Below are 57,056 nucleotides of genomic sequence, written 5' to 3' on the forward strand. Positions count from 1 at the left end.
CATGAAGGCGTAGCCAACCATGCCGACCCGCAGGGGTTTTGCGGTGGTCATGTGTATGTCCTTTCGTGAAGTTCCTGGTGTTACTTGCTGAAGCCCGCGGTGAGGCCGGCGAGCAACTGGCGGCGGCCGATGACGTAGAGCACGAGGATCGGCAGGGTGCTGAGCACCACCGAGGCGAGCACGGCCGGAATGTTGACGCTGTATTCGCCCTGGAATGTCCACAACGCCAGGGGCAGGACGCGCAGGCCGGGGCTCTGGGTGAGGACCAGCGGAAGCAGGAATCCGTTCCAGACGTGCAGGCCGTTGTAGATGGCGACTGTCACGATCGCAGGGCGGGTCAGTGGCAATGCAAGCCGCCACATCGTCTGCCACTCACTGCAGCCGTCCAGCCGCATCGACTCGAACAGTTCATTCGGCACGTCGCGGATGAAGTTGGACAGGATCAGTACGGTCAGCGGGATGGCAAAGGCAATGGATGGAAGCATGAGTGCCAGCAGGCTGTCGTACAGGTTGAGCCGGATGATCATCAGGTAGATCGGGATGATCGTCGCCTGGAGCGGGATCGCCAGTCCCATCAGGAACATGCCGTTGACCAGCTTGAGGAACCTGCCCCTGCCGCGAACAATGGCGAACGCGGCCATGAAGGAAACCAGTACGGTCGGGATGACAGCGCCGAGTGTGACGATTGTGCTGTTCATGAAGTACTTCGCGAAGTCGGCTTCAAGTACCAGCTGGTAGTTCTCCAGCGTGGGAGAGGTGGGAAGCGCCAGCGGATTCTGGCCGAAGTAGCCTTCCTGCGTTTTCAGGCTGGTGATGACCACGTAGTAGACCGGGATGATGATGATGGCGAGCCAGATCCAGCCGCCGAGGCCTGCAGGGACGTTCAGCCGCCTCATCCGGGAACCGAACCCCCGCTTGGCGGGGGCGGAGTTGGCCGGGGAGCCGGTGGGAGTTTCCTCCGTGCTGCTTTTCAGGACGGTGCTCACCCTACATACCTTCCAATTGGCTGCCCTGCTTGTCCTTGCCTCCAAGGCGCTGGAGGAACAAGGCAAGAGCAAGGCCGATGAGTACGAGAATGACGGCGATGACGCTTGCCGGGCCCATCAAATTGGCCCGGAACCCGCGCAGGTACATGTCCAGGGCCAGGATCCGGGTGGAGTTCCCCGGACCGCCGCCGGTCAGGACGAAGATCAGGTCGAAGTACGTCAGCGATCCGACCACCATCAGGGTGGACGACGTGATGATGGTGTACTTCAGTTGGGGGAGCGTGATGTGGAAGAACTGCTTGATTGTTCCCGCTCCATCGATCTCTGCCGCTTCATAAAGCGATTTAGGGATCTGGCGTACGCCGCCCTGGTAAATGAGCGTGTGGAACGGCACGAACTGCCAGGCAATCACAAAGATGACCAAACCCAGGGCCAAATGCGGTACGCCCAGCCAGTCCTGGGCCAGGAAAGGCAATCCCAGGCCTGTGGCCAGCCCGAAATTCGGGTCCAGCAAGGCCTTGAAGGCGATGGCCACTGCTGCCGATGAGAGCAGCAAAGGCAGGAAATACAGTACGGCCAGGGCTGCCCGATAGCGCTGGCTTCCTGCCGTGAAGACTCCCAGGAGGAGGCTGATCGGAGTCTGGACGAGCCAGGAGGCGATCATGATCAGGAAGGTCAGTCCCAGGGCGTTGTACAGGCCGGGGTCTGCCAGCACGGAGAACCAGTTACCCATGCCCGCCGACCCGATGGCACCGATGCCGTCCCAGCTGGAGAAGCTCAGAATGAGTACACCGGCCAGCGGCACAACCGCGAAGACGAGGAAGAAGAACAAAGCCGGCAGCGTCAGCCACGCGAGTGCAGCATTCCGCTGCCGGCTTTGCCCGCCTTCGGTCCTGCCCCCGGTGGCAGTCTTTGGAGCGGTGGAGACGGCGTTACTCATTTTCCGAGGGTGGCATTCATGTTCTCGGCGAACTGCCGGGGGGAAATCGACTTCAGGAACAGCTGGTCGATATTGTTCAGCAGTGCCTCGGCAGCGGTGGGGCTCAGTGCCTGGTCCCAAGACTGCTGGAAGTTCGGGGCGTTCTTGGCCAGGTCGTAGACGAAGTTCAGGAAGTCCTTGTCAGGAGAAGCATTGAGCTTGTCTTCGATGCCGTTGACGATGGGAACGGATCCGGAATTGATATACGTATCAATGACCGTTTCGGTCAGGATGCCGTCCTTGAAAAACTTCTTCGCCGTCTCTTTTTCCTGATCCGTGGCCTTTGAAGAGATCGACATGTACTGGGCAGGGTTTCCCACCCCGTTCTTGGGGTCACCCTTGCCCCCGGCAACGGTGGGGAACTGGACGAAGCCCAGCTTGCCGTCCTGGACGAAGTTCTGGCCGCCCTTCTTCATGGCGCCGTAGGTCCAGGAACCATGCAGCATCATGGCTGCCTTCCCCGTGAACAGGAGTGCCTGGTCTGCGTTGGAATCTGCGGCGATGGAGGAGAACCCCTTGATGAAGCCGTCCGCCGAGACGAGCTCCTGGATCTTGGTGCCGGTTTCAATCACGGCAGGATCCAGCCAGGCATTGGGCTTGCCCTCGAAGATGGCATTGAATACCTCGGCTCCGCCAATCCGGTCCAGGAGGTATTCCAGCCACATCATGGAAGTCCAGCGGGACTGTCCGCCGAGGGAGAAGGGTGCCACGCCCATGTCATTGAACGTCTTGACCAGCGACATGACATCGTCCCAGGTCTTCGGCGGCTGGGCGCCGGCCTTCTCAAACAGTTCCTTGTTGTAGAACAGGACGATCGGGGCCACGTACTGGTTGGGCAGTGCATAGATCTTGCCATTGACCGTGGCGGCGCCGAACGATGAAGGGAAGAACTTGTCCTTCACGTCCTTGTTCTCTTCAAACCAGCTGGTCAGGTCGTCTACCTGGTTCGCCTCCGCATACGTCTTCAGGGTGCCGCCGCCCCAGCCGTAGATGATGGTGGGCGCCTGGCCGGCGCCGATGGCCGTTTTGATCTTGGTTTTGTAGGCGTCGTTCTGGAAGTAGGTCACCGCAATCTTGTTGTCCGGGTTCGCCGAACCGAAGGCGTCCACCGCCTTCTGCATCGTGGTTTGGTTCGGTTCGCCGGACAGGTACCACATGCTGGCACCGCCGCCGGCGCTGGAAGTACCCGGTCCTGACGTCCCGCAGGCAGTGGCCGTCATGGCCGCGAAGGGGGTGAGGGCAGCAAGGGCGAGGAAAGAGCGCCGGGAGGTCTGGGGTTGCTTCATTGCTTCTCCATCTGAGATTGCTTCGTTGCAAATGTTGGGGCGTGACTGCACGACCGCATTTCGAAAGATTTCGAACGCGTGATTTAGATCACGGTCTAAACTAAAGGTGCATGCGGGTAGCGGTCAAGGGGCATTTCGGAGTTTCTTTTCAGACAGGACCGGTTCTGCCCTTGACCGAATAGCGCGCCACCTGAACAATGAAGCCCACGAAACTTTTCGAAAGGCTGCGAAATCTATGGCAACCAAGATGCCCGAGCGCGCCAAACCGACGCTCGCCACCGTCGCGCGCCAGGCCGGCGTCTCAGCGCCTACGGTCTCGAAGGTGGTCAATGGCCGCGAAGACGTGGCGCCCGAAACCCGCGCCCGCATACTGGCTGCCCTGGAGCAGGCCGGGTACCAGTCCCCCCTGCAGCGCCGATCCGCCGCGGATGGAGGGTCCGTCGTTGAGGTGGTGATCGATGTGCTGGATTCCGCCTACATGATTGAGGTCCTCAACGGGGTGCTGCAGTCTGCTGCGGGCGCCGACGTTGAGATCCTCTTGAGCGTCACGGGGCCAGGACCTTCGAGCCTGCGCAGTCCGGAGCGCCGCGCCCAGCGCATGCTGGACGAAGGCAGGGCCGGGATGATTGTGGTTACTTCTGCTTTCAGCGAGGCGCAACTGCATGCGTTCCGGCGCCGCCAGATTCCCGTCGTCGTCATAGACCCGCTCAATCCGCCCTCAGCCGACGTGGTCAGTGTGGGCGCGACAAACTGGGCCGGCGGCAAGGCCGCCACAGAACACCTGCTGGGGCTGGGCCACCGGCGCATCGCCTACATCGGCGGAATACCGGGGGCTGAATGTAATCAGGCGCGGCTGCACGGGTACATGGCCGCCCTCATGGCCCAGGGCGTTCCTGTGGAGCCTCAGTACATCATTTCCGGCGGCAGATTCCGCAGGGAAAGCGGAATCACAGGACTCAGGGCACTGCTTGAGCTTGACCAGCGCCCCACGGCTATCTTTGCCGGCAGTGACAGCATCGCGTTGGGTGTGCTCGGCGAAGCGGGCCGTCACGGGATCAGGGTTCCCGAAGACATCAGCCTTATCGGCTTTGACGGGACAACCCAGGGCCAGGAGTCCGTCCCGTCACTCAGCTCCGTCGCCCAGCCGCTCGAGGAGATGGGGCGCGCGGCGCTGCGGTCACTTCTCCGCCAGGCCCGCGGGGAAGTCCTGGACTCCCACCGCGTTGAGCTTGCCACCCAGCTGATTGTCCGGGACTCCACGGCCCCTCCTGCGGTACCGGCAAAGGACTGATGCTACCGACGGAGGCCGCCTCAGCCGCCCCTTTTCGCGACCCTTTTCCGCTACCTTTCCCGGCGGGAAACGGTGGCTGCGGCCTCAAGGGCCGTGGTTTGCACGGATTCCCACGTCTCTCCGTAGGGGACCTGATCGCTTAGCTCGACGCTGAAGCGGCCCAGTCCTTGTTTGGTTACCAGGATGCCTCGAAACGGATACTCCTGGGTCATGGATTGAAGCTGGTGGATGGAGGCGTTGAGCTTGTCATCAGCCTCCGATCCTGTTGTGGCCGTGATGGTGAGGCGGGGCGGCGTTCCCATGGAAATTCCTTTCGGTCCCGTTGCAGGCGGCCGTGCGCAACAGCGCACGGCCGCCCGGTTATTGACTCAGCTGCCTGGCGTCACAGTGACACCGCAGTGCAGGCTGCGGGTGTGGTCAACCGTACGTGTGTCACCGGTGAGCGTGATGTTGCTCCGCAGGCGGATGTCTCCGCTTGAGGCTCCAAAGCGGAGTTCCAGGTCGCCGGCTTCAACGATCCTCTGGCCATCCCGGCCGGTGAACGACGCGACGTCGGCAGGCACCGTGAAGGAAACCCGGGCCGAGGCCTCCGGCTCAAGCGGGACGCGGGCATACCCCACCAGTTTCTGAACGGGCCGGACCACCGAGGCCACGGGATCGTGCAGGTACAGCTGGACGAGTTCGACGCCGGCCCTGTCTCCTGTGTTCGTGACGGTGATGGCTGCCTTCGCTGCGCCGTCCACCGCCACCTCTGCGGGTCCCTCGAGTTCCAGCCCGCTCCATTCGAAGGTGGTGTAGCTGAGGCCGTGACCGAAGGGGTAGGCAGCGGCAGGATCGATGTTGGACACCCCGCTGGCCTGGGCCAGCGGTGAAGCCAGGTATGACGAGGGCTGCGCGCCGGGCCTGGCGGGGATGCTCACCGGAAGCCGCCCGCTGGGGTTGACGCTGCCGCTGAGGATCCTGGCCACGGCCGGTCCGCCTTCCTCGCCGGGGAAAAATGCCTGCACAATCGCAGCGGCATCCTCAACGGCGGATCCCACCGCGTACGGGCGTCCGGTGAGGAGCACCAGCACCACGGGAACGCCGGTCTGGATCAGCCGGTCCAGCAGTTGCTGCTGGACTCCCGGAAGCACCAGGGATTCCACGTCGCACCCTTCACCGCTGGTTCCCCGCCCGAACAGGCCGGCACGGTCGCCCAGCACGGCGATGACCACGTCGGCGTCGGTGGCGGCAGCAACGGCGTCGTCAAATCCCGCCGTGGAATCGCCATCGACGGAGCAACCGGCCGTTACCGTGAGGGGGCTGTCCGGGAATTCAGCCCGCAGGGCCTGGGCCACGGTGTGCAGTTCAATACCGACCGGAATGTCCGGGTGCTGCTCGCCCACGTGTGCCGGGAAGGAGTAGCAGCCAAGGAACGCCCGGGCGTTGTCCGCGTTCGGTCCGACGACGGCGATGCGGCCGGGATTGCGCAGCGGCAGGATGCCGTTGTTGCTGGCCAGAACAATGGATTCTTCGGCAATCCGGGCGGCAAGCGTCCGGTTGGCCTCGGTGTCCAGGGTGATGCTGCCCTCCAGCCCGGCAGTGTCCTGCAGATTGGTGTCCTGCAGGGCGTGCGGGACCGCGGACCAGTCCTCGTCGAGCAGACCCAGTTCGATTTTCTGTACCAGGACGCGTTGCAGGGCACGGTCCACCAAGTTGACAGGGAGGCGGCCGGCTTCGATTTCGGCGATGAGGTGCTCGCCGAAGGTGTGCACGGTGGGTAGTTCGACGTCGACGCCGGCGGCGAGTGCCGCTGCGGCGGCTTCGCCGAGGGATCCGGCAACGCCGTGCAGGTTTTTCAGGAAGGCGACGCCGAAGTAGTCAGCCACCACCGTGCCGCTGAAGCCCCAGGTGTCGCGCAGAAGTCCAGTAAGCAGCGAGGCATCGGCAGCTGTGGGGACGCCGTCGAGGTCCGTGTAGGCATGCATGACCGACCGGACGCCGGACTCCCGGACGGCCATCTCGAAGGGCGGAAGCAGGACATCTGCCAGCTCACGGGCGCCTACGGAGACGGGCGCAAGGTTCCGGCCTGCCTTTGAGGCCGAATAGCCTACGAAGTGCTTGAGTGTGGCGACGATGCCGCTGCTTTCTAGGCCCTGGATGTATGCGGTGGCAAGGGTTCCGATCAGATACGGGTCCTCGCCGATGGTTTCCTCTACCCGGCCCCAGCGGGCGTCGCGAACCACGTCGAGGACAGGGGCGAGTCCCTGATGCACGCCGACCGAGCGCATGTCGGCTCCAATAGCGGCACCCATCGTACGGATAAGTTCGGTGTTGAAGGTGGCGCCCCACGCGAGCGGCACTGGGTAGGCGGTGGCCTGCCACGCGGCGAAGCCTGCCAGGCACTCCTCATGGACCAGGGCCGGGATGCCAAAGCGGTTGGCCTGGGCAATACGCTGCTGGGTCCGCTGAAGCGACAGGGCGCCCAGGGCCGGGTCCACGGGGGCGGTGCCGAAGGGCCTGGTGAGCTGCCCCAGGCCGTTAGGCAGAATCTCGTCGAGGTCCACCGCCGGGTTCATCTCGTTCTGGTGGGGGGCCACTTCCCCGCCCTCAGTGGAAGCCCCTACCCAAACCCCGTAGAGCTGGGCGGTTTTCTCGCGGAGCGTCATGGCGGCGATGAGGCTCTCCGCACGCTCTTGCGGGGTGGAAGCGGTGTCGCGCCACGGCGCGCTGTGGGTTTTGGTTTCTGTCATGATTACTTTCCGCCAGCGCCCATGAGGCCCTGGACAAGCGCGCGGCGCGCGAAGAGGTATGCGAGCAGGACCGGCACCATGGATAGGGTCACGGCCGCCAGGAGTCCGGGGATGTTGATGCCGAACTGGGTCTGGAAGTTGAACAGGCCGAGGGTGACCACACGGGTGGATTCGGACTGCGTCAGGATCAGCGGGAAGAGGAAGCCGTTCCAGGCCTGGAGCGCCGAGAAAACGGCGATGGTGGACAGTCCGCCTTTGGACAGCGGGAGCACCAGGCGCAGGAAGGCGCGGGCGGGGGTAGCGCCGTCCATGGCCATTGCCTCGTATAGCTCGGGGGTGATGTCCCGCATGGTCCCGCTGAGGATGATCGTGCAGATCGGAAGGGCGAAGGCCGCCGTCGGAAGAATGACACCCAGCAGGTTGTCATAGAGGCCCACGGTGTTGATTAGGTAGAACACCGGAACGATGACGGCTTGGGCGGGAATCGCAAGGCCCAGCAGGAACAGACGGAAAATGGCTGAAGCGGCTCGGCTCTGGCTGCGGACAATCGCATAGCTCAGCGGGGGTACCAGGAGCAGGACCAGGCCCACCACACCAGCGGTGACGATGACGGTGTTGAGGAAGTACTGGCCAAAGCCGCTGGTGATGGCATCCACGTAGTTCTGCAGGGTAAAGCTGGTGGGGAAGGACAGCGGCCCGTTGTCACCGAAGTCGGCACGCGTCTGGAAGGTCGCGGACAGCATGACGTACAGCGGGACGGCAATGATGGCCAGCCAGAGGAAGGCTCCGACGCCGGCGAGGTAATTCGGACGCGTTTTCATTTAGAGCCCCTCCAGCGAACTGCGCATTTTGTCATATCCGGACACGCGGACCACAGCGAAGGAGATCGCCGTGGAGATCACTACGAGTACGAGCGCAATCGCGCTGCCTGTACCGAAATCGAACCGCCGGAAGGCTTCCTGGTACATGTGGAAGGCGGTGATGGTGGTACCGGTGCCCGGCCCGCCGTTAGTCAAAATGAGGACGGTTTCGAAAGTGGTCAGGCCGCCAACCACCATCAGGATTACGGAGGTGATGATGCTGTTCTTCAGCTGGGGCAGCGTGATGCTGAAGAACTGCCGGACGGTGCCGGCGCCGTCGATCGACGCTGCCTGGTAGAGGACCGGCGGGATCTGCCGGGCGGCACCCTGGTAGATGAGTGTGTGGAACGGCGTGAACTGCCACATGCCCACGAAGATCAGCACGGCGATGGCACCTGTCTGGGTGCCGAGGACGTTGCCGTCTCCGAACAGCCAGGACAGTTGGCCGGGGATTCCGAAGTTGGGGTCAAGAAGGGCCCGCCACAGGACGGAGATGGCGGCGGAGGAGAGCAGCAGCGGAACGAAGTAGATGGCACTCAGGATGGCCCGGTTTTTTTGGTTGCCGGCTGCCCAGACGCCCAGCAGGATGCTCAGCGGAGTCTGCGTAACGATGCCGAGCGCAATGAACAGCAGGCTGAGCCAAAGGCTCTGGAGCATGACGGGGTCTTCAAAGAGGGATTCCCAGTTCTTGAGCCCCACGAACTTAGGGTCCCCCAGGCCGCTCCAGGAGGTGAAGGACAACACGGCCACCGCGACTAGCGGGACGAGCGCGAAAAGTCCAAAAAAAATAGTGGCAGGGAGGGCCCAGACAAAGCCGGGGCGACTCGCGGAGGAGCCGCCCCGGCGTGCGGGACGGCCCTCTTCAGGGCCGCCCGCACGTGTCGGGCGCCTGCGTTTTGCAAGCGTCGTTGTCATGATTCTTCCTAGAGGCTCTGCATGGCCTTGATAAAGCCGTCTTCATCAATCTGTCCACTGAAGAACTGGGAGACGGCGGTAAGGATGGTGACAGTTGCTTCCGGCGGGTACGCCTGATCCCACGAGAGCTGGAACGAGGGCGCTTCCTTGACCAGTTTGAACTGGTACTTGGCGTACTCAGGGTCTGCCGCCTTGTCCAGGAACTTTTCCGTGTTCGTGGTGGTGGGGAGGTTTCCGATGCCCACCTGCTCCTGCACAAACTGATCCGAGTACATAAGTTTCAGGAAGTCGCGGGCGGCTTCCGGGTAGCGCGTGTTCTTGTGGATCGAGTAGAAGTTGTTCGTGTTGCCCACCAGGTTGTCCTGGTTCCCAGCGCCACCTTCGATCTTCGGGAACTCGCTGTAGCCAAGGACCTCGGCCGCGAACTTCGGGTCGCTGCTTTGCTGCGTGGAATACTCCCACGAACCCATGAGTTCAAAACCGGCCTTGCCGGCGGCGAGAAGGGCGGGCGACCCGCCGTCCGTGAACTTCACTGAATCGAAGTTGGTACCGAAGGCTCCCGCATCGACGAGCTCCCGAATCATGCCGAGTGCCTTACGGCTCTCTTCGGACTCCCAGACGCTGGTATCTCCATCCAACGCCTTCTGGAACAGGCCTTCACCTGCGACGCGGTCGTAGATGTATTCAAACCACATAAGCGTGGGCCACCGGTCTCCGGCACCCAGGGCAATGGGCGTGATGCCCTTATCCTTGAGGATCTTTACGTCCGCCAGCAGTTCTTCCCATGTCTCCGGAGGGTTGCTGATGCCGGCATCAGCGAGGACCTTGGAGTTGTTGAAGAGCATTACCGGCTGGGTTCCGCGCATGGGAATTCCGTATGCCTTGCCGTCAACGACGGCGGTTTCGAACACGGAGGGGAGGAATGCATCCTTCAGCTGCGGGTCTTCCTTGATGAAGTCGTCAAGGGGAAGCAGCAGGTCGGCTTCGACGAAGTTCTTAATGCTGCCGCCGCCCCAGTTGAAAAAGATGTCAGGCGCGGAGGGGGTGTCAATGATGGTTTGCAGCTTGGACTGGTACTCGGCGCCGGGGATCTTGTCGAGGACGATCTTCACGTCGGAGGTTGCGTTGAAGGTGTCGATCAGTTTCTGCTCCACCGTGTTGCCCGCATCGCCGTACATCGCGACATGAAGCTCATTTTCGGGCCGGCTTGACGCACCGGACTCGCCGGAGCAGCCCGCCATCGTCAGGCCCAGGGCAAGAGCGGCGCCGCCAGCTATGCTGCGGGCCACCCATCCATTTAGGTTCATCTTCGAACGCCTCTCGAAAGTTTCGATATTTTGACCGAAAGTTATGTGATGCCAGCAAGTGTAAGTTGCGTTACATTGCGGACGCAAGGTGGCGGCGTTTTTAGATGGAAACTCGCGGAACTCCCGCTATGCTGGACCTCATGTCCAGCCCTGTATCGTCCGACACGCGCGTCACCCTCGCTCAATTGGCGGAGGAGGCGGGCGTATCGCTGTCGACAATTTCAAAGGTTTTGAACGGCCGCTCCGACGTTTCTCGAAAAACCCGTTCGAAAGTTGAGGAGCTGCTGGAGGAGCACGGCTACAAGCGGCGGAAGGCCACCGCATCCAGGTCGGCACTCCTGGAGCTCGTTTTCCATGAGCTTGAAAGTGCCTGGGCGCTGGAAATCATCCGCGGCGTCGAGAACGTCGCGAAGGCGAACGGGATGAGCGTCATCCTCACTGAGAGCGGCACCAGGCATGCGCCTGGAGCGGACTGGATTGAAGGCGTGCTGGCCCGCCGGCCCGCCGGGGTTGTCCTCGTCTTTTCGGATCTGCCGCAGGAGTACCGGCAGCAACTGGATGCCCGCTCCATTCCGTTCGTGATCATCGACCCGGCTGGTGACCCTGCCCCGGACGTTCCTTCCGTTGGGTCGGCAAACTGGGCCGGGGGCATGATGGCCACCCGGCACCTCATCGAGCTCGGTCATACGCGGATTGCCGCCATCTCCGGCCCCGAGGACATGATGTGCTCCCTGGCGCGGATCGATGGCTACAACTCCGCCCTGAACACCGCAGGCATTCCCATTGACCGTACCCTCATCCGATATGGCGACTTCCATGTGGACGGCGGCCGGCACCATGCCCGTGAGTTGCTGGAGATGGAGCAGCGGCCCACCGCCATCTTCGCCGGCAGCGACCTGCAGGCCCTCGGCGTGCTGGACGCCGCCCGCCAGCTGGGGATTTCCGTCCCGGCCCAGCTGTCCATTGTGGGATATGACGACCTTCAGGTGGCACGCTGGTCCAGCCCGGCGCTGACTACAGTGCACCAGCCACTGATAGAAATGGCTGAAGAGGCAGCCCGGATGGTCCTGCGCCTCCGGGAAGGCGAGCGGCCCAACAACCTGCGCCTTGATCTTGCAACATCCCTTGTTGTCCGGCAAAGCACTGCCGTTTGTCCCGGCTGAAACCTGGGGCAGCACCTTCCTGAAAGGAACACCATGTCACCCAACGCCACGCCCAACGGGAAGCTGATAATCCTGGAGGCGGGTGACTACAAGGCAACAGCAGCAACCGTGGGAGCCGGGCTCGTGAACCTGTCCTTCCGGGGGACGGACATCGTGCTGCCCTTCCCCGCGGACGATCTGCCGCCTGCCTATGCGGGAAAAGTGCTCATGCCGTGGCCCAACCGGGTGGCAGGGGGCGCGTACAGCTTCCGCGGGCAGCGGTATGAGCTGCCGGTGAACGAGGCGGCTACCGGCAGTGCCCTGCACGGGCTGGCACTGTGGAACGCGTGGCAGGTGGAGCAGCGCTCGCAGGCTGACGTGATGTTTACGCACCTGCTGCATGGAGAACCCGGTTACCCGTTCCAGCTCGCGCTGTCGGCGCGTTACACATTGGACGCAGAGGCCGGGCTGCATGTCGAGCTTGCTGCCACGAACTGCGGCACGGCAGCGGCACCTTACGGCACTGGCTCGCACCCTTACATCACTGTGGGTGGCGAGGACGTTTCCAACTGTGAATTGAGCTTCCGCGCGGGCAAGGTGCTCCTGACGGATGAAAAGCTCCAGCCAACCGAGCTCCTGGACACTCAAGGCACGGACTTCGATTTCTCGGATCTTCGGATCCTGGCCTCCCAGTCGCTGGATCACGCCTTCACCAACCTCCCGGAGGGGAAGTGGGACGTGACGCTGCGCAACCCCGACCTGCAGCTTTCGGCAGTGGTGGAAGCCAGTGGAACTGACGCTCCCTGGTTGCAGCTCTACTCCGGAGAGCTGCGCGGCCGGAAGGGGCTGGCTGTTGAACCCATGACCTGCCCGCCCGATGCCTTTAACTCGGGCCACGACCTTGTTGTTCTTGAAGCCGGACAGACACATTCCCTCACGTTCCGGGTCCACGCAGTGGAGGGTTAGCGGCAGTAAGCAAAAACGGCCCGGAACCGTGTGGTTCCGGGCCGCTCTGTCAGGATTTACTGACTACCGCGTGTTACTGCTGGTAGGCGGGGTGGTGGTCCAAACGCTGGTCTCCGCCCGGGTTCGCCTTCAGGAGCGTGGACTGCAGTGCGTAGTAGGAAGGCTTGCGGGTGTAGTCCTCCCACATCACCGTAGCCTCACCCTGGCCGCTGAAGAAGACCGGCACCCAGGAGTACTTGTCATTGAAGCCCCAGATGGTGAAGGACTTGCAGTCATCAACATTCAGGCAGGCTTCGAGTGCGCGCTGGTAGTAGCTGGACTGCTTTGCCAGCTGCTCGGCTGTCGGCTTGGTGCCGGCGGCAATGTTCATGCGGACATCGATTTCGGTGACTGCGGTCTCCAGGCCAAGGTCATCGAAGCGTTGAAGGTTCGCCTGCATGTCGCCGGGGAAGCCGTACTGCGTGCTGAGGTGGCCCTGCACGGCGAAGCCGTCCACCTTGACGCCCTGGGCCTTGAGCTTGGGAATGAGTTTGACGTAGGCCGTGCTCTTGGCGTTGATGCTTTCAACACCGTAGTCGTTGAAGAAGAGCTTGGCCTTCGGATCGGCTTCGTGGGCCCAGCGGAAGGCGTCAGCGATGATCTCCGGACCGAGTTCCCGGATCCAGATGTTGTCCGTGGTGCGGAGGGTGCCATTGTCGTTGAAGATTTCGTTGGCGACATCCCACTGCTGGATCTTGCCTGCGTACCGTCCGACAACCGTGGTGATGTGATCCTTCAGGATGGAACGGAGTTCATCCTTGCTGAAGTTGCCCTGCTCCAGCCAAGCCGGGTTCTGGCTGTGCCAGAACAGCGTGTGGCCGCGGACCACTTGGCCGTTCTGCTGGGCGAACTCGACGATTGCGTCCATCTCGGCAAAGCGGTACTGGTCACGCTGAGGGTGGATGAATTCCCACTTCGCCTGGTTTTCCGGCGACACGGAGCTGAACTCCGCAGCTAATACCTCGCGGTACTGCTGGTCCGAAGTAAACGGGTTGGCATACGGCATCGTCTCGTGGTGGCCTCCGCCGGCAACTGCAGTGCCGATCCGGACGTTCTTCGGTGCGGCCCAGCGCAGGGTGTCCTGCTTGGCGAGGCCGGGGGGCTGCGGCTTGTCATTCCCGGCGGCGACTGCAGGCAGTGCCGTGGGGAGGACAAACGCTGACGCCATAACAGCTGCAGCGACGAGTTTTGCAACCTTCATTTAAAGCTCTCCTTTGAGTACGCTCGATCGGCACATGAATCCGATCGGACCTTTTCCGGAAACTTCCGGAATGTGGTCGTTGTAGATTAGGAGTGTTTCAGAGAGCGCGTCAAGGGTTTGCCGAAAAGTCGTGGCTGGCAGTGTGGCGGGAAGGCCTATACTTGCAGCGAAACCAGGAGGATTGCGTGCCCGAGACCAAGCGCCCGGCTGTCACAATTTCGGCTATTGCGGCCGAAGCGGGCGTTTCGGTGCCCACTGTCTCGCGCGTACTGAACGGGCGCGGCGATGTTTCCGCACGGACCCGCGAGCGGGTGGAAACCTTGTTGCGGGACCATGGCTACCAACGGCGGGGGAATCGCCCGGACGTCCGGTCCGGCCTCATCGACCTCGTTTTCAATGACCTTGACAGCCCCTGGGCCGTGGAAATCATCCGGGGTGTGGAGGAGGCCGCCAACGAGGCGGGGGCCTCCACAGTGGTGTCGGCTATCCACCGCAAGGCAAGCTCAACATCCACGCGGCAGTGGCTGGACAACGTCAGCGCCAGGGCGAGCGACGGTGCCATCCTCGTTACCACTGATCTCGATTCGTTCCTGCGGGCCGAACTGGAGCGCCTGCACGTTCCCGCAGTGGTGATCGACCCTGCCGGCGTGCCGGACCTGGACGTCCCAACGATTGGTGCAACGAACTGGACCGGTGCTGTAGGCGCCACCGAGCACCTCACTGGAACTGGCCACCGCCGGATCGGGTTCGTGGCCGGCACGCCTGGGTTGTGGTGCAGCAGGGCCAGGCTGGACGGCTATCGTGCCGGCCTTGACGCGGCCGGCATCCCTTTCGACCCCGACCTGGTGGTTGCAGGCGACTTCGACTACCAGTCCGGGTTCCGTGCCGGTTGCAGGCTGCTTGAGCTGGGTGAGCCGCCGTCGGCTGTTTTTGCGGCGAGTGACCAGATGGCCCTGGGAGTGTATGAAGCAGTGCGCAGGAAGGGACTGCGGGTGCCGGAGGACATCAGCGTCATCGGCTTCGACGACCTTCCGGAAGCCCGCTGGGCTTCTCCTCCTCTGACCACCGTCCGGCAGCCGCTGGCGGAGATGGGCAAGCTTGCCGCCCGCACCGTGCTTCGGATGCTGCAGGGCGAAGTGGTCGAAAGCCCCCGCGTGGAACTGTCAACAAGGCTCGTCATCAGGGATAGCACGGCGCCCCGCTAAGACTGATCCTTCGCTCCATGATTCCTCTGACCCACCCTTGACCTGATCCTGGAGGCGCGCCTACGCTGAGCGCGTTCCGGAAATTACCGGAAATTTACCGCGACTCCAAAGAGGTAGCCATGAATTTCCCCTTTCACCGCTCCATACTTCTGCGCAAGGCGGCGTTGCCCCTGGCTGCCACTGCGTTGGCATTCGGCGTGGCCATCCCCGCAGTCCTCGCCGGTGCAACTCCTGCCCAGGCGGACCAGGCCACTCCAGTGGTTGTTGATTCCACCCGGCATGAGGGCAAGTACATGAGCCTCACCTTCGACGACGGCCCCGACCCTGTCAACACCCCCAGGTTGCTGGCAGTGCTTGAGAAGCACCACGTGAAAGCCACGTTCTGCCTATGGGGGGACCACGTAAAACAGCACCCCGAAATCGTCCGCCAAATTGCTGACGCAGGCCACCTGCTCTGCAACCACACCATGCACCACGACAACATGGGGTCGTGGAGTGCTGACGCCATCAGGGCCGATCTTGAAGAGACCAGCGCCGTTATCCGCCAGGCCGTCCCGGAGGCGAAGATCAACTACTTCCGTGCGCCCTACGGAAGCTGGGGCGAGACTCCGCAGGTGGCCGCCGGGTTGGGCATGCAGCCCCTCGGGTGGGCGACGGTGGTGGGCGACTGGGATCCGCCGGGAACGGCAGAGCTGGTACGCCGCCTCAAGGAGGGCATCAGGCCGGGGGGCGTGGTGCTCCTGCACGACGGCGGCGGAGACAGGAGCCAGACGGTGGAAGCGGTGGACCAGATCATTCCGGAACTGAAGTCCGAGGGATGGCGCTTTGACAGGCCTGCCCGCCGGGGCTGACTTTCCGCCCGGTCGAACTACTTGGCGGTGCGCCCTTGACCCCGGCGCACCGCTCCCCATATAGTTCAGTGTATAAACTAATTGGTCTTTCGGCCCCCAATCAATTCCAGTGCAAGGACGCATCATGACTCTTTCCCCCACGCCTGCTGATAAGTTCACGTTCGGTCTTTGGACTGTTGGGTGGACCGGCGCTGATCCGTTTGGTGTTGCCACCCGTGCGGAGCTGGACCCGGTGGAGGCGGTGCACCGGCTGGCCGGGCTTGGCGCGTATGGCATCACGTTCCATGACAATGACCTGATCCCGTTTGACGCCACGGCCTCGGAGCGGGACCTGATCCTGAAGAACTTCAAGGCAGCCCTGGCCGAGACCGGCCTGAAGGTCCCGATGGTCACCACGAACCTGTTCAGCCACCCGGTGTTCAAGGACGGCGGTTTTACTTCCAACGACCGGTCCATCCGCCGCTTTGCCCTGTCCAAGGTCCTGCGGAACATTGATTCGGCCGCCGAGTTCGGCGCCGAGACCTTTGTGATGTGGGGCGGGCGTGAAGGCAGCGAGTACGACGGCTCCAAGGACCTCGCCGCGGCCCTGGACCGGATGCGCGAGGGCGTGGACACCGCCGCCGCCTACATCAAGGACAAGGGCTACAACCTCCGCATCGCCCTCGAACCCAAGCCCAACGAACCCCGCGGCGACATCTTCCTCCCCACCGTCGGCCATGCCCTGGCGTTCATCGCCCAGCTCGAGCACGGCGACATCGTGGGCCTGAACCCCGAAACCGGGCATGAGCAGATGGCCGGGCTGAACTTCACCCACGGCATCGCCCAGGCACTGTGGGCCGGGAAGCTCTTCCATATCGACCTCAACGGCCAGCGCGGCATCAAGTACGACCAGGACCTCGTCTTCGGCCACGGCGACCTCACCAGCGCCTTCTTCACCGTTGACCTGCTCGAAAACGGGTTCCCCAACGGCGGACCCCGCTACGAGGGCCCGCGCCACTTCGACTACAAGCCCTCCCGCACCGACGGCTACGACGGCGTCTGGGAATCAGCCAAAGCCAACATGGCCATGTACCTGCTGCTGAAGGAACGCGCCACCGCCTTCCACGCCGACCCCCAGGTCCAGGAAGCCCTCGCCGCCTCCGGCGTCTTCGAACTCGGCGAAAGCACCCTCGCCGCCGGCGAAACCGCCACCGACCTGCTGGCCGACACCACCGCCTTCGAGGACTTCGACGCAGACAAGGCCGCCGAACGCTCCTTCGCGTTCATCCGCCTCAACCAGCTCGCCCTCGAACACCTCCTCAACGCCCGCTAACCGGCACCTTCCGCTGCTGGTGCTGAAGGTACCGGCCCATCAACGGGAATCCGGAGCGACCGCCGTGGTCGCTCCGGATTCCCGTTTTGTTGCAGGGGATTGGACCGTTGCGGCGCAGAGCATGATTATGCCGCCGCTGGCTCTCCCGGCATCACCCCTTGAAAGGACATGATGGGACTGCTGCGAAAGCGCCGGCTGGGGTGCCCTGATAACCGTCGGGGACGGCGGTGTGTGAGGTCCTTCGGGCGGCCGTAAGGGCCGCAAACCCGGACTACTTCAGGGCTTTGTCCGCCCGGGTGGCAAGGGATGCGCTGCCTGCATCATGAGTGCTCGACCAGATCTGGCTCATCTCTTCGGAGGACTGTTCCACGATCCTGCTCATGGCTGCGTGGGCTGCGCCGGCCTCCCTGCGTTGGATGGCACTCGCCACGTCCACGTGCAGCTGCAGTGCTTCGTGGTGCGGAAGGTGGGGCATCAGGCCATGCTCCGAGCGGCCTGTGAGGACCTCAGCCACGAGCTCCTGAAGCTGGGAAAACATGGCATTGCCGGAGGCTTTAAGCACAGCCGCGTGGAACTCCACGTCCAGGCGGAGGAACTCCTCCTGCTCGCCGCGCTGGCCGGCGGCCCATAACCGTGCTGCAAGGGAGACAAGTTCGCTGCCCGCGTCCCAGGACCCGCGTTCGGCGGCAAGGCGGGCGGCCTGCGGTTCCACCGCTCCCCGCAGTTCATTAAGCGACTGCAGTTGCTCCAGCCGGCGGGAGGACGCCAGCCGCCAGCGGATCACCTCGGGGTCGTAGAGGTTCCAGGATTCCTCAGGCTGCACCACTGTGCCGAAGCGCCGACGGGATTCCAGCATTCCTTTCGAGGAGAGCACCCGAGCTGCCTCCCGGACCACCGAACGGGATACCTTGTGCTGCTCCTCCAACTCATCCAGCCTCAGGATGGAAAGTGGCGCGAGCCGCCCGTCCGCGATTGCCAGACCGAGGCTCTGCACCAACGCTGCGTGCCGGTCCGTAGGGGACGCCGCCCTTGGAAGTCTCATGCCTAAATCATACTGGTCGGCAAAAAGGGGTTGTCTAAGTCTGACTTATCGGATTATGCTCGCATCCAGAGCAGACGTAAAGAAGCGTCAGCGACCGGCTGGGCAGTGACGCCTGCCAAAGAAAAAGGAGTCGTAATGAAGCGACGTGCAGTAATGAAGTACGCGGCAGTCGCCGCCGCACTTTCGTTCGGGCTCACGGCCTGCAGCGGGAGCGGCAGCGACGATGCCAAGGAATCAGGCGTGGTCCGGGTGACGCTCGCCAACCATGTATGGACTGAAGGCATCAAGGCTGCAATCCCCGAGTTTGAGCAGTCCAGCGGCCTGAAAGTGGAGCTGACCCAGCTCGGCGAAGACCAGCTCTCCGACCAGTACAACGTCAAGCTCAATGCAGGCAGCGATGAGATCGACGTGATGATGTACCGCCCGCTCCAGGAAGGCAAGGCCTTCGCCAAGAACGGCTACCTTGCCGACCTGACCGAAAAGGTGTCCTCTGATTCCGGCTGGGACTGGAAGGACTACCAGGAGGGCCCGGTGAAGGCCACCACCGCCGACGGCAAGGTCGTCGGCGTCCCGATCATCACCGAACGCGAGGTCCTTTACTACCGCAAGGACCTCCTCAAAGCCGCAGGCCTGGAGGTCCCCAAGACCATGGAGGAGCTCGAAGCCGCTGCCAAGGCCATCAAGGAATCCACCCCGGATACCGCTGGCTTCGTGGCCCGCACCGGCAAGTCCACTGCTGTCACCCAGTTCTCCAGCTTCCTGTACAGCTTCGGCGGCGACTTCACCGACTCCAGCGGCAAGTCCGCCGTCAACTCGGACGCTGCGAAGAAGGCTTACGCCTACTACGGCGGCCTGATCAAGAACTACGGCCCCGCCAACGTCAGCACCGATATGAGCTGGCCGGAGGCGATGGCAATCTTCACCCAGGGCAAGGCCGCTTTCTACACCGAGGCTGACTCGCTTTACAAGAACGCCACCGATCCCGCCAAGTCGAAAGTGGCGGACTCGGTAGGGTTTGCACCGCTGCCCGCAGGTCCTGCCGGTTCCAAGCCGTACAACATCCCCTCCTGGGGCCTGGCCGTGAACGAGGCTTCCAGCAACCAGGACAACGCCTGGAAATTCATCCAGTGGGCAACGAGCAAGGAACGTACCCTGGCTGCACAGAAGGCCGGTGTTCCCGGACCCCGCGCCTCCGTATGGTCCAACCCCGAGGGGACCTCCACCTACCCCAAGGACCTCGCCGATGCCATCGCCGTCAGTGCGGAAAACGGTGTGGGCCATGACCGCCCCGAGGTTGTCACCGTGGGCAAGGCCAGGGAAATCGTGGGTGAGCCGATCGTAGCCAGCATCACCGGCGCCGATGCCTCCGCGGCAGCCGACTCGGCCCACGAAGCCTTCCAGAAATTCCTGGACAGCGAAAAGCAGTAACGCCACAGGCGCCCTGCGCGCCTGCAGCCTGCACCACAGCCCGGCGGGACGGCAGCCCCGTTGCCGTCCCGCCGCGCACCGCTCCCCCCAAACTCCTTAGGTGAACCATGTCCGTAACGAACGCTCCCCGCAGCGCTCCCGCCCGCAGCGCCGGCCGCCCTCCCAGCTTCGCGGGGAACGTCTCCGCTTGGTCCAACCGGCACCGCAAATGGCTTTTTGCGGCCCCCGCGATGATTTTCGTCGGCATCCTGATCGTCTTCCCGCTGGTGTGGACCCTGTACCTGAGCCTTACCGACTCACAGGGCTCCGTCCGGGCCGCCACAGAGTTCATTGGTTTCCAGAACTACCTCACTGTCCTTACTGACACCGAGCGGTTCTGGCCGGCGGTGGGCCGCACGCTGACCTTCACCGGTGTTGCCCTGGTCTGCGAGGTGGTGCTCGGTATGGGCATCGCACTGCTCCTCTGGCGTCCTTTCCGTGGTGAAAAGTGGGTCCGGGTGGCAATCCTGCTTCCCCTGGTGGCCACCCCCGTTGCCGTCGGCATGATGTGGCGCCTGATTTTCGACCCGAACATCGGCTTCGCCAACCAGTTGCTGGGCATGGTGGGCATCCCGCCGCAGCCGTGGCTTTCCGGCCAGGACACCGCACTCGGGACCACCATCTTTATGGACGTCTGGCAGTGGACCCCCATGGTGGTGCTGATCCTTCTCGCCGGCCTGACGTCCCTCTCCGATGAGCCGGACGAGGCTGCCCGGGTGGACGGCGCCAACGCCTTCCAGCGCTTCTTCTACATCACGCTTCCCCTCATGATGCCCACCGTGATTGTCGCCATCCTGCTCCGCGGCATCGATGCCCTGAAGACCTTCGACATCCTGTACGCCACCAAGGGCAAAGGCGGCGGATCCTTCAACGAGGTGGAAACCCTGAACGTCTACGCCTACGGCCTGAGCTTCGACTACAACCAGTACGGGCTGTCCTCTGCCGTCCTGATCCTGTTCTTCATGATCATCATCGGCTCGATGTGGTTGCTGACCATGCGCAAGAAAGCGGTAAGCAAATGACCGTCCTGACCCCAAGCCAAACGTCCGCCGGAGAGCCCCAGGTGCTTCGCCGCCGTCGGAAGCCCCTGTCCACAAGGCTCTACAAGGTCTTCCGGGTCGCGGCCCTCATTGCCGTGGTGCTGTTCCTCATCGCCCCGTTGTTCTGGATGTTCCTTGCCTCACTCAAGACCAACGTGGACATCTACGACACCGGCAAAGCCCTGTTCTTCACACCCACGGGTGAGAATTACGCCAACGTACTACAGCGGAACAACTACTTTGTCTTCATCTTTAACAGCTTCTGGGTGGCCTTCGTTTCCACGGCGCTGTCGATCGTGCTCGGAGTTCCTGCTGCCTACGCGATGAGCCGCTTTACCATGCACCGCTCGGCCCTCGTGGTCCTGATGGCCCGCGTGATCCCCGGCGTTTCGCTGCTGGTGCCCTGGTACTACGTTTTCTCCAACCTTCGGATGGTGGGCCGTTTCGAGGTGCTGATCCTCAGCCACATGTTCGTTGCGCTGCCGCTGATTGTCTACATCATGATGAGCTACTTTGATTCCCTGCCGCTGGAACTGGAGGAGTCCGCGCAGGTGGACGGCCTCACGCCGATCGGCGCCTTTCGCCGCATCACGCTGCCGCTGTCCGTCGCCGGAATTGCCACCGCCGGGATCCTTTCCTTCATCTTTTCCTGGAACAACTTCATGTTTGCCCTGGTGCTCTCCGGCGCCAGCACCAAGACACTGCCCGTCGCCATCTTCGACTTTGTGTCCTACGCCAGCATCGACTGGGGCGGGCTGATGGCCGCGGCCACCGTGGTCACCATCCCGATCATGATCATTGCGCTTTTCACGCAGAAGTACATCGTCTCCGGCCTCACCGCCGGCGCGACCAAGGGCTAGGCACCAGATGACCTTCATCAGCAGGATTGAAACCTTCCTCGTCGCGCCGCGCTGGCTCTTTGTCCGGATCGAGACCGACAGCGGCATCGTCGGCTGGGGCGAAGCGACGTGCGAAGGCCGCAGCGAAACGGTGCGCACCGCCGTCGAGCAGCTCGCCGAACTCCTGATCGGCAACGACGCGCTCCGGATCGAAGACCACTGGCAGGTGATGACCAAGGGGTCCTTCTACCGCGGCGGACCCATCCTCGCCAGCGCCGTATCCGGCCTGGACCAGGCCCTCTGGGACATCGCCGGCAAGTACTTCAACGCGCCCGTGCACCAGCTCCTCGGCGGCCACGTCCGGGACCGGATCCGGATGTACGGCTGGGTAGGCGGCGACGAACCCAACGAGGTGGCCGACCAAATCAGCGCTCAGCTGGAGGTTGGCCTCACCGCGGTGAAGATGAACGCCAGCGGCCGGATGAGCCCAATCGCCTCCGTGGCCGAGATCGACGGCGTCGTCCGCCGGGTCGCTGCCGCCCGCGAAGTCCTCGGCGACCACCGCGACGTCGCGGTGGACTTCCACGGCCGCTTCAGCCTGGCCAATGCCCGCCGCGTGGCGCCGTTGCTGGAACCCTACCGGCCCTTCTTCCTCGAAGAACCCGTGGTCCCGGAAAACACGCACCTCCTGCGCGAGTTCACCTCGTCCACCACCACGCCGGTCTCCACCGGTGAGCGGCTCTACAGCCGGCAGGAATTCCTGCCGGCACTGCAGGCCGGCATCGCCGTGGCCCAGCCGGATCTTTCCCACGCGGGCGGCATCACCGAGGTCCGCAAAATCGCCTCGCTGGCCGAGGTCTACGAGGTGCAGCTGGCGCCGCACTGCCCGCTGGGTCCGCTGGCACTCGCCGCGTGCCTTCAGGTGGGCTTCGCGACCCCCAACTTCCTAATCCAGGAACAGAGCATCGGCATCCACTACAACAAGGGCGCAGAGGTCCTGGACTATGTGGTGGACAAAACGCCGCTGAAGTTTGTGGACGGACACATCGAACGTCTCACCGGCCCCGGCCTCGGCATCGAAATCGACGAAGCTGTGGTCCGTGCCGCAGACAAACGCGGGCACGCCTGGCGCGGCCCGGTGTGGCGCCAGCCGGATGGCGCTTTCGCCGAATGGTGACGGCCCGGACCGTGGACACGGACACCCCTTTCAAGGAGAAGCAGCCGAGTATGGAGAACCCCCTGACCCCCGAGGCCCTGCTGGCCGGCGTGCGCCGGACCAGACTGGTGGCGATCGTCCGCGGCAACGACGGACCGGCCGCCGGACGGGCGGCGCTTGCTGCGATGGAGGAGGGCTTCCAGTACGTTGAAATCGCCCTCACGACTCCCGGAGCGCTGGAGGCTATCAGCGAGGTGCGCGCAGCCGCTCCCGCCGGGTGCTTCGTAGGCGCCGGAACAGTGCTGACAAAGCAGGACGTGGATGACGTCGCCGCGGCCGGCGGCCAGTTCGTGGTCACGCCGTCACTGGCACCCTCCATCGAGGAAGCGGCCGGCCGGGGCGTCCCCGTCCTTGCCGGAGCCCTCACACCGAGCGAGGCCTTAGAGGCCATGAACCGGGGCGCCACCGCGGTCAAGCTTTTTCCTGCCTCCATCGGCGGACCGGGTTACCTGAAGGCACTGCGCGACCCGTTCCCGGACATCCCGTTCATCGCGGTGGGCGGCGTGGGATTGGATGAAGCGGCGGGGTACTGGGGAGCCGGCGCCATCGCGGTGGGGTTGGGAGGCCCCCTTTTCGGCGACGCCGGATCCGGCGGCGACCTTGCCCCCATGCGCGAGCGTGCACGCCGCTTCGTTGCCCTGGCCGCAGACTTTGACCACCGGACCGCCGCGGAGAGCCAGCGGTGACTGCCGCCGTCGGGCGTGGCTCCGTTGACCTCCTCACCTTCGGCGAGTCCATGGTTTCGCTGCGCTCCGCCGGGCCGCTGTCCGCCGGCGGCGCCCTGTCCATGCACGTTGCCGGCGCCGAATCGAACGTTGCCGTCGGTGTCGCGCGGCTCGGCCACAGCGTCAGCTGGGCCGGAGTGGTGGGTGCCGATCCGCACGGCGAATTCATCCTCCGCCAGCTCCGCGCCGAGGGGGTTGGATTGCAGCACCGGGAGGATGTGACCCGCCGGACCGGAGTGATGTTCCTCGAACAGCGCACCGCCGATATTACCCGCGCCTTCTATTACCGTTCCGGTTCGGCAGGGTCAACGCTGTGCCCGGAGGACGTGGACCGTGCGCTCCAGGCGGGGCCGCGCATTCTCCATTTGACCGGCATCACGGCGGCCCTCAGCCCCGAGTCCCGGAAGGCCGTGGGGCACGCCGCCGAACGTGCCGCTGCTGACGGCGCGGTGGTCTCCCTTGACGTGAACTACCGCAGCAAGCTCTGGTCCCGTGAGGAGGCGCGGGAGGTGCTCACGCCGCTGGTGAGGCACGCCGGCATCCTGATTGCTTCCGACGACGAACTGGGCCTGGTGGCCACGGCGCCAACCGGTGCGCATGACCCGGCCTCCAGCGAAGCGGCGATGGTGGCCGAGCTCCTGGCGCTGGGAGTGCGCGAAGTCGTGGTCAAGCGCGGTGCCGCCGGGGCCAGCGTCCACACCTCCGACGGCCGGTGGGATGCCCCGGCGGTGTCCGTAACCAGCATCGACACGGTGGGAGCCGGTGACGCCTTCACCGCCGGCTACCTGTCCGCCCTGCTGGACGGCGCCGACGTCCCCGGGCGCCTGCAGCGCGGTGCCCTCACCGGGGCCTTCGCCGTCAGTACGGCGGGGGACTGGGAGGGCCTGCCCTCGCGTGCGGAGCTGGCACTGCTTGGGACCACCCCCGGCGGAACTACGCAGCGTTAGTTTTTGCAGGCAGGCCTTCGGCCTGTCCCACTTTTTCCCTACCAAGAAAGCCGCATCCACAGTGAAAATCGTTGCCGCCGATGTCTTCGTGACCAGTCCCTCCCGCAACTTCGTGACGCTCCGGATCACCACCGAGGACGGTGTGACCGGCATTGGTGACGCCACCCTGAACGGCCGTGAGCTCGCCGTCGCCGCCTATCTGAAGGAACACGTTGCGCAGCTGCTGATCGGCAAGGACCCGCACCGGATCGAGGACACGTGGCAGTTCCTTTACCGCTCCTCGTACTGGCGGCGCGGCCCGGTCACGATGGCTGCGATCGCCGCCGTGGACATGGCGCTGTGGGACATCAAGGGCAAACTGGCGGGCATGCCGGTGTACCAGCTGTTGGGCGGGGCGTCCCGGAACGGGCTGCGCGCCTACGGCCACGCCTCCGGTGCGGACCTGCCATCGCTGTTCGATTCGGTCCGGGAGCACCTCGAGCTGGGGTACAAGTCCATCCGGATCCAGACCGCCGTGCCGGGCATCAAGGCTGTCTACGGGGTGGCTGCCCAGGCGCAGGCCTCTGGTGAGCGCTATGACTACGAACCGGCCGGCCGCGGCGCGTTCCCGCAGGAGGAGGACTGGGACACCCGGGCCTACCTGCGGCACCTGCCCGGCGTGTTCGAAGCGGTCCGGAATGAGTTCGGCCCGGAGATTCCGCTGCTGCACGACGGCCACCACCGGATGACGCCGATCCAGGCCGCGAAGCTCGGCAAGGCGCTGGAACCGTATGACCTGTTCTGGCTCGAGGACTGCACCCCGGCGGAGAACCAGGAGGGCCTGCGCCTGGTCCGCCAGCACACCACCACCCCGCTGGCCATCGGTGAAATCTTCAACACCGTCTGGGACTATCAGACCATCATCAAGGAACAGCTGATCGACTACGTCCGGGCCGCGTCCACGCACTTTGGCGGGATCAGCCCGTTGAAGAAGGTCATGGACTTCGCCGCGCAGTACCAGATCAAGTCCGGCTTCCACGGCCCCACAGACATTTCCCCGGTGGGCTTCGCCGCGCAGCTGCACGTGGGCCTTGCCATCCATAACTACGGCATCCAGGAATACATGCAGCACTCGGACAAAACCAACGAGGTCTTCAAGCAGTCCATGACCTTCGTGGACGGCTACCTCCACCCGGGCAACGAGCCGGGCATCGGCGTCGAATTCAACGAAGAAGCCGCCGCGACCTTCCCGTACCAGCAGGCCTACCTGCCCTACAACCGCCTGGTCGACGGCACGGTCCACGACTGGTAGGCCGCCGGCAGTAGGTTACTCCGCCCGGGCTGGTTTCTGGGAAGCGGGGGGCCCAGCCGCGGTCGTGATGACGTCCCAACGGAATGTGCACACTCACAATGCCGCCGGCTGGATTGGTTGTCCCGATCCAGTGCCTTCGGGAGGTGGCCCTGACACCATGGTGTAATCCACTGATCGAGCCCAAAGGACAAACAAATCATGAGCAACGGTGCCGTGCCGGAACCCGATCCCACCAAGTTAACAGGAGCGGACTCTGTGTTCCTGCAGGACTTCGCCACCCTGTGCACTTTCGGTGCCACGGCCGGCGGGGGAGTGGAGCGGCAGGCGGGGTCACCCGCCGATGGGGAACAGCGGGCCTGGCTGGCAGGCCTCCTGCGGGACAAGGGTTTCGATGTCTCCTTCGACCAGGTGGGCAACCAGTTCGGCCTGCTGGAGTTGAATCCAGGCGCCCCGTACGTGCTGGTAGGCTCCCACCTGGATTCCCAGCCAACAGCCGGGCGCTACGACGGTGCCTATGGCGTCCTCGCCGCTGCCCACGCCGCCTTCAGGCTCGGGGAGGAGTGGCGTGCCGGCGGGACAATTCCCCGGTACAACCTGGCGGTTGTGAACTGGTTCAACGAGGAAGGCAGCCGCTTCAAACCGTCGATGATGGGCAGCTCCGCCTACACCGGAAAAATGGCGCCCGAGGACGTCCTGGCCATCAGGGACCATGCAGGCGTTACCGTGCGCGAGGCGCTGGAAGCCACCGCCGCACTCGGCCAGGGTGGCGGGCCCAAGGCCGCTTACGCTGCCGAAATCCACATCCAGCAGGGCCGCAGCATGGAACGCGATGGCATCACCATCGGCGTCGTCGACTCCAACTGGGCCGCCAACAAGTATGAATTCGAGGTCCGCGGCGAGCAGGCGCACACCGGCTCAACCGTCATCGCCGACCGGCACGACGCCCTCCTTGGCGCGTCGATGCTGGTGGTGGCCGCGAGGGAAATCGCAGATCATTTTCCCGACGGCGCCGTCCACACCTCGGTGGGGCAGCTTGAGGTCCATCCCAACTCGCCCGTCGTCGTGCCTTCGCTGGTGACCTTGCTCCTTGACCTCAGGTCCGCTGACGAGGAACTCCTCGCCGAGGCCGACCGAATTCTCCACGACCGCGTCGACCACATCCAGCAGGCAGCGCGGGTGGAGATCAGGAAGACCGGGTCCCACTGCTGGCCCGTCACCCCCTACCAGCCCGAAGGTGTGGCGCTTGCCGAGAAAACAGCGGCGAACCGTGGATTCACCTATACGCGGGTGAAGACACTGGCCGGGCATGACTCCACGAACCTGAAGGACATTGTGCCCACGGTGATGCTGTTCGTTCCGTCGGTTGAGGGCATTTCCCACAACGAGCACGAGTACACCACGGACCAGGACATCGTCAGCGGGCTGCTCGTGCTCACCGACGTCGTCCGCAGCCTGTGCCTGGGAGAGCTTGACCCCCGCTAGACACCGCACGAAAAAGGCGCCCGGCCATTGGCCGGGCGCCTTTCGCGTTCTGAATAGGGCTAAGTTGCCTCGGTTACCCCGCACCAGTCGGCGATGAACAGTGCGATGGTTTTGGTCACCTGGCGCACCGACTCGATGCTTACCCGTTCATCGAAGCCGTGAATCGCCTCGGACACCGGCCCGTAGACCAGCGCGGGGATGCCCGCGTACAGGGTGAAGACCCTGCCATCCAGGTAGCCCGGCGTCGTAAAGCTCTGCAACTCAGAACCGAACACCTCCTGGTGTGCAGAGGCCAGCGCCGTCTCCGCGTCCGAGCCCTCCTCCAGGACGTAGCCCTCCGAGAAGAAGCCCGTCCGCTCCGCGGACACCGCTACCGACTCCCCGGCCCCGGCAGCCCGGAGGCACTCCCGGATCTCGTCCCACACGTCAGCGGCCGGGACCCCCGGATACAGGGCCGCACGGACATCGAACTCGCACCAGGACGGCACGCTCGAGGGCCAGTCGCCGCCGGAGATCATGCCGATGTTTACGTTAATGGGATGGTCAACGTCCTCAAAGTACCGGTGGCTGTCCTTATCGGCGTTCCATTTGGCCTCCAGCTCCCGCAGTGCGCCCATCACGGAGTAGGCGGCGTCGATGGCGTTGAAGCCGGACGCCATTTCCCGCACATGGGTCGGCTTGCCGGAAACCCGCACCCGGAACCAGATCACCCCCACATTGGCCCGCACCAGCATGTTCTCTTCCGGCTCGGGAATGATGACGGCATCCGCCGTGTACCCGCGTTGCAGCGCGGCCAGGGAACCGTTGCCGGTGCACTCCTCCTCCACCACGGACTGGACATGGATGGTGGACGCCGGCGCCAGCCCGGCAGCGCGGATGGCGTCGAACGCGAAGAGGTTGGCGGCGAGCCCGGCCTTCATGTCCCCGGCGCCGCGTCCGTACATCCAGCCGTCCTTCAGGGCGGCGTCCCAGGGGCTGCGTACCCATGTCTCCTCGGGGCCGGTGGGGACCACGTCAATGTGCCCGTTGAGGATCAGCGACCGGCCTTTTTCCTCGGGGGGAGTGTAGGTGCCCACCACGTTGGTGAGATCCTCGAAGGCCGCCGTGCTGGGACCGTAGCCCACGTGCGTTGCCAGGGCTTCGCCGTCGAGCGCCCAGCGGTCCATGGCAAAGCCGCGGGACTCCAGCTCGGCGAACATCAGGTCCTGCGCGCTGGCCTCGGCGGCCCTCAGCGAGGGATGCCGGATCAGCTCTGCGGTGAACTCAAGCTGGCGGTCAAAGGCGGCATCCACGGCGTCGGTAATCCGCCGCGCAGTTTCCGGGTTCAGCATTCTGCTCCTTACCGCACGATCGCTTTGTCCTTGACGCGGAGGCGCTCGCCGAAGAATCCACCCGCGGCGGTAATCAGCGATACCACGATCAGCAGCAGGGAAGCGGTCCAGGACGCTCCGCCGGAGACGCCAAGCAGGGCGACGGCGATCAGGGGCAGGAATCCGCTCAGGGCACCGGCCAGGTTGTAGCCCAGGGAAACGCCGCTGTAGCGCAGGTTCGGCGGGAACAGCTCGGTCAGCAGGGCCCCGGTCACCGAGTAGGCCACGGACAGCAGGGCGATGCCGGCAGTGACGGCGAGGATGATCGCGGCAGGGTTGCGGGTGTCGATCAACCAGAAGAGCGGGAACGCTGCGGCGGCGGTTACCAGGCCACCAATGAACGTCATTTTGCCGGGTCCCATCTTCTCGCTGATCCGGCCGATAACCAGGATGACGCCGATCTGTACGACGGCGGCAATCAAGGTTGCGTTGACCATAAGTCCGCGGTCCATGCCCAGGGTGGTGGTGCCGTAGCTGATGACGAAGGTGGTCATCACGTAGAACCCGCCAACCCCCAGGAACGCGGCAGCGATGGCGACAATCAGCCGGCCCCACGCCTGGCGGAACACATCAATCGCGGGAATCTTGGCGCGTTCCTCCAGCTTGACCAGCTCGTTGAAGATGGGCGATTCTTCAACCTTCAACCGGATGTACAGCGCGATCAGCAGCAGCGGGAACGCTGCCAGGAACGGCAGGCGCCAGCCCCAGGAATCAAAAACTTCCGGCGGCATCAGCAGCACCAGGGCGAACGCACCGGAGGACATCAGCGTGCCCACGGGGGAACCCACCTGCACCAGCGCGGCGTACCGGCCGCGCTTTTCAATGGGCGCGTGTTCCACAGCGATGGTCATCGCGCCGCCCCACTCACCGCCAACCGCCAGGCCCTGCATCAGACGCAGGATGGCAAGCATAATGGGTGCAGCGAGGCCAATGGTGCCGAAATCGGGCAGGACGCCGATGAGGCCGGTGGCCAATCCGATCATCACGATGGTGATCAGCAGCGCGGGCCGGCGGCCCACCCGGTCACCAATGTATCCGAATAGGACTGCACCCAGCGGCCGGGCAGCGAAGCCGACGCCGAACGTCGCGAACGCTGCCAGGGTCGCGGCCGTCGGGTCCAGCGACGTGAAGAACAGCCGGTTGAACACAATGGCGGCCGCGGTACCGAAGAGGAAGTAGTCGTACCATTCGAGTGCAGTGCCGACGAAGGCTGCACGGGCAATCATGCCCGCATCGGCTCCGCTGACAGCGGGTACGGTGACGTCCTCTCCCTGTTGTGTCTCATCTGGTTTCATGCTTGGTTTTCCTGCTTCTCGAGGTGGAACGGGGACTGGACGTTGGTGGGGTGGGCGGTCTGCAGGTCATCGAGGTAGTCCTGGCCGAAGACGCAGGTGCCGCCAAGCACTGTTGCCAGCACGGTGATTTGACCGATTTCGTCGACGGCGACGTCCGCCGGGTGCGCGGAGAGGAAAACAAAGTCGGCAAGTTTGCCGGACTCCAGCGTGCCCCGCCGGCCCTCCTCACCCGCCGTCCAGGCTGCGTCCACCGTGTACGCCCGCAAAGCGGTCCCGGCGTCGACGCGTTCCTGGGGGCTCAAGGTTGTTCCGCCCGAGGACCGGCGGGTCACCATCGACTGCATGCCGAGCAGGGGCGCGCCGGACGCAACCGGGCGGTCCGAGCTGCCGGGAACGCGTACGCCGAGGTCGAGAAAGGACTTGTGGCGGTACAGCCAAGGCACCCGCTCGGGACCGACGGCCGCGGCCATGGTATCGCCCACCTCAAACAGGAAGTGCGGCTGCGGAACCGGCGTGATGCCGAGGGATGCGAACCGGGAAAGCTGGTCCGGCCGCACCATGCCGGCGTGCTCAATGCGATGCCGCGCTTCGGCCCGGGGCAGCTTTTGCTGGGCGGCAGCGAAGGCGTCCAAGGCGACGTCGACGGCGGAGTCCCCAATGGCGTGCGCGGCGACGTTCCAGCCTGAGCAGTGGGCGTCCACGATCCGCCGGGTCAGCTCCTCGAGGGACAGCTGGAAGCTGCCGGTGCCGCGGCCGTGATCGCAGAACGGTTCGGTCACGGCGGCAGTACGGCCGATCAGGGAGCCGTCGATAAAGATTTTCATGGCGCCGAGCCGCACCTGGTCGTCGCCGAACCCGGAGGCGATGCCGAGGTCCAGTCCGAAGGTGATCGCGTCTGTGGCATGTGACTGCAGCGGATGCAGGGCATCGCTGGAAGCCATCAGCTGGACCCGGGTTTTCAGGAGGCCGCGGCGCCGGGCTTCGAGGTAGGCGGCGAGCTCCACGGGGCTGCGGCCAATCCAGCCGGAACCGATGCCGGCCTCCACCACGTGCGTCAGGCCTTCGGCGGCATAGACCTCGCTGGCCGCACCGATGGCGTCCGCCAGATCCGTCACGGGATAGGGGACCACCAGCGCGGTGACGAGCTTCTGCGCCTGTTCCTCAAGCAATCCGGTGGGCCCTTTGGTATCCCTGACAACGGTGCCGCCCTCCGGGATGTCCACCGAACCGTCCAGGATGCCCGCGCGTTCCAGTACCTCGGTGTTGACGGTGCACATGTGTCCGGAGCGGTGCTTGAGCCACACCGGGCGGCCGGGTGCGGACCGGTCGAGATTATTGCGGTGCGGATGGCCGCCCATCACGGTGTCGTCGTAACCGGAGCCCACTACCCACGCGCCATCGGGCAGTTCGGACGCAAACCGGGAAACGGCCTCGTACATATCATTTAGGGTCCGGCAGCGGGATAAGTCGAGCTCGGCCAGGGACTGCCCGAACCACGCCATGTGATTGTGCGAATCGCCAAAGCCGGGCACGACGACGGCGCTGCCGCAGTCGAGGGTGCGCTGCGCAGGGAGTTGAAAGACGTCGGCGTCGAACCCGACAATCCGCCCGTTCAGCACTCCCATCGCGCTTGCCGCGGGTGCGGCCTCAGCCATCGTGAAAATACTGGCGTTAACAAGTTTCAGATCAAGCATGGACTCGAGACGTCTTTCCGGACTAGAGGGCGCAGCCGCACAGAGCCGGCTCCTTCAATGGTGGTCCCAATCACAGGGTTAAACAATGGATGATCACAGTGCCCTCCGGTCCTAGAATGGGCATATGCCCACAGAAGCGTCCGCCGACGCCGTTCAAGCGTCCCGTGGGCCGGTCGCCCGATCGGTGGTGTCGGACGTTGTGGCCGACTGCCTGGCCGACATCGACCGGATCGCACACGAGTACCTGCGCGAGGTGCAGGAGATCGACGGTTACGCGGGCTCGCTGGTAGTCGAGAAGGACCTGGAAGAGACAGCCGTCGCCTCAATGGAACTGTTGCTGCGGCTGGTGGGTGACCTGCCGATACCGGACCGGCTGGCCGGGATTTCCGAAGCGCTCGGCCACCGCCGCGCCCAGCAGGGCCTCCCGCTGGAGTCCCTCCTGCGCGCGGTGCGCATGGACTTCCGGGTCCTCTGGACCGCAATGCTGGAGAAGGTTCCCGCCGAGTTCCTGCCCAGTTTCACCAAGGACGCGGTACGCGTCTGGGAAGCGGTCGAATTCCATACCATCCGTGTCCACGCGGGCTACCTCAACGAGCTCGCCACCATGGCCCAGGAAAAGGAGACGCGGCGTGCGTTCCTTCTGTCGAGGCTCCTCAACTCGGACGGAAAGGATCCGCAGTTGCTGGGCCAGGCCGCCCGCGCGCTCGGCGTGCAGCCGGAAAGCACCTTTATCGTCGCCGTTGCCGGCGAACATGCGCAGGAGGCATTCCGGGCCGGAGTGCTGCGCGCCGGCGTTGAACAGTTCCTGCACGAGCGCGACGGCGCACTGGTCCTCATCCTTGAAGATGTTTCCGCCCGGGCCGGACGGCAGCCGGAGGGGGCACGCCCCTGGCTGGCCGCGCTGGACTGCTTTGTGGCACCTCCCGCCCAGTCGTTGGCCGATGTGCCCCGGATGCTGCGGATTGCCCTGGAGTCATTGCCGGCGGTGACGCCGGGCAGGCCGGGCCGGCAAACGGTACGTGATGCGTGGGGGCCCGTTGCTGCAACCCGGCTGGGAGAGTATGGAACCGTTTTGGCGGACACCGTGCTGGGGCCGCTTGCAACGATTTCCGGGCATGAGCGGGACAGGCTAATCGAGACGGTGCAGGCATACCTTCGCTCCGGGTCGGTGTCTGAGGCCGCCGGCGAGCTGTACTGTCACCGGAACACGGTCCTGAACCGCCTTGCCAGATTCGGGCAGCTCACCGGTTTCGATCCCACCATTCCCCAGGACGCTGCGGCGGTCATTGCCGCCCTTCACGTGCACTTCATGCCCGGGGAGTAGATCCACCCCCTACTTCTTCGTCAGCCGATACCGCTCAATTTCCTTGAGGCGCCGCAGGAGGCTGTCGCGTCGGGGGTGCGGGACGGCGTCGGCCGCCTCTGCCGTGAGGTCGATGTGTTTGGTGCCGTACTGCCAGAGGAGCAGGTCATCGAGCAGCCGGTCGGGCCCGGGGGAGTAGCGGTGGTCCAGGGCCTTGCGGACCTCGGTAATGCGGTTGGCGCTGAGCAGCCCGGCCAGCTGCATGGTCTGGTTGAGGCCGTGCGCGGCAAGGAGTTCTGCCGCCCAGCCCCAGTCATCGTCCACCTTGCGGTCCACGTGGGGCAGCAGGGTCCGCCACACGTCACGGATACGGTTGGGCGTCAGGGGTGCCGCACCTTCACCCTCGGTATCCCAGAAACTTCGCACTTCCTCATAGCGTTCGTGCAGGTCGGCGAAAGCCGTCTCCACCGTTTCCAGCATCGCCGCGGTGGCCGTGAACTGCCGGTCGAAATGCGGAGTCCAGGCGCGCGGGTCCTCCGCCTTGAACCGGATGTCGTGCTCGATCTCGCTCCAGGCATGCGCGAAAATGGTGCGGATCTGGCATTCGAAAAAATAGCTGCCGTTGGGCTGGGCATCCGGGTTGAAGACCTGCTGGTACTCCTTGACGGCCTCGTTCTGGATGCTCCGCAGGATCAGGTGCCGGCTGGAATACCCGTAAGTCCCGGACTCGATGGAGCCGATGTCCTTCTCCCGGTCGCCGCGGCAGTCGAACAGCTGCCGCTGGCGTTTGATGATGTTCGCCACCGCGGCGTTCTCGGCCGGCAGCTTGGTGATGACGCGGATGCCCACCATGTCGTTCAAAGTGCGGAACGGGTCCGGGAACTTCAGGACCGGCGGGCCGCCCGGCTCCAACGGCTCCTCGATCCGGGAAATTTTCTCGCGGAAGGATTCCACGGTTTTGGTCCGCCCGGTGACGAACAGCGGGGTGACCTCGCTGTCCTTCAGCATGTCCCGCATCAGCAGCAGGACATCCCGCGTGACCAGTTTCAGGGCCGGCCGGACACGCGCGTAGATCTCCACGTTCTGCTGTACGGAATCGCGGAGGGCGACGTCAAGGCTGTCCCAGTTGCTCGGCATAATCCCAGCTTACGGCGGGGCCCCGACAGAACGACGGCGGCACGGAGCCAGTGTCCAACGCCCGGTCCGTCACGCGGAGCGGGAGTTTCACGTGAAGGCGTTGACATGGCCAATGAGGAGGCCTACATTTCTTCCCATCTGCGGGGGAGCGGCACATGTAGCCGCCGGTATTGGTCTTGTCGCCGCAAAGGCACTCATCTGCTTGTCCATGCAGAGTCGAGCGGGACACCGCCCGGCTTCTGCCCCCTTCAGGACCACCACCATGACCACCTTGATGAGGACGTATCGCCGCGCAGCGGTTGCCTTGATGCTGCTGACCGCCGGCCTTGCCGGTATCAGCACTCCGGCGCAGGCCACGAACCAGATTTCAGCAACGGGCGCACCGGGAAGCGGTGACCCCTATTTCCCCAACGCCGGCAACGGCGGGTACGACGTCCTGCACTACGACCTCGACCTCCGGTACACCCTGCCGTCGGACCCTGCTGTGCTCGTGGGACACCTCGCCGCCGAAGCAACCATCACGCTGCGCGCCACCGAGGATCTAAGCTCCCTCAACTTCGATCTGCGCGGACATGAGGTCTTCGCCGTTTGGGTCTACGGGTCGGGCGCAAAGCACGGGAAGTCCGCGGACGAACGTGTTCCTGCGGAATGGTCCCAAATGCGGGACGACGCGAGCCGCGTGTGGGAACTGGCCATACAACTCCGGCCCAAGCTGAAGGCAGGCCAGCGCGCAACCATCGAGATTGAGTACAGCGGCAACACCGGGCGGCCGGTGGACACCACCGGGGCACTTTACGGCTGGGTCACCACCGCCGACGGCGCGATAGTGGTCAACGAGCCCGACGGCGCTGCCACCTGGTATCCAGTCAATGACGATCCTGAAGACAAGGCCACGTACACGTTCCGCATCACCGTTCCGGAAGGGAAGACCGCCGTCGCCAACGGCCTGCCCGACGGCCGGCCTGTAACCACGGGAGGGTGGACGACGTGGGCATGGGAAGCATCCGATCCCATGGCCAGCTACCTGTCCACAGCGAGCGTCGGTGACTATGTCCTCTCCTACAACGAGGGGCCCGGAGGGTTGCCGATCATCAACGCCATCGACGCGGGCGTCACGGGCCAGGCGTTATCGGACACGAACGCGGCCCTCGCCCTGCAGCCACGGATGATGTCATTCCTGGCGGACCTGTTCGGGCGCTACCCGTTCGAGGCCTTCGGCGCGATCGTCGACGACGATTCCGTTGGCTACGCCCTGGAGACCCAGACCCGGCCGGTCTACTCGCACGTCGCGAGCGAAAACACCATTGCGCACGAACTCGGACATCAGTGGTTCGGCAACGCCGTCAGCCCGGCCGACTGGCAGGACATCTGGCTTAACGAGGGCTGGGCGGCATACATCGAGTGGCTGTGGGCCGAGCATCAGGGAAAAGCTACGGTAACGAAGCAATTCACGGACGCCGTGGCGGAACTGGATCGGAAAAACCTCTGGGCCCTGAACATCGCCGACCCCGGACGGGACAACCTGTTTGTGGAACAGATCTACCGGCGGGGCGGGGCTGCCATCCACGCCCTGCGCGCCAAAGTGGGCGACGCCGCATTCTTCGAAGGCGCGAGGGAATGGCTGGGCCGGTATGACGACTCGTCAGCCACAACGGAAGACTTCGAAGCGGTGATGGAGGAAGCCTCGGGCCAGCCGCTCGACGCGTTCTTCAACGATTGGCTGCGGGAACCTAACCGGCCCGCAATGCCGTAAAAAGGTTGCCGCAATAACGACGGCGGCTGGAACCTTCAGCGTTCAGCGGCAACAGTGGAGCCACGCACCACGAGGGAGCTCTCCAGCGTGACCCCGCTCTGCTCCAGCGCCCGGCCCTCCATCAGGCGGCGCAGCTGCTCCCCGGCCTTCAGGCCCAGGGGAGTAGCGGGCAAATGGACACTGGTGAGGCCGGGGTTGCTCGTGGCCGAATAGGGCAGATCATCAAAGCCGGCCACCGCGAGCTCCGCCGGGATCCGCACCCCGGCCACCCGGGCCTCCTGCAGCACGCCGTAGGCGTGGGTATCAGTACCGCAGACGACGGCGGTCACCCCCGCGCGCTGCCACTTCGGCCAGGCGGAGGCGAACGCCGAAGCCGCCGTGCCGACGTCAATGGTGGTGCTGATGATGCGGTCCGCACCCACGGTGATGCCGTGGGAAGCGGCCTCGTCCAGAAAGGCTTTGCGCCGCAGCGCGAAGGTTTCGGTGCCGGTGACGCTGTCCACGTAGGCCACTTCCCGGTGGCCCGCATCCGCGAGGTGTGCCGCCAGTTCCCGCGCCCCGCTGGCCACATCCAGGTTCACCGACGGTGCATATGCCTCCAGTCCAGGGGCGTCCAAAAGAACGAGTGGCGACGGCGACGCAAGGTCTTCGAGGAAGCCGACGTTGGGAGCGTCCACCAGGAGCCCTGCCGGGCGGAGGGACATCAGCCGCCGGACGTCGTCGGCCTCGGGGAACTGGCCCGCCTCGGTGACGGACAGCAGCAACTGGTACTGCGAGCCGAGGGACTCCCGCACCCCGGCGATCACCTTGGCAAAGAACGGGTTGGAGATGTCCGGCGCCACCAGGATCACGATCGAGCTAACACCCTTGGCCAGCGAACTGCCGATCCCGTCCACCACGTAGCCCAGTTCGGTGATGGCTTCCCGGACCCTGGAAATGTTGTCCTCGGAGACCCGGCCGGCGGTCTTGCCGTTGGCCACCAGCGAGACCGTGGCCGTGGAAACTCCCGCCCGGGCAGCGACCATGGCCGCCGTGATGCGCCGCGGACGCACGGATTGCTGCAGCTGTTCCGCGGGTTCCATACCTCGATCGTAGTAGGCGGAGGGCCCGCGCCGGACCGTTCCACGCGGCACCTGTTACGGCTGCACCACCGCGGCGCTGTTTCAGCCCACGAAGTCGAGATCCGCGGGGCTGGCAGGCTGCCCTTTGCCTGGCCGGCGGCCACCGCGTTGCGCCGCGGCTCCGGCGAGGACCACCAGCAGGATGCCGACCACCTGGATGGCCTTGGGCTGCTGGTGCAGGATGAGCAGCCCAAGCAGGACGCCGACAGCGGGTTCGAGTGCCATCAGTGTTCCGAACGCGGTGGGCGTCATCCGGCGCAGGGCCAGCATTTCCAGCGCGAACGGCAGCACTGGCAGCAGGACGGCCAGCCCGGCTGCGGCTACCAGGATCTCGAGGCTGAGGTGGCCGGCGGCCTGCGGAATTCCGACGACGGCGGCCGCCACTGCGGCGATGGGCACCGTGAGGGTGAGCGCGCCGATGCCGCTGAAGCGGTCACCGATCCGTTGCGTGAGGAGAATGTAAACGCCCCATCCAATCGCCGCCAGCGCGGCCCATGCCACGCCGGTGGGGTTGAAGTCGCCCTGCCAGGGTTGGGTAAGCAGGACGACACCGGCCAGCGCCAGTGCAGGCCAGGCAAGGGCCGTCCGGTTGTGGCTGCGAAGGGCGGCCACGGTCAGCGGGCCGAGGAACTCGATCGCGACGGCAGTGCCGAGCGGTATGTGCTCAACTGCGGCAAGGAAACCCACTGTCATCACTCCCGTAGTGATCCCGAGGCCAAGCAGCGGCAGCACATCAGGACGGCGGATAGAGCGCAGCGGCGGGCGGCCAATAGCCAGGAGAATGACAGCCCCCATGCTGAGGCGAAGCCACGCCGTTCCGGCCGGACCCACAGTTTCAATCAGGTTCACGGACAGGGCCGAACCCAGCTGGACCGACAGGATCGCCGTAACGGCCAGCCCCCACGGCGGGACCGGGAGATTTCGCTTGGGCATTTCAGATTCCTTCCCTGTATTTCGTGGCGTCGGAGTTTGCCTCCGGACGGTGCCCCGCGCCCACGCCCGGCTCGAAGACCGCCAGCGAGAACGCCGCTGGTTCGCTGCCGGGGTTGGCGTACGAATGCTCAACATCGCCGGGGAATGAGATGGCGTCACCGGCTTCGAGGACAAAGGCCTCATCAGCAACTACTACCGTCACGGACCCTTCGCGGACTTGGAGCAGCTCCTTGGTGCCGGCTGCGTGGGCCTCACTCTCATGCCGGTCTCCTGGCCCAAAGGTCCAGTCCCAGAGCTCCACGACGTCCGGCGACCCGGTACCCGCCACCAGCACACCCGTGCCGCCGGAGGCCGAACTCCACAGGGCCGCGCCGTCGCCGCTCCGGGTGACTGTTACGGGCTTGGGGCGCGGAGAGTCCACCAACGCCGGCAGGCCGATGCCCAGCGCGTCGCTGATCCGAAGAAGAGTACCCACGCTGGGATTCGCGGCGCCCTGCTCGACGATGAGCACCATGCGGCGGCTTACCCCTGCAGCCTCCGCGAGTTGGTAGAGGGTCAAGCCCCGCGCCTGCCTCTCCTGCCGTACCCGGCCGCCGATAGCAGTGGCAAGGGCAGAGGTGCTTTTATCCATAAGTGCATCATAGTGCACCTTCAGGTGCACTCCATGACTACTTAGGCTTGTACTCAAAAGGGAAGTGCAGAACCTCTTCCTGAAGAGTCCAACTGGTGGGACGATGCACATATGAGCGATATCAGCGGAGGCGCCACCCGCGACCTCGGCCCGCACCAGCATGCGCACGCAGCACCCAGCACCCAGCAGATGAGGACCGTCGGGCAGCGCCGGCGGGACGCGGAGGAGAAGCTGGAACACCACCTTCAGGAAGCCCGCCACAAGGGCGAACACCAGGGCATCGAGGACGAGGCGGGGGCCGCAGCCCCGGCGTCGTAATGCCCCCGCGCCACAATTGAACTTGCACTGACAGCCAGCAGTCACTGGCGCTGCTGGCATCAAGCGCTTGACCTGCGCCAACGTCAAGCGTTTGACGTGACGTTGCCAACGGTGCCATGATCTCTCCTGAACGCTTTAGCTCCCCGCCCCGTGCGGGCCCCAATGACGTGGAGATCATCGTGGAACCCATTGCCCAATCCCCTGAACGGCAGTCACCTGACCGCAAGAAGATCATTCTTGACTGCGACCCCGGGCATGACGACGCGGTGGCGTTGCTGCTCGCGCACGGCAGCCCGGACATCGAACTGCTGGCCGTCACCACGGTGGTGGGAAACCAGACCCTGGAAAAGGTCACCCGCAACGCCCTGGCTGTGGGCACCATCGCCGGCATCACCGGCGTTCCCTTCGCCGCAGGCTGCGGCCGCCCCCTGGTCCGCAGCATCGAAACCGCCCCGGACATCCACGGCGAAAGCGGCATGGACGGCCCGGAACTGCCGCCGTCGAATATCGAACTGGACCCGCGGCACGCGGTGGACCTCATTATCGACACAGTCATGGCCCACGAACCCGGCACCGTCACCCTGGTTCCCACCGCCGGCCTGACCAACATCGCCATGGCCGCGCGCAAGGAACCGCGCATCGTGGAGCGCGTGAAGGAGGTTGTCCTGATGGGCGGCGGCTACCACGTGGGCAACTGGAGCGCCGTGGCGGAGTTCAACATCATCATCGACCCCGAGGCCGCCCACATCGTCTTCAACGAGAAGTGGCCGGTGGTCATGGTGGGCCTTGATCTGACGCACCAGGCGCTCGCCACCCCGGACGTGGTGGAAAAGATCGCGGCCATCGGCACCGGGCCGGCGAAATTCGTCACCGAGCTGATGGACTTCTTCGCCCACACCTACAAGGACGCCCAGGGCTTCGACCACCCTCCCGTCCATGACCCCTGTGCTGTCGCCTACGTTATCGACCCCAGCATTGTCAGCACCCGCAAGGTCCCGGTGAACATTGAGCTTCAGGGCACCCTGACGCTTGGCATGACGGTGGCCGATTTCCGTGCCCCCGCTCCGGCGGACTGCCACACGAGCGTGGCAGTGGACCTGGACCACAAAAAGTTCTGGAACCTCGTCACCGACGCACTGGTCCGGATCGGCGAGCCGCACGACGACGGTAGCAACGAAGGCGGGGTCCGCACCGCCGGTGACACGGCCGACGTCGACCGCCAGGAACGTGCCCACGTCACCGCGGGAGGGGTCAAGTAAGTGACTGCCACCATTTCCCAAGCCAAGACCAGCCGCGGCAACGTCACCGCCCTGATGGTCGCCCTGCTGGCAGCCTGCGTGGCTTTCCAGCTCAACGCCTCCATGCTCAGCCCTGCCCTGGTGACCATGGGCCAGGAGCTCAACACCGACCAGGCCGTGATCGGCCTGTCCCAGACCTGGTTCTTCACTGCCGCAGCCCTGTTCTCCCTGTTCCTGCCCCGCCTGAGCGACATCGTGGGCCGGAAGAAGGTCCTGGTGGGCATGATGCTGCTGATGGCCGTCGGTTCCGTCATCGCGGCGCTGGCCCCGGACGTCACCTGGCTCTTCGTGGGCCGCATCATCCAGGGCGTCAGCGGCCCCACCGTGCCGCTCTGCTTGATCATGCTGCGCTCCGCAGTCAGCAACCCCCGCAAGTACGGCGTGCTGATGGGCCTCATCACGGCGGTCAATGGCGGCGTGGCCGGCGTCGACTCCTTTGTGGGCGGCTACTTCGCCGAGCATTACGGTTTCCGCAGCATCTTCTGGCTGATGGTGGTGCTGGCGCTGGTTGCCACCGCACTGATCACCTTCCTGGCGGGCGAAAGCAAGCCGGCCGCCGGCACCCGGATGGACTGGCTGGGCGTGTTCTTTATCGTGGTCGCCGTGGGCGCGCTGCTCACCGCCCTGAATGAAGGCTCCAAGCTGGTGGGAGCCTTCTCGTCGGGCACCCTGATGCTGAGCCTGGCGCTGGTACTGTTGTCCGCCGTCGCGTTTTACCTCTTCTGGCGGACCGAGAAGCGGGCCAACCAGCCCATGGTGGAAACGCAGCACCTGCGCCAGCGCTCCACTTGGGCGCCACTGCTGACCACCACACTGACCATGACCGGCATCTTCGCCGTCATCAACGGCATCGTCCCTGCCTATGTCCAGGCGGCGGGCCCCGGCTTCGGCCTTGGGCCCACGGAAATGTCGCTCATCATCCTCACCCCGTACGCCCTCCTTGGCTGGGTGGTGGGGCCCCTGAGCGGCAAGCTCGCCCCCGTGCTGGGCTACACCAGGGTTTTGCGGATCGGCCTCCTGGGAAGCATCGCGGCGCTGGCCATCATTGCGTTCCTGGGCCTGAACAGCCTGCCCCTTATGATTGTGGGCACAGTCTTGCTGGGCATCATGTACGCCGGTACGGTCAACATCATGCTCAACGGACTCGGCGTTGTCCTCTCGCCAGCGGGTAACCCCGGTTTCCTGCCCGGCATGAACGCGGGTGCGTTCAACCTCGGCGCAGGCCTCAGCTTCCTGATCCTGCCCGCCGTGCTGGTGGCGACGTCGGCCCTGGGCGATGCGAAGGCGTCCTATCTGACCGTCGTGGTGGTTGGCCTCGCGCTTACCGTGGCAGCCTTCGCCGCCTCGCTGCTGATCCCCAAGCCCGTTGAGGCTGAGGTGACCGAATGAATGCCGCACCTGGGCATGGTGACGCTGGAAGCCCGGGCCGGATCGCCGTCGTCGGCTCCCTGAATGCCGACCTGACCATCTACTGCGAACGCCTGCCGCTTCCCGGTGAGACGGTGCACGGCAACGGGTTCGCCGTGAACCCGGGCGGCAAGAGTGCCAACCAGGCCGTTGCCGCAAGCCGGCTGGGCGGGCACGTCAGCCTGGTGGGCGCGGTGGGGGAGGACCCCAACGGCGACATGCTGCTCACCTCCGCCGCGGGTGCCGGGGTGGACGTGGGGCACGTCCGGACGTCGCGGGAGCCCACGGGGGTTGCCGTGATCGCGGTGGACGCCAGCGGCGAGAACAACATCATCATCTCGGCCGGCGCCAACGGCACGCTGTCGCCGGCGGACGTGGCGGACGCATCGGATGTACTTGGCGATGCCGCCGTGGTGTGCCTTTGCCTTGAGGTTGCCATGGAGACGGTTGTGGCGGCCGCCCAGGCAGGGCACGACGCCGGCGCAACAGTTCTGCTGAACCTCTCCCCGTACGCGGAAATCCCCACAGCCCTGGCCGGGCTGGCTGACGTTCTGCTGGTCAACGCCCACGAGGCTGCGCTGTTCCTGGGTTCCGGCGCCGCTGTGCCCGGCGCGGACGGGACTGGTTCCGACAGGGCCGATGAGGACAGTGCTGAATGGGACAAAGTGCGGTTGCGGTTCGCTGAGCGGGGGATCCAGCAGGTCCTGGTGACGCTCGGTTCGCAGGGTTCGGTGGTGCTCGACTCACTGGCTCCGGAGGGTCGGCAGGTGACCCGGGTTGCTCCCACCACGGTCCGCGCTGTTGACACCACCGGGGCCGGCGACGCCTTCACCGGTGCCGTTGCGGTGCGGCTGGCCGCGGGCGATGCGCTCGCCGATGCTGCTGCCTTTGCCTCCGTGGCTGCCGCTTTGGCCACCACCCGCAAGGGGACGCAGGCGGCGTACCCGGAGGCGGGGGACGTCGCCCGTCTTCTGCGGGCCTAGTTGAATCGAGTGCTCCGTTACTGCCGTTCTCACACACGAAAAGGGCATTTACGGAGCACTCGATTAGTCCGGGGTTCCGCCGCCCTTAGCGGAACCCCCTCATGAGTGTGAGGGCGCCTTTGACGAGCCGGGTGTACCTCTCGTTGGATACGCCTGGTGGAGGGCCGATCGGCAGCAGCCGCTGCACGGCGACCGTTTGGGCTTCGGTGTACTTCAAAATGCCTTCCCTGCCGTGACGCCGCCCGGCGCCCGAGTCCTTCATCCCGCCCATCGCCGCATCATGGGAGGCCCAACCCGCCGAGTACCCGTCGTTGACGTTCACCGTCCCGGCCATCAGGCGCCTGCCTACTGACTCGCCGCGCCTGGCGGACCAGACGCTGGCGTTGAGCCCGTAGCGGGAGTCGTTGGCAAGGGCGACGGCCTCGTCGTCGTTCTTTACTTGGTAGACGCTCACCACCGGCCCGAACGTTTCCTCCCGCGCCACAAGCATCTCCTCCGTCACGCCGGTAAGGATGGTGGGTTCGTAAAAGAACGGGCCAAGATCGGGCCGGGCGCGGCCGCCCGTGACGAGCCGGGCACCCTTTCCGAGCGCGTCCTCAACGTGGGCGGTCACCCGGTCCAGCTGTTTCTGTCCGGCCAGTGAGCCCATGTCGATGTCCCAGCGGGGCCCAGCGCCCAAGCGGATCCCTTCCACCTGCATGGTCAAGGCGGCGAGGAACTCCTCGAAGACGGCATGGTGCACATAAATCCGTTCCATGCTGATGCACAACTGGCCCGAATTGGAGAAGCAGCCTTGGGCTGCGCCCCTGGCCGCCTTGGCGATGTCCGCGTCGGCGAGGACCAGCATGGCGTTCTTCCCACCTAGCTCGCCGGAAAAACCGATGAGCCGCTCGGCGCACTGCTTCGCCAGGATCTTTCCTGTGTCGGAGGAACCGGTGAACATGAGGAAATCGACGGCGCCAATCATTGCCGAGCCGAGTGCCGGCCCCGGCCCGGTCACAATCTGGAAGAGGTCTCGCGGAAGTCCGGCCTCCTGCAACAACTCGAGGGCGAGCAGCGCCGTAAACGGTGTCTGCGAATCAGGTTTCAGGACAACCGCGTTACCGGCCAACAACGCCGGGACAGCGTCCGAGACGGCGAGGGTGAAGGGATAGTTCCACGGGCTGATGATCCCCACCACGCCCTTGGGGAGCCGGTACTCCACGGTCCGTGTCAGGCCCGGCGCCGCCCCGGTGCGGCGGGCGGGGCGGAGGTGCCGTTCGGCGGTGCGCTCATAATAGGCAGCCGTCAGGCACGCGTCGGCAAGTTCCTCGAACGCGTTCAGCCGTGACTTGCCGCTCTCCTGCTGCACCAGGTCGAGGATCTCCGCTTCGCGCTGGAGAAGCAGCTTCTGGAACCGCCCGACGACGGCGCTGCGCTGCCGGAGCGGAACCTCGGCCCACTTCCGCTGGGCTGCCCGGGCACTGGCGATGGCAGCTTCCACGTCGCCGGGAGTGCAGACAGGCACCTTCCCGACCATCCCGCCGTCGAACGGGGAATAGGACGGCTGCGTCGGCCGGCCGGCTGCGCTTGCCACAAGGGCTGAAAGGCGGGAATGGGCATCAGATGCTTGTGGCTTTGGCATGGCTGTGGCCTGCGTCGTGCCCGGTTCCGTTGTGCTGGTCATGGTCATCCCCTTTGGCGGCACTTTAACTCCTGAGCCTAGCCCGGCGGGGCGCGTCCTTCGAGGCTTACGGCGCCAGCCGTCCGGACGGTAACGGCACTGCTGGCCCTGGGCGGTACGCTCGGCACATGGTGCAGCGGCATAGGCATTACTACGGAGATGACCCCAGCCAGTGGGGTGAGCTGTTCCTCCCGGAGTTGCCCGACGGCGCGATGCAGCGTGGCGTGGTGGTGGTGATCCACGGCGGCTTCTGGCGATCGAAGTACGGGGCTGAACTGGGTGAGCCGCTGGCGCGGGACCTGGCCGCACATGGCCTCGCGGCATGGAACCTGGAGTACCGCCGCGCCGGAAACGGCGGCGGCTGGCCCCACACCTTCCAGGACATTTTGGCGGGCATTGACAAGCTGCAGGAGCTCGCCGCACCCGACGCATTGGACCTGACCAAGGTGGTGGCCCTAGGGCATTCCGCCGGCGGGCACCTTGCAGTATGGGCGGCGGGCCGTGACCGGCTGCCGCTGGGGTTGGAGGTTGAGCATGGCGCCGTCCGCATGAACAACGACGGCGTCCGCCTCACCGGGGTGGTGAGCCAGTCCGGCGTCCTGAACCTGGCCGAGGCCGAACGGCTCAACCTCAGCATCGGTGCGGTAGCCAACCTGCTGGGCGGGCCGTCGTCGGAATTCCCGGACCGGCACCGGAACGCGGACCCGATGGCCGCGCTGCCTCTGGACGTCCCCGTCTACGCTGTCCATGCAACGGACGATGAGGACGTGCCGTTGGCCATGTCCACCTCCTACGTTGAGGCGAGCCTGGCCGGAACCACTCCGGCGCGCCTGCTCACAGTGCCCGGCGACCACTTCGCGCTGATTGACCCCGCAGCTGAGGCGTACCGAAAATGCCGGGAGCTGGTACAGGCGCTGCTTGACTGAATGAGCTGCTGCCCGTCCCACTTCTCTGGCAGAGTATGACCATGCTCACTGTTATAGGCGAAGGCCTCGTCGACGTTGTCCAGCGCGCTTCCGGAATCGAAGCCCACGTGGGCGGCAGCCCGCTGAACGTAGCCGTTGGACTGGCACGCCTGGACCACCCCGTGCAGTTCATTGGGCGGTTCGGCCGGGATGCCTACGGCGATTCCGTCGCCGCCCACCTGCGCGCCAGTTCCGTGATGATGCCGCTGGGTCCTGATGAGCTGCCCACCAGCGTTGCCACCGCGTTGATTGACGACGACGGCGCCGCCACCTACACGTTCGATCTCACCTGGCAGCTTCCCGGCATCGCCGACCGGCTCGCCTTTATGCTGCAGGGCACCACCCTGCTGCACACCGGCTCCATCGCTACGATGCTGGCGCCGGGCGCCACGGACGTCCTCGCCGCCGTCGAATATGCCCACCCCCGCGCCACCATTAGCTTCGACCCCAACTGCCGGCCGAGCATCATTACCGATGTGGACTACGCGCGCCGGCACACGGAGAAGTTTGTGTCCCTGGCCGACGTGGTGAAGGCCTCGGACGAGGACCTGGAATGGCTGTATCCGGAGCTCGACGTGCTGGACGCCGCGCGGCGCTGGCTGGAGCTGGGCGGGAACGAAGGGCCGGCCATGGTGGTGGTGACCCGTGGAGCGGACGGGCCGTGGGGAGTGACCCGGGCGGGCGAGACGCGGGTGCCGGCACCCCTGGTGGAGGTGGCGGACACTGTGGGCGCCGGCGATTCGTTTATGGCGGCGCTGCTGTCCGGGCTGGTGGACCGCGGACTGGACGGCGCTCAGAACCGCAAGGACCTGCGCGAGCTGCCGGCTGAAGGGCTGGCGGAACTCCTGGCCCACGCGGCCAAGGCGGCGGCAGTTACCGTGTCACGTCCCGGCGCCAACCCGCCCACGCGGGCGGAGCTGAACGGGGCTTCCGAAGAGGGGTAAGCAGAATCGTCTGGCACATCGATTGCTCCGCAGATGCCGTTTAGAGGAGTCAAAAGGGCGCCTACGGAGCAATCGATCAAGTGCGGGCCTACTCCTTGCCGAGCCCTGCGGCCGAGGTCTTCTCGCCGGCCACGCTGTTCAGGGCAGTCAGGTCGAAGATGCCATTGATGTCGGCCTGCTTGGTGGTTCCGGCAGTCACGCCGTCCGCCAGCAGCTTTTGGTAGGTGCCGGCGAGCGGGTCCACGGTGAACACGATGTTCTTCAGGGACCGGTCGATCACATCAGCCTTGAGCTCTGCGCCCGCAGCTTCCTTCAAAGCGGCGTTGATAACGTTGGCCTTCTCGCCGTTGGCCGCGCTGTTCAGCCACTCCACCGACTTCACGTGGCCCTTTAGCAGCGCCTTCACGGTGTCCGGGTGGTCCGCAGCGAACTTTCGGTTCACAATCAGGATGGTGGTGGGGAACTCGCCCGGCTTGCCGGACAGCGAGCCGTCCCACAGGTCCTTCTCATCCACCAGCACCTTCGCCCCGGCGGTCAGCACCAGGCGTGAGGCCCAGGGCTCAGGCAGCCACGCGCCGTCGAGCTTTCCGTCCTGGAACAGCTTCAGGGTCTGGGCGTTCTCGGTGGGGTTGATGGCGACGTCGCCGCTGCCGTCAACGTTGGTCTTGTACCCCTGCGCCGTGAGCCAGGCGCGGAGGGCGACGTCCTGCGTGCCGCCGAGCTGCGGGGAGGCGAGGGTCTTGCCCTTGAGGTCCGCCGCGGAGTTGATCTCCGGCTTGACCACCAGTTGGGCGCCGCCTGCCGCAGCACCCGCGATGATGTTGACCGATTCGCCGCCGCTCTTCACGAACGAGTTTATGGCGGGGTTGGGGCCGATGTATGTGGCATCGATGGCGCCGGCATTCAGCGCCTCGATAGCGGCGGGGCCTGCGTTGAAGACCTGGGTGGTCAGCTTGGTGTCGCCCAGTTCGCCGGCGATGTGGCCCTGACTGACGCCCACCAAGGCGGGTGCGTGGGTGACGTTGCCGAAATAGCCGAGTCTCAGTTCGGCGGCGGGGTTGCCGGCAGCTGCGGTCTCCTGGACTGTGGCCGGGGTGCCGCTGTTGACTGCGGACGCGACGGCGGCGCCACTGCCCACCAGGGCAAGAATGCCGGCAGCGATGCCGATCTTCAGCCCCAGGGGGCGCTTGGGAGCCGCGGACTGGCCGGCCACGATGCGGGTGGAGCCTTGCTCGTTTTGCGGACTCTTGTCCGAGGGTTCTGACATTGGGATTCCTTTGCTGGGGCGGGTGCTGAGATGAGATTACGGAGCGCCCAGCGGCCCCACAATCGTTTCCGTAGCAGGGGTTCACGGGACGACGCGTACGCTCAACGCGGCGTAGCGGAGCGTTAAGAAACGTCGCGGGACGTCTTTTTTTCGAGGCCTTGCGGCCCGGTCAGGGGAGCCGCGAATCCAAAGCAGCCTTTACCTTCCAGATGGTAAAGTTTGGAGGTGAGAGAGAGCCAGCGACCGCACATTCTTGAGGCCGGATTGCGGGTAGCAACACGCAGCCAAGGTGCCGCTATCACCCTGGACGCGGTGGCATCCGAAGCAGGGGTTACCAAGCCCGGGCTGATGTACCACTTCCCAAACCGGGATGCGCTGATGACCGCACTGGTTGAGTACGCGGCATGCCAAATGGGGCAGAGGATGAGTGAGCTTCTGGGCAAGCGCGAGGCTTCAGTCGACGAGCGGTACCGAGCATACGTGAGGGCCGCAGCAGAGGGGCAGAATATGCGGGCGGAGTGGGCGCTGTGGTTTTACTCCGCCTACGGGGCCGAACTGCAGGAAGCCTGGGCTCGCCACCTGGACCCCTGGCTCCTGATCCCGGAAGGGACACCGTCCGTTCAGCGCACCCGTCTCATTACTGCCCGGCTGGCAGCGGATGGTTTGTGGGCAGCGGAGGCGAGCGGCGTTGGCGCCCCCAAAAAAGCTGACCGGGCGGCCATAGTGCGGCACATTCTCGGTTTGATCGACGACGGAGGTTCGCAGTGAAACAGTGGCTGTGCCTCGGCGGGGCAATCGTCACGGAGGTCTCGGCAACCCTGGCTTTGAAGGCGGCCCTGGAAGCGCCGGGCTGGTACGTACTGGTTGTTGCGGGGTACGTCGCCGCCTTCTCACTTCTGTCCGTCTGCCTTCGGCTGGGCATGACCATCAGTGTCGCGTACGGTGCCTGGGGCGCCGGTGGCGTCACCGCTACCGCGCTGCTGTCTGCAAGTATCTTCGACGAGCCGCTCACCTGGCTGATGGGCTTCGGCATCGCGCTTATCCTGGCCGGCGTCATCACAGTTGAAGTCGGCTCGCAGAAGGCCCACCGCGCCAAGCAAGGAAACGAAAACGCATGACCTGGTTTTTCCTCGGCCTTGCCATCCTCACCGAAGTTGCGGCAACCATGTCCCTGCGCGCGTCCGAGGGGCTGAAGAAGAAGCTGTGGCTTGTTCCTATCGTTGGTGGCTATGTCAGCGCCTTCGGATTCCTGAGCCTGGCGCTCGCTCATGGGATGCCACTGGGAGTGGGGTACGGCATCTGGGTGGCCTGCGGTGTCGCTCTGACGGCAGTAGCCAGCCGCATCCTGTTCAAGGAACCCCTCACGCCGCAAATGGCATGCGGGATCCTGCTCATCTCCGCGGGAGTGCTCATTGTTGAAATAGGTGCGCGCCAGGCCCACTAGAGCACCATCACCAGTCGTTGGTATGCGCCGTCACAGGTTTCCCCATATTCTGGCCAAGTGGATACAAGCACCGTGAACTCCCGTGAACAGGGCGAGCAGGTTGACCGGCAGCAGCGCATTCTTGATGCAGCGCTGGACCTGCTGTCGCACCGCGGGATCTCGGGAGTGAACATGCGCGCGGTGGCCCGCGAGGCAGGTGTCGCCCTCGGGCTGGTGAATTACTACTACGAAGACAAATCGAGCTTGATCCGTGCGGTGCTGCACAGCGTCGACAAACACGACCTCGCGCTGGTTGCGCCGGACCCGTCATTGCCCCCTGACGAACAGCTCCAGAATGCCCTCCGCCGGGTTGCGGGCCCGGAACTCCTGACCACGCGGTACCTGTCCCTGCGCCTTCATCTTTGGGCGCTGGCGAGGGCGGACGAAGATTTCGCCCTGATCAACGCGGCGGCGTTCGACCGGTACCTGGACGGGCTTGCCGCCCTGATAGGGAACGCCAAGCCGGAACTGTCCGCCACGGAATGCAAGGAGCGGGCCGCCGATATCGTTGTCCTGCAGAACGGCATGTGGCTGACCGCACTCCTTGGGGTGGACAAGGAATCCATTCGGCGGAGCATTGCCCGCACCGAAGAGATCGCCTTCGCCGCCTAGCGCCCGGGCCGTAGCACACCTCCGCATGGCCGCAGCCAAACGCACCATTGGCCTGCCCTGAAGACGCCATTTGCTCCGCGTCACATACGGGCAGGAGTGCGACACATGTGAGGGGCAAGTGCGCACTCCCGCGTCCTTTAGGGGCTTGATGTTTCGCGCCGGTAAATTCTTGAACACTTGTCCAGTTTTCCTATTGAACACTTGTTCAACGTGCACTACTCTCCTTGGATATGACCTACGCCACACCAGGGAATACCGCGGATTCTCCGGCTAACACGGTCACCCTTTCGCATCCGGAAGAACGACGACCCAATCTGGGCCAGTAACTGGCATTGGGTAAAAGGAGAGTTTGCAGCATGACAAAAGACAGCTACGACTACGTCATCGTCGGTGGCGGCAGCGCGGGTTCCGTGCTGGCCGACCGGCTGAGCGACGGAGGCAACAGCAGCGTCCTGGTTCTCGAAGCCGGACGGAGCGACTACCCCTGGGATCTTTTCATCCAGATGCCCGCCGCGCTGACCTTCCCCAGCGGCAACCCGCTTTATGACTGGCGGTACGAATCGGACCCGGAGCCCCACATGGGCGGCCGGCGGGTTGCCCACGCCCGCGGCAAGGTCCTCGGTGGCTCGAGCTCGATCAACGGCATGATCTTCCAGCGCGGAAACCCCCTCGACTACGAGCGGTGGGGCGCTGACGCCGGCATGGAAACCTGGGACTTTGCCCACTGCCTGCCCTACTTCAACCGGATGGAAAACGCCCTCGCCGCAGACCCGGACGATGAACTGCGCGGCCATGACGGCCCCCTCGTCCTGGAGCGCGGCCCGGCCACCAACCCGCTGTTCCAGGCGTTCTTCACCGCCGCCCAGGAGGCGGGCTACCCCCGGACGGACGACGTCAACGGGTACCGCCAGGAGGGCTTCGCTGCCTTCGACCGCAATGTCCACAAGGGCCAGCGGCTCTCCGCCTCCCGCGCCTACCTGCGTCCCAACTTCGGCCGGACCAACCTGACCGTCCTGACCCGGGCCTTGGTCACCAAGGTCAACTTCAAGGGCAATGTAGCAACCGGCGTCACCTACCGCCGCAACGGCAAGACCCACCAGGTCAACGCCGGCGAGGTGATCCTGGCTGGCGGCGCGATCAACACACCGCAGTTGCTGCAGCTCAGCGGCATCGGCGACGCCGCACACCTGAACTCCCTGGGCATCAACTCAGTGGCCAACCTGCCCGGTGTCGGGGAAAACCTCCAGGACCACCTCGAGGTCTACATCCAGCATGCCTGCACCCAGCCGGTCTCCATGCAACCGGCCCTGGACGTCTGGCGTATGCCGTGGATCGGCATGCAATGGATGCTGGGACGGAAGGGACCGGCAGCCACCAACCACTTCGAGGGCGGGGGATTCGTCCGCTCCAACGAGGATGTTGCGTACCCGAACCTGATGTTCCACTTCCTCCCGGTCGCCGTCCGTTACGACGGCCAGAAGGCGGATGCGAAGCACGGCTACCAAGTGCACATCGGCCCCATGTACTCCGACGCCCGCGGCACGCTCAAGATCAAGTCCACCGATCCCACGGTGCACCCGTCCATGGTGTTCAACTACCTTTCCACGGACCAGGACCGCCGTGAATGGGTTGAGGCCATCCATGTGGCCCGCGACATCCTCGGCCAGTCCGCCATGCAGCCCTTCAACGGCGGTGAGCTTTCGCCCGGCCGGGCCGTCCAGACGGACGCCGAGATCCTTGACTGGGTGGCCCGTGACGCCGAAACCGCCCTGCACCCGTCCTGCACCGCGAAGATGGGGCCGGACACCGACCCCATGGCCGTAGTGAACCCCCTGGACATGACTGTGCACGGCACCAGCGGCCTGCGCGTGGTGGATGCATCCGCAATGCCCTATGTCACCAACGGCAATATCTACGCGCCGGTCATGATGCTCGCCGAAAAGGCGGCCGATTTGATCACCGGTAAAAAGCCCCTGGCGCCGCAGCACGCAGAGTTCTACCGGCATGGCCTCAGCCCGCTGGAGCGTAACGGCGCCCCGCTTACGGCGGCAGCGGCGGCAAAGGTCTAGGCATGATGGATGTAAAGAAGGAGACACGATGACCGCCACCGTTGAGCAGGTTCACCAGGGCGGGAAAGCCCAGGACTCAGTCAAGGGCCTGTATATAGACGGCGCCTGGCAGCAGGCGCCCGACGGCGGCACCACGGTGGTGCGCTGCCCGGCCGACGGGCGCGAGGTAACAACCGTCACCGCGTCGACGGCGGAGGACGCAGAGCGGGCGATCGCCAGTGCCCGGGCCGCGTTCGACGACGGCCCCTGGCGGCGGCTCACCGACATCGAACGGGGCGCCGTTATGCTCCGCGTGGCCGAACTGCTGGAGCGGGACAAAGCTGTCTATGCCCGGGCTGAGGCACTCGACACCGGAAAACGCCTCGTTGAAGCCGAATACGACATCGACGACATTGCCGCATGCTTCCGGTACTACGGCAAAATCGCAGGCCTCGATGCCGGCCGGGTAATCGACACCGGCCGCCCAAACACCATCAGCCGCGTGGTGTATGAGCCGCTGGGCGTCTGTGCCCTCATCGCCCCGTGGAACTACCCGCTCCTCCAGGCCGCCTGGAAGGTGGCCCCGGCGCTCGTCGCGGGAAATTCGTTCGTGCTCAAGCCCAGCGAACTCACCCCGTCCACCTCGATCCTGCTTATGGAGACCCTCGCCGAAGCCGGCATTCCCCCCGGCGTCGCAAACCTGGTAACCGGAAAGGGATCGAAGGTGGGCGGCCCGCTCAGCTCCGACCCGCGCGTCGACCTCGTCTCCCTCACCGGAAGCCTCGCCACCGGCCAGGCGATCATGGCCGCCGCTGCGGAAACCGTAAAGCGGGTCGCCTTCGAACTCGGCGGAAAGAACCCCAACGTTGTCTTCGCGGACGCGGACTGGGACGCCGCCGTCGACAACGCCCTGACCGCGGTGTTCCTGCACTCCGGTCAGGTCTGCTCTGCAGGGGCGCGGCTCGTCGTCGAGGAGACCATCGCCGGGCGTTTTGTGGCAGAGGTAGTGGAGCGGGCGAAAAAGATCCGGATGGGCGGACCGTTCGATCCCGATGCTGAGACGGGCCCGCTGATTTCCGCCAAGCACCGTGATCAGGTCCACGCCTACGTCCAGGCCGGAATCGCTGAGGGCGCCGACCTGTTGTGCGGCGGCTACATACCGCACGAGGGGGCCCTCGCGGAGGGTTTCTTTTACCCGCCCACTGTGCTCGGCAACTGCCGCTCCGGCATGAGTGTGCTGCGGGAGGAATCGTTCGGCCCGGTTCTGACGGTCGAGACGTTCCGGACCGAGGCCGAGGCCGTGGCGATCGCCAACGACACCGAATACGGCCTTGCCGGCGCGGTCTGGACATCGGATGCGTCGAAGGCGCAGCGTGTTGCGGGCGGGCTCCGGCACGGAACAGTATGGATCAACGACTATCACCCGTACGTCCCGCAGGCCGAGTGGGGCGGCTTTGGGAAGTCCGGCATCGGCCGGGAGCTTGGCAGCGCGGGACTTAACGAGTACCGCGAGGCAAAACATATCTGGCAGAACATCCAGCCCGCACCCAGCGGCTGGTTTGGCTCACCTGCCGGGGACGCCGGGGTGGGGGCCGCCGGATAGCGACAGCATTTGGGGGAAACGGCCGGGCGCCGCAGGCGCGGCGCCCGGCCGCCGATATCACCCGCGTCCAATGGAGGCCGCGGGGGCATCATCATCGTGCTTTTCTCACCTAGGAGTTCGTATGTTGGAACCCAGCAAGAGTTCTGATTCAAGCGGCATGGACGAGTTCGGCTATGCCCAGACCCTGGACCGCAGCATCGGCAAGTTTGCCAGCTTCGCGGCCGGCGTCAGCTATATCTCCATCCTCACCGGCGTTTTTCAACTGTTCTACTTTGGCTTCGCCATGGCCGGGCCGGCCTACGCATGGTCCTGGCCCATCGTCTTCGTTGGCCAGCTCATGGTGGCGCTCTGCTTCGCCGAACTGGCCGGCCGCTATCCCGTGGCCGGATCGGTGTACAACTGGGCCAAACAGCTCTCGTCAGGAACGTTCGCCTGGCTGGCCGGCTGGCTGCTGCTCATTTCCTCGATCGTGGCGCTTGGGGCCGTTGCCCTGGCGCTGCAGCTCACCCTGCCCCAGATCTGGTCCGGTTTCCAGATCATCGGGGACGGCACCGGCACGTACGATTTCGCCCTTAACGGCGTGTTGCTCGCCAGCATCATGATTTCCATTTCCACTCTCATCAACGCCTTCGGCGTGAAGCTGATGACCAAAATCAACAGCATCGGCGTGTTCGTGGAGCTCGCTGCCGCCGTGCTCCTGATCCTGGCCCTTGCCTGGCATGTTGTGCGGGGGCCTGAAGTCCTGTTCAGCACCGCGGGTTATGGCATGGACCACGACCTTGGCTTCTTCGGGGTGTTCCTTATCGGCGCCATGGCTTCCGGCTACGTCATGTACGGCTTCGACACCGCCAGCTCGCTGGGGGAGGAGACAAAGGACCCGAAAAAGACCGCTCCCAAGGCCATCCTGCGGGCCATCACGGCGTCCTTCATCCTCGGCGGCCTGATCCTCCTCGGCGGCCTCCTGGCCGCCCCGGACCTGAACGACCCCAAGCTGGGCGCTGCCGACGGCGGCCTTCAATACATCGTGCTCTCCGTGCTGGGGGGCCCCTTCGGCAAGGCCTTCCTGGTGTGCATCGTCGTGGCCGTGATCGTCTGCACCCTCGCCGTCCACGCCGCCGCCATCCGTATGATGTTCGCCATGGCCCGGGACAACAACCTGCCCTTCAGCCGCCAGCTCAGCAAGGTGCACCCCGAGCGGAAGACGCCCACGGTGGCGGCCATCGTCGTCGGACTCATCGCCATAATTCCGCTGATCGTTAACGTCTCGCAGCCCGCGATCTTCACCATCCTGTCCAGCATCAGCATTGTCCTGATCTACCTCTCCTACCTGTTGGTCACCGTCCCGCTGCTGCGGCGGCGCTTCCTGAAGAAATGGCCGCTGTCCGACGAAAGCCACGGAAAATCCGGCTTCAGCCTCGGCAAGTGGGGCGTCCCGGTGAACATCCTCGCGGTCCTGTGGGGCGGCGCCATGACACTGAACCTGATCTGGCCGAGGCCGGAAATCTACAACTCGGTCCCGCCGTTCGAGTGGTATCTGCAGTGGGGCGGAGTGATCTTCGTGGCCACCGTCATCATTACCGGCGTCCTGATGTACCGCCTGAAGCTCCGGCACCACACCGGTGTCCTCGCCGAGCACGCTGCCTCCACTTCCGCACCTAAGCCGCGGCGCTCCGCCGCGGAATCTTCGGCTTCCACCGGCCTGGCCGGAACTTCTGTCCACACCGGAGCTGCACAGTCCACCGCAGACCTGGCCGAGGCCGGCCAGTCACGTCCATAACCCACGCCTCAAGAGCTACCAGGCACTGCGTCCGGAACTGACTCATCGCTTAAATGAAACGGAGGGGGACTGCACCTTCAGGTGCAGTCCCCCTCCGTTTTCCTATCCTGCTGCGGAGGTGCGGATGGACGCCCGTACCGCCGGGGGCGTGAACCTTGCCCCTGTATCCGGGAAGCCCGGCACCTCGATCCGGGCATGGGAGTGGACTTCCTGCACCGTCCTGCGGGTGTGTTCAGCGATATCTTCCATGGTGGCCACCCACATGCCGTCCATCCCCTTGACCCGCTCGATAAGCCGTTCCAGGGCCACCGCTTTGGAGGGCCGGCCGGAAATGAAGGGGTGGTTGGTGAGGACGAAACAGCTGCCCTGAGCGTGGTGTGCCTCCGCCTCCAGCGTCCACATCTCCAAGACCTTGGCCGGGCTTTCGATGACGCCGCTGCCGGTCACTCCCGGGTAGAAGGCGTACTGCTCCCAGTCGTCCAACGTCCAGTCGACGGGGATCTCTACGATGTCCCGGGTGTCACCCGGGGCGACGCTGAAGCGGTAGGGAGCATCGCCGTCGAGCAGGCTCGAATCGTAGAGGAAGCCGCGGTCCGCCAGGAGCGCCGGCGAATGCCAGTTGAGCTCCCACCAGGGTGCCCGGTAGCCCGCCGGCTCCACGCCCGCAGCCTTGGCCAGCGCCTCCAGCCCGCGGTCGATGTAGCGGGCCTCCGTTGCGGCGTCGATGCCCTGCATGGGCTCGTGCAGGTAGCCGTGGTGCGCCACCTCGTGGCCTGCGTCAACGATCCGGCGGACGGTATCCGGGTAGCACTCGGCCGTGAAACCGGGGACGAAGAACGTGGCGCGGATGTCCTGGCGCTGGAGGATCTGCAACAGGCGGGGGACTGCCACCTTTGGCCCGTAGGACTGATGGGTCATCAGGGACATCCGGCTGGTGCTCTTAGGGTCATGGGCGATGGTGCAGGACTCGGCGTCGACGTCGAACGTGAAGGACGCAGCTGCGCGCTTGCCTTCGGGCCAGCTGATCGGGTGGGCGGAGTCGGGGAATGCTTCGAGAGTCATGCGGGAAAGTCCTGTCGTGACGCGGTTAGAAGGCGGTTTAGAGTGCGGGCTGCGTGCCGGATGCGGCGGCGCTAGTCAGTTCGCTGGGGAGCTGGTGTGCAACGGGCGCCGGTGCATCAATGTATCTGCGGTGCATTTTCGGGCCCAGGATGGCGTAGCTGGTGGCACTCGCGAGGCCGCCGGCGAGCCAGGAAAGGTCCCAGCCGCCCAGGGCCACGGCGATGGGGCCCTGCATGGCGGGAACGAGCCCGTACATAAACAGCCAGGTGGCGAAGATGCCTACCAGGAGGGACGTGACGCCCGCCCAGTTGATGCCGGGGAGCCGCCGGGTGCCGACGCCGTCGAACAGCCGTTCCGGATTGCCGGGCCAGCGCTTGTCAATCCAGAAGTAGTGCACCAGCATCACGCCGCCCCACGCAGCTACCCACGCCACCAGGCCGATGAGCCACGCGTCGAGGACTGCCGCGAAGTCCTCCTGGAAGATGAAGAATACGACGGCGGCGAGCGAGAAGACGCCGACGAACAGGTTGAGCTTGCGGCGGCTGATGGTGATGTCCAGCGCCTGCGTAGCTACTGAGAAGGTGTAGATGTTGAGGATGTTGGTGGCAATGGGGCCGTGCAACACCATCAGGAGAACGGGCAGTGCAAGGACGCCGAAGTTTTGGACGATGAGCTTGCCGGGATCGATTTCTCCGCTGTTGGTGGCCAGGCTCGCACCCAGGACGCCGAGCCAGACGACGGGGATGAACTGGCCGAGGACGGACGCCAGGTAGACCTTCTTTTTGGGCACTTCGGTGCTGACGAACCGGGAGTAGTCGGCGGCGTAGGTGAACCAGGTGATGCCCCAGCCGATGCCGATGGCCGTCATCACGGCGCTCATGGCCGCGATCCGCTCGGACCCTTCCAGGATGTTGCCTGCAGGGCCGGCATAGGACCAGTTGATGTCCATGCCGAACCAGGCCACGGCCGACATCACGGCCAGGATGACGATGGTGGGCGGGACAGTCCACTTTTCGAAGGCGGCGATTGCTTTGTACCCGAACCATGCGATGGCTACCTGGGCGGCCATGATTCCGGTGGCTACGGCAATCTTCCAGCCGTAGTTGGTGGCTGTTGGATCCACCCAGCCGAGGGTTCCGAAGAGCGCCATGACCAGGTCCAGGATGATCCAGGTGTTGACAGCGCACCAGCCGATCACCAGGAGCGCCTGGATGGTTGCAGGGAGGTAGTTGCCCCGCCGGCCGAAGGCCGCCCGGGCGAGCACCATG

At 64.9% G+C, this 57,056-nt stretch carries 51 protein-coding genes (2 of these 51 running past the window's edge); 29 read left to right on the forward strand and 22 right to left on the reverse strand.

Going from position 1 to position 57,056, the window contains the following annotated elements:
• The 4 genes in view from AC50X7_RS13325 to AC50X7_RS13340 are tightly spaced (at most 29 nt apart) and all read right to left on the reverse strand, a layout consistent with a single transcriptional unit that may run on beyond the window.
• Positions 1-51, reverse strand: the 5' end (the start) of a protein-coding gene (locus AC50X7_RS13325; protein ID WP_494979438.1) for a Gfo/Idh/MocA family protein. 1,143 nt of this gene lie to the left of the window's left edge; the window shows 51 of its 1,194 coding nt (coding positions 1-51); the start codon lies at positions 49-51; its stop codon lies beyond the left edge, outside the window.
• A 29-nt stretch (positions 52-80) separates the two neighbouring features.
• Entirely contained in the window at positions 81-986 is a 906-nt protein-coding gene (locus tag AC50X7_RS13330; RefSeq protein ID WP_494979439.1) for a carbohydrate ABC transporter permease, read from the reverse strand.
• Between the two features lies 1 nt (position 987).
• Entirely contained in the window at positions 988-1,926 is a 939-nt protein-coding gene (locus AC50X7_RS13335) for a carbohydrate ABC transporter permease (RefSeq protein WP_494979440.1), read from the reverse strand.
• Complete coding sequence (locus AC50X7_RS13340; protein ID WP_494979441.1) at positions 1,923-3,251, reverse strand: extracellular solute-binding protein; 1,329 nt, start codon at positions 3,249-3,251, stop codon at positions 1,923-1,925. The genes AC50X7_RS13335 and AC50X7_RS13340 overlap by 4 nt, the downstream gene beginning before the upstream one ends.
• Positions 3,252-3,486: 235 nt before the next feature.
• Here AC50X7_RS13340 and AC50X7_RS13345 point away from each other — a divergent pair, with 235 nt between their 5' ends.
• Positions 3,487-4,542, forward strand: a complete 1,056-nt coding sequence (locus tag AC50X7_RS13345) for a LacI family DNA-binding transcriptional regulator (RefSeq protein ID WP_494979442.1) — start codon at positions 3,487-3,489, stop codon at positions 4,540-4,542.
• A gap of 50 nt (positions 4,543-4,592) precedes the next feature.
• Here the strand turns inward: AC50X7_RS13345 and AC50X7_RS13350 are convergent, their stop codons facing one another.
• From AC50X7_RS13350 to AC50X7_RS13370, 5 genes are all read right to left on the reverse strand, one after another.
• Positions 4,593-4,844 (reverse strand): hypothetical protein, encoded by a 252-nt coding sequence (locus AC50X7_RS13350; protein ID WP_494979443.1) that lies wholly within the window; start codon positions 4,842-4,844, stop codon positions 4,593-4,595.
• Between the two features lie 66 nt (positions 4,845-4,910).
• A complete protein-coding gene (locus AC50X7_RS13355) occupies positions 4,911-7,274 on the reverse strand; it encodes a beta-xylosidase/alpha-l-arabinosidase (RefSeq protein ID WP_494979444.1) in 2,364 nt (787 codons plus the stop codon).
• Between the two features lie 2 nt (positions 7,275-7,276).
• Positions 7,277-8,095, reverse strand: a complete 819-nt coding sequence (locus tag AC50X7_RS13360; RefSeq protein WP_494979445.1) for a carbohydrate ABC transporter permease — start codon at positions 8,093-8,095, stop codon at positions 7,277-7,279.
• Entirely contained in the window at positions 8,096-9,049 is a 954-nt protein-coding gene (locus tag AC50X7_RS13365; RefSeq protein ID WP_494979446.1) for a carbohydrate ABC transporter permease, read from the reverse strand. It lies immediately after the preceding gene.
• Between the two features lie 8 nt (positions 9,050-9,057).
• Positions 9,058-10,356 (reverse strand): extracellular solute-binding protein, encoded by a 1,299-nt coding sequence (locus AC50X7_RS13370; RefSeq protein WP_494979447.1) that lies wholly within the window; start codon positions 10,354-10,356, stop codon positions 9,058-9,060.
• 140 nt (positions 10,357-10,496) lie between these two features.
• On the opposite strand from AC50X7_RS13370, the gene AC50X7_RS13375 reads away from it, so the two are divergent.
• Both AC50X7_RS13375 and AC50X7_RS13380 read left to right on the forward strand, forming a co-directional pair.
• A complete protein-coding gene (locus AC50X7_RS13375) occupies positions 10,497-11,519 on the forward strand; it encodes a LacI family DNA-binding transcriptional regulator (RefSeq protein ID WP_494979448.1) in 1,023 nt (340 codons plus the stop codon).
• A gap of 33 nt (positions 11,520-11,552) precedes the next feature.
• The gene (locus AC50X7_RS13380; protein WP_494979449.1) at positions 11,553-12,464 is read left to right on the forward strand and encodes an aldose-1-epimerase; all 912 of its coding nucleotides are present in this window, start codon (positions 11,553-11,555) and stop codon (positions 12,462-12,464) included.
• A gap of 73 nt (positions 12,465-12,537) precedes the next feature.
• Here the strand turns inward: AC50X7_RS13380 and AC50X7_RS13385 are convergent, their stop codons facing one another.
• Positions 12,538-13,704: an endo-1,4-beta-xylanase gene (locus AC50X7_RS13385; RefSeq protein ID WP_494979450.1), complete on the reverse strand. Its 1,167-nt coding sequence runs from the start codon at positions 13,702-13,704 to the stop codon at positions 12,538-12,540.
• 185 nt (positions 13,705-13,889) lie between these two features.
• Here AC50X7_RS13385 and AC50X7_RS13390 point away from each other — a divergent pair, with 185 nt between their 5' ends.
• The 3 genes from AC50X7_RS13390 (at position 13,890) to xylA (ending at position 17,072) form a co-directional block, all read left to right on the forward strand.
• Complete coding sequence (locus tag AC50X7_RS13390) at positions 13,890-14,909, forward strand: LacI family DNA-binding transcriptional regulator (protein ID WP_494979451.1); 1,020 nt, start codon at positions 13,890-13,892, stop codon at positions 14,907-14,909.
• 119 nt (positions 14,910-15,028) lie between these two features.
• Positions 15,029-15,760, forward strand: coding sequence for a polysaccharide deacetylase family protein (locus AC50X7_RS13395; RefSeq protein ID WP_494979452.1), 732 nt, complete (start codon positions 15,029-15,031; stop codon positions 15,758-15,760).
• A gap of 124 nt (positions 15,761-15,884) precedes the next feature.
• Positions 15,885-17,072, forward strand: coding sequence for a xylose isomerase (gene xylA / locus AC50X7_RS13400; RefSeq protein WP_494979453.1), 1,188 nt, complete (start codon positions 15,885-15,887; stop codon positions 17,070-17,072).
• Between the two features lie 271 nt (positions 17,073-17,343).
• Here xylA and AC50X7_RS13405 read toward each other — a convergent pair whose 3' ends face one another.
• Positions 17,344-18,114: a FadR/GntR family transcriptional regulator gene (locus tag AC50X7_RS13405; RefSeq protein ID WP_494979454.1), complete on the reverse strand. Its 771-nt coding sequence runs from the start codon at positions 18,112-18,114 to the stop codon at positions 17,344-17,346.
• 135 nt (positions 18,115-18,249) lie between these two features.
• Between AC50X7_RS13405 and AC50X7_RS13410 the strand changes: the two genes are divergently transcribed.
• The 8 genes from AC50X7_RS13410 (at position 18,250) to AC50X7_RS13445 (ending at position 27,121) form a co-directional block, all read left to right on the forward strand.
• The gene (locus tag AC50X7_RS13410) at positions 18,250-19,542 is read left to right on the forward strand and encodes an ABC transporter substrate-binding protein (RefSeq protein ID WP_494979455.1); all 1,293 of its coding nucleotides are present in this window, start codon (positions 18,250-18,252) and stop codon (positions 19,540-19,542) included.
• Positions 19,543-19,649: 107 nt separating this feature from the next.
• Positions 19,650-20,603: a carbohydrate ABC transporter permease gene (locus AC50X7_RS13415; RefSeq protein ID WP_494979456.1), complete on the forward strand. Its 954-nt coding sequence runs from the start codon at positions 19,650-19,652 to the stop codon at positions 20,601-20,603.
• Positions 20,600-21,481, forward strand: coding sequence for a carbohydrate ABC transporter permease (locus AC50X7_RS13420; RefSeq protein WP_307097309.1), 882 nt, complete (start codon positions 20,600-20,602; stop codon positions 21,479-21,481). The genes AC50X7_RS13415 and AC50X7_RS13420 overlap by 4 nt, the downstream gene beginning before the upstream one ends.
• Positions 21,482-21,488: 7 nt before the next feature.
• The gene (dgoD, locus tag AC50X7_RS13425) at positions 21,489-22,637 is read left to right on the forward strand and encodes a galactonate dehydratase (protein WP_494979457.1); all 1,149 of its coding nucleotides are present in this window, start codon (positions 21,489-21,491) and stop codon (positions 22,635-22,637) included.
• Between the two features lie 50 nt (positions 22,638-22,687).
• Positions 22,688-23,362: a bifunctional 4-hydroxy-2-oxoglutarate aldolase/2-dehydro-3-deoxy-phosphogluconate aldolase gene (locus AC50X7_RS13430; protein WP_494979458.1), complete on the forward strand. Its 675-nt coding sequence runs from the start codon at positions 22,688-22,690 to the stop codon at positions 23,360-23,362.
• Entirely contained in the window at positions 23,359-24,348 is a 990-nt protein-coding gene (locus AC50X7_RS13435; RefSeq protein WP_494979459.1) for a sugar kinase, read from the forward strand. The genes AC50X7_RS13430 and AC50X7_RS13435 overlap by 4 nt, the downstream gene beginning before the upstream one ends.
• A gap of 61 nt (positions 24,349-24,409) precedes the next feature.
• Positions 24,410-25,639: a D-mannonate dehydratase ManD gene (manD, locus tag AC50X7_RS13440; RefSeq protein ID WP_494979460.1), complete on the forward strand. Its 1,230-nt coding sequence runs from the start codon at positions 24,410-24,412 to the stop codon at positions 25,637-25,639.
• Between the two features lie 198 nt (positions 25,640-25,837).
• Complete coding sequence (locus AC50X7_RS13445) at positions 25,838-27,121, forward strand: M20 family metallo-hydrolase (RefSeq protein WP_494979461.1); 1,284 nt, start codon at positions 25,838-25,840, stop codon at positions 27,119-27,121.
• Positions 27,122-27,180: 59 nt separating this feature from the next.
• Here AC50X7_RS13445 and AC50X7_RS13450 read toward each other — a convergent pair whose 3' ends face one another.
• Genes AC50X7_RS13450 through AC50X7_RS13460 form a run of 3 tightly spaced genes read right to left on the reverse strand, consistent with a single transcriptional unit; the run spans position 27,181 to position 31,441 of the window.
• A complete protein-coding gene (locus tag AC50X7_RS13450; protein WP_494979462.1) occupies positions 27,181-28,452 on the reverse strand; it encodes an ArgE/DapE family deacylase in 1,272 nt (423 codons plus the stop codon).
• Between the two features lie 8 nt (positions 28,453-28,460).
• The gene (locus AC50X7_RS13455; RefSeq protein WP_494979463.1) at positions 28,461-29,786 is read right to left on the reverse strand and encodes an MFS transporter; all 1,326 of its coding nucleotides are present in this window, start codon (positions 29,784-29,786) and stop codon (positions 28,461-28,463) included.
• Positions 29,783-31,441: an amidohydrolase gene (locus AC50X7_RS13460; protein WP_494979464.1), complete on the reverse strand. Its 1,659-nt coding sequence runs from the start codon at positions 31,439-31,441 to the stop codon at positions 29,783-29,785. The genes AC50X7_RS13455 and AC50X7_RS13460 overlap by 4 nt, the downstream gene beginning before the upstream one ends.
• A gap of 163 nt (positions 31,442-31,604) precedes the next feature.
• Between AC50X7_RS13460 and AC50X7_RS13465 the strand changes: the two genes are divergently transcribed.
• Positions 31,605-32,804, forward strand: coding sequence for a PucR family transcriptional regulator (locus tag AC50X7_RS13465; RefSeq protein ID WP_494979465.1), 1,200 nt, complete (start codon positions 31,605-31,607; stop codon positions 32,802-32,804).
• A 9-nt stretch (positions 32,805-32,813) separates the two neighbouring features.
• Here the strand turns inward: AC50X7_RS13465 and AC50X7_RS13470 are convergent, their stop codons facing one another.
• A complete protein-coding gene (locus tag AC50X7_RS13470; RefSeq protein ID WP_494979466.1) occupies positions 32,814-33,920 on the reverse strand; it encodes a GTP pyrophosphokinase in 1,107 nt (368 codons plus the stop codon).
• Between the two features lie 262 nt (positions 33,921-34,182).
• On the opposite strand from AC50X7_RS13470, the gene AC50X7_RS13475 reads away from it, so the two are divergent.
• A complete protein-coding gene (locus tag AC50X7_RS13475) occupies positions 34,183-35,673 on the forward strand; it encodes a M1 family metallopeptidase (protein WP_494979467.1) in 1,491 nt (496 codons plus the stop codon).
• Positions 35,674-35,708: 35 nt separating this feature from the next.
• Here AC50X7_RS13475 and AC50X7_RS13480 read toward each other — a convergent pair whose 3' ends face one another.
• The 3 genes from AC50X7_RS13480 to AC50X7_RS13490 all read right to left on the reverse strand — a co-directional run bounded on the left by AC50X7_RS13480 (position 35,709) and on the right by AC50X7_RS13490 (position 38,358).
• A complete protein-coding gene (locus AC50X7_RS13480) occupies positions 35,709-36,698 on the reverse strand; it encodes a LacI family DNA-binding transcriptional regulator (protein WP_494979512.1) in 990 nt (329 codons plus the stop codon).
• A gap of 138 nt (positions 36,699-36,836) precedes the next feature.
• Positions 36,837-37,727, reverse strand: a complete 891-nt coding sequence (locus tag AC50X7_RS13485; RefSeq protein WP_494979468.1) for an EamA family transporter — start codon at positions 37,725-37,727, stop codon at positions 36,837-36,839.
• A gap of 1 nt (position 37,728) precedes the next feature.
• Positions 37,729-38,358, reverse strand: coding sequence for a helix-turn-helix domain-containing protein (locus AC50X7_RS13490; protein ID WP_494979469.1), 630 nt, complete (start codon positions 38,356-38,358; stop codon positions 37,729-37,731).
• Between the two features lie 111 nt (positions 38,359-38,469).
• On the opposite strand from AC50X7_RS13490, the gene AC50X7_RS13495 reads away from it, so the two are divergent.
• From AC50X7_RS13495 to AC50X7_RS13510, 4 genes are all read left to right on the forward strand, one after another.
• A complete protein-coding gene (locus tag AC50X7_RS13495; protein ID WP_494979470.1) occupies positions 38,470-38,676 on the forward strand; it encodes a hypothetical protein in 207 nt (68 codons plus the stop codon).
• A gap of 116 nt (positions 38,677-38,792) precedes the next feature.
• Complete coding sequence (uriH, locus tag AC50X7_RS13500; protein WP_494979471.1) at positions 38,793-39,935, forward strand: uridine-preferring nucleoside hydrolase UriH; 1,143 nt, start codon at positions 38,793-38,795, stop codon at positions 39,933-39,935.
• Positions 39,936-41,363: a uridine transporter UriT gene (gene uriT / locus AC50X7_RS13505; RefSeq protein ID WP_494979472.1), complete on the forward strand. Its 1,428-nt coding sequence runs from the start codon at positions 39,936-39,938 to the stop codon at positions 41,361-41,363.
• On the forward strand, positions 41,360-42,364 hold the full coding sequence (locus tag AC50X7_RS13510) for a ribokinase (protein ID WP_494979473.1): 1,005 nt from the start codon (positions 41,360-41,362) through the stop codon (positions 42,362-42,364). The genes uriT and AC50X7_RS13510 overlap by 4 nt, the downstream gene beginning before the upstream one ends.
• Positions 42,365-42,449: 85 nt before the next feature.
• Here AC50X7_RS13510 and AC50X7_RS13515 read toward each other — a convergent pair whose 3' ends face one another.
• Positions 42,450-44,030: a succinic semialdehyde dehydrogenase gene (locus tag AC50X7_RS13515; protein ID WP_494979474.1), complete on the reverse strand. Its 1,581-nt coding sequence runs from the start codon at positions 44,028-44,030 to the stop codon at positions 42,450-42,452.
• A 125-nt stretch (positions 44,031-44,155) separates the two neighbouring features.
• On the opposite strand from AC50X7_RS13515, the gene AC50X7_RS13520 reads away from it, so the two are divergent.
• Both AC50X7_RS13520 and AC50X7_RS13525 read left to right on the forward strand, forming a co-directional pair.
• Positions 44,156-44,953: an alpha/beta hydrolase family protein gene (locus AC50X7_RS13520; RefSeq protein ID WP_494979475.1), complete on the forward strand. Its 798-nt coding sequence runs from the start codon at positions 44,156-44,158 to the stop codon at positions 44,951-44,953.
• Between the two features lie 41 nt (positions 44,954-44,994).
• Positions 44,995-45,936 (forward strand): carbohydrate kinase family protein, encoded by a 942-nt coding sequence (locus AC50X7_RS13525; protein ID WP_494979476.1) that lies wholly within the window; start codon positions 44,995-44,997, stop codon positions 45,934-45,936.
• Positions 45,937-46,024: 88 nt separating this feature from the next.
• Here AC50X7_RS13525 and AC50X7_RS13530 read toward each other — a convergent pair whose 3' ends face one another.
• Complete coding sequence (locus AC50X7_RS13530) at positions 46,025-47,203, reverse strand: ABC transporter substrate-binding protein (protein ID WP_494979477.1); 1,179 nt, start codon at positions 47,201-47,203, stop codon at positions 46,025-46,027.
• 225 nt (positions 47,204-47,428) lie between these two features.
• Between AC50X7_RS13530 and AC50X7_RS13535 the strand changes: the two genes are divergently transcribed.
• The 7 genes from AC50X7_RS13535 (at position 47,429) to AC50X7_RS13565 (ending at position 54,726) form a co-directional block, all read left to right on the forward strand.
• Positions 47,429-47,971 carry a TetR/AcrR family transcriptional regulator gene (locus AC50X7_RS13535; protein ID WP_494979478.1) on the forward strand — a complete coding sequence of 181 codons (543 nt, stop codon included), beginning with the start codon at positions 47,429-47,431 and terminating at the stop codon, positions 47,969-47,971.
• Positions 47,968-48,321, forward strand: a complete 354-nt coding sequence (locus tag AC50X7_RS13540) for a DMT family transporter (RefSeq protein ID WP_494979479.1) — start codon at positions 47,968-47,970, stop codon at positions 48,319-48,321. The genes AC50X7_RS13535 and AC50X7_RS13540 overlap by 4 nt, the downstream gene beginning before the upstream one ends.
• Complete coding sequence (locus tag AC50X7_RS13545) at positions 48,318-48,647, forward strand: DMT family transporter (protein ID WP_494979480.1); 330 nt, start codon at positions 48,318-48,320, stop codon at positions 48,645-48,647. The genes AC50X7_RS13540 and AC50X7_RS13545 overlap by 4 nt, the downstream gene beginning before the upstream one ends.
• A gap of 57 nt (positions 48,648-48,704) precedes the next feature.
• Positions 48,705-49,298 carry a TetR/AcrR family transcriptional regulator gene (locus AC50X7_RS13550; protein WP_494979481.1) on the forward strand — a complete coding sequence of 198 codons (594 nt, stop codon included), beginning with the start codon at positions 48,705-48,707 and terminating at the stop codon, positions 49,296-49,298.
• A 356-nt stretch (positions 49,299-49,654) separates the two neighbouring features.
• Positions 49,655-51,367: a choline dehydrogenase gene (gene betA / locus AC50X7_RS13555; protein WP_494979482.1), complete on the forward strand. Its 1,713-nt coding sequence runs from the start codon at positions 49,655-49,657 to the stop codon at positions 51,365-51,367.
• A gap of 28 nt (positions 51,368-51,395) precedes the next feature.
• Positions 51,396-52,949, forward strand: coding sequence for an aldehyde dehydrogenase family protein (locus AC50X7_RS13560; protein WP_494979483.1), 1,554 nt, complete (start codon positions 51,396-51,398; stop codon positions 52,947-52,949).
• A 121-nt stretch (positions 52,950-53,070) separates the two neighbouring features.
• Positions 53,071-54,726, forward strand: a complete 1,656-nt coding sequence (locus tag AC50X7_RS13565) for an APC family permease (protein WP_494979484.1) — start codon at positions 53,071-53,073, stop codon at positions 54,724-54,726.
• Positions 54,727-54,828: 102 nt separating this feature from the next.
• Here AC50X7_RS13565 and AC50X7_RS13570 read toward each other — a convergent pair whose 3' ends face one another.
• Both AC50X7_RS13570 and AC50X7_RS13575 read right to left on the reverse strand, forming a co-directional pair.
• Entirely contained in the window at positions 54,829-55,788 is a 960-nt protein-coding gene (locus tag AC50X7_RS13570) for a polysaccharide deacetylase family protein (RefSeq protein ID WP_494979485.1), read from the reverse strand.
• A 37-nt stretch (positions 55,789-55,825) separates the two neighbouring features.
• Positions 55,826-57,056, reverse strand: partial view of a purine-cytosine permease family protein gene (locus AC50X7_RS13575; RefSeq protein WP_494979486.1) — the 3' portion only. The gene runs 290 nt beyond the window's last position; only the last 1,231 of its 1,521 coding nucleotides appear in the window; the start codon falls outside the window, past its right edge; it ends in the stop codon at positions 55,826-55,828.

Source organism: Pseudarthrobacter sp. Hb11 (genome assembly GCF_059383655.1).

Excerpts from the sequence above, each read along its gene's own strand:
- AC50X7_RS13335 (WP_494979440.1), bottom strand. The coding sequence starts at position 1,926 with ATGAGTAACGCCGTCTCCACCGCTCCAAAGACTGCCACCGGGGGCAGG.
- AC50X7_RS13340 (WP_494979441.1), bottom strand. The coding sequence starts at position 3,251 with ATGAAGCAACCCCAGACCTCCCGGCGCTCTTTCCTCGCCCTTGCTGCC.
- AC50X7_RS13345 (WP_494979442.1), top strand. The coding sequence starts at position 3,487 with ATGGCAACCAAGATGCCCGAGCGCGCCAAACCGACGCTCGCCACCGTC.
- AC50X7_RS13350 (WP_494979443.1), bottom strand. The coding sequence starts at position 4,844 with ATGGGAACGCCGCCCCGCCTCACCATCACGGCCACAACAGGATCGGAG.
- AC50X7_RS13355 (WP_494979444.1), bottom strand. The coding sequence starts at position 7,274 with ATGACAGAAACCAAAACCCACAGCGCGCCGTGGCGCGACACCGCTTCC.
- AC50X7_RS13360 (WP_494979445.1), bottom strand. The coding sequence starts at position 8,095 with ATGAAAACGCGTCCGAATTACCTCGCCGGCGTCGGAGCCTTCCTCTGG.
- AC50X7_RS13365 (WP_494979446.1), bottom strand. The coding sequence starts at position 9,049 with ATGACAACGACGCTTGCAAAACGCAGGCGCCCGACACGTGCGGGCGGC.
- AC50X7_RS13370 (WP_494979447.1), bottom strand. The coding sequence starts at position 10,356 with ATGAACCTAAATGGATGGGTGGCCCGCAGCATAGCTGGCGGCGCCGCT.
- AC50X7_RS13375 (WP_494979448.1), top strand. The coding sequence starts at position 10,497 with ATGTCCAGCCCTGTATCGTCCGACACGCGCGTCACCCTCGCTCAATTG.
- AC50X7_RS13380 (WP_494979449.1), top strand. The coding sequence starts at position 11,553 with ATGTCACCCAACGCCACGCCCAACGGGAAGCTGATAATCCTGGAGGCG.
- AC50X7_RS13385 (WP_494979450.1), bottom strand. The coding sequence starts at position 13,704 with ATGAAGGTTGCAAAACTCGTCGCTGCAGCTGTTATGGCGTCAGCGTTT.
- AC50X7_RS13395 (WP_494979452.1), top strand. The coding sequence starts at position 15,029 with ATGAATTTCCCCTTTCACCGCTCCATACTTCTGCGCAAGGCGGCGTTG.
- xylA (WP_494979453.1), top strand. The coding sequence starts at position 15,885 with ATGACTCTTTCCCCCACGCCTGCTGATAAGTTCACGTTCGGTCTTTGG.
- AC50X7_RS13405 (WP_494979454.1), bottom strand. The coding sequence starts at position 18,114 with ATGAGACTTCCAAGGGCGGCGTCCCCTACGGACCGGCACGCAGCGTTG.
- AC50X7_RS13410 (WP_494979455.1), top strand. The coding sequence starts at position 18,250 with ATGAAGCGACGTGCAGTAATGAAGTACGCGGCAGTCGCCGCCGCACTT.
- AC50X7_RS13415 (WP_494979456.1), top strand. The coding sequence starts at position 19,650 with ATGTCCGTAACGAACGCTCCCCGCAGCGCTCCCGCCCGCAGCGCCGGC.
- AC50X7_RS13420 (WP_307097309.1), top strand. The coding sequence starts at position 20,600 with ATGACCGTCCTGACCCCAAGCCAAACGTCCGCCGGAGAGCCCCAGGTG.
- dgoD (WP_494979457.1), top strand. The coding sequence starts at position 21,489 with ATGACCTTCATCAGCAGGATTGAAACCTTCCTCGTCGCGCCGCGCTGG.
- AC50X7_RS13430 (WP_494979458.1), top strand. The coding sequence starts at position 22,688 with ATGGAGAACCCCCTGACCCCCGAGGCCCTGCTGGCCGGCGTGCGCCGG.
- AC50X7_RS13445 (WP_494979461.1), top strand. The coding sequence starts at position 25,838 with ATGAGCAACGGTGCCGTGCCGGAACCCGATCCCACCAAGTTAACAGGA.
- AC50X7_RS13450 (WP_494979462.1), bottom strand. The coding sequence starts at position 28,452 with ATGCTGAACCCGGAAACTGCGCGGCGGATTACCGACGCCGTGGATGCC.
- AC50X7_RS13455 (WP_494979463.1), bottom strand. The coding sequence starts at position 29,786 with ATGAAACCAGATGAGACACAACAGGGAGAGGACGTCACCGTACCCGCT.
- AC50X7_RS13460 (WP_494979464.1), bottom strand. The coding sequence starts at position 31,441 with ATGGCTGAGGCCGCACCCGCGGCAAGCGCGATGGGAGTGCTGAACGGG.
- AC50X7_RS13465 (WP_494979465.1), top strand. The coding sequence starts at position 31,605 with ATGCCCACAGAAGCGTCCGCCGACGCCGTTCAAGCGTCCCGTGGGCCG.
- AC50X7_RS13470 (WP_494979466.1), bottom strand. The coding sequence starts at position 33,920 with ATGCCGAGCAACTGGGACAGCCTTGACGTCGCCCTCCGCGATTCCGTA.
- AC50X7_RS13475 (WP_494979467.1), top strand. The coding sequence starts at position 34,183 with ATGACCACCTTGATGAGGACGTATCGCCGCGCAGCGGTTGCCTTGATG.
- AC50X7_RS13480 (WP_494979512.1), bottom strand. The coding sequence starts at position 36,698 with ATGGTCGCTGCCCGGGCGGGAGTTTCCACGGCCACGGTCTCGCTGGTG.
- AC50X7_RS13485 (WP_494979468.1), bottom strand. The coding sequence starts at position 37,727 with ATGCCCAAGCGAAATCTCCCGGTCCCGCCGTGGGGGCTGGCCGTTACG.
- AC50X7_RS13490 (WP_494979469.1), bottom strand. The coding sequence starts at position 38,358 with ATGGATAAAAGCACCTCTGCCCTTGCCACTGCTATCGGCGGCCGGGTA.
- AC50X7_RS13495 (WP_494979470.1), top strand. The coding sequence starts at position 38,470 with ATGAGCGATATCAGCGGAGGCGCCACCCGCGACCTCGGCCCGCACCAG.
- uriH (WP_494979471.1), top strand. The coding sequence starts at position 38,793 with ATGATCTCTCCTGAACGCTTTAGCTCCCCGCCCCGTGCGGGCCCCAAT.
- AC50X7_RS13510 (WP_494979473.1), top strand. The coding sequence starts at position 41,360 with ATGAATGCCGCACCTGGGCATGGTGACGCTGGAAGCCCGGGCCGGATC.
- AC50X7_RS13515 (WP_494979474.1), bottom strand. The coding sequence starts at position 44,030 with ATGACCAGCACAACGGAACCGGGCACGACGCAGGCCACAGCCATGCCA.
- AC50X7_RS13520 (WP_494979475.1), top strand. The coding sequence starts at position 44,156 with ATGGTGCAGCGGCATAGGCATTACTACGGAGATGACCCCAGCCAGTGG.
- AC50X7_RS13525 (WP_494979476.1), top strand. The coding sequence starts at position 44,995 with ATGCTCACTGTTATAGGCGAAGGCCTCGTCGACGTTGTCCAGCGCGCT.
- AC50X7_RS13530 (WP_494979477.1), bottom strand. The coding sequence starts at position 47,203 with ATGTCAGAACCCTCGGACAAGAGTCCGCAAAACGAGCAAGGCTCCACC.
- AC50X7_RS13545 (WP_494979480.1), top strand. The coding sequence starts at position 48,318 with ATGACCTGGTTTTTCCTCGGCCTTGCCATCCTCACCGAAGTTGCGGCA.
- betA (WP_494979482.1), top strand. The coding sequence starts at position 49,655 with ATGACAAAAGACAGCTACGACTACGTCATCGTCGGTGGCGGCAGCGCG.
- AC50X7_RS13560 (WP_494979483.1), top strand. The coding sequence starts at position 51,396 with ATGACCGCCACCGTTGAGCAGGTTCACCAGGGCGGGAAAGCCCAGGAC.
- AC50X7_RS13565 (WP_494979484.1), top strand. The coding sequence starts at position 53,071 with ATGTTGGAACCCAGCAAGAGTTCTGATTCAAGCGGCATGGACGAGTTC.
- AC50X7_RS13570 (WP_494979485.1), bottom strand. The coding sequence starts at position 55,788 with ATGACTCTCGAAGCATTCCCCGACTCCGCCCACCCGATCAGCTGGCCC.